The 57,671-nt window shown below is 45.9% G+C and carries 35 protein-coding genes and 1 tRNA gene (2 of these 36 cut by a window edge); 26 read left to right on the top strand and 10 right to left on the bottom strand.

From position 1 onward, the window contains the following. The 3 genes in view from BHV73_RS00465 to BHV73_RS00475 are tightly spaced (at most 51 nt apart) and all read right to left on the bottom strand, a layout consistent with a single transcriptional unit that may run on beyond the window. Positions 1 to 487, bottom strand: the 5' portion of a protein-coding gene (locus tag BHV73_RS00465; protein ID WP_286735898.1) for an ABC transporter ATP-binding protein. Its footprint begins 170 nt before the window's first position; 487 of the gene's 657 nt are visible here — the first part of the coding sequence; its start codon is at positions 485 to 487; the stop codon falls past the left edge of the window. Between the two features lie 14 nt (positions 488 to 501). Next, the gene (locus BHV73_RS00470) at positions 502 to 1,212 is read right to left on the bottom strand and encodes a tRNA threonylcarbamoyladenosine dehydratase (RefSeq protein WP_022219310.1); all 711 of its coding nucleotides are present in this window, start codon (positions 1,210 to 1,212) and stop codon (positions 502 to 504) included. 51 nt (positions 1,213 to 1,263) lie between these two features. Next, positions 1,264 to 3,387, bottom strand: coding sequence for a cation:proton antiporter (locus tag BHV73_RS00475; protein WP_009121817.1), 2,124 nt, complete (start codon positions 3,385 to 3,387; stop codon positions 1,264 to 1,266). A 153-nt stretch (positions 3,388 to 3,540) separates the two neighbouring features. On the opposite strand from BHV73_RS00475, the gene BHV73_RS00480 reads away from it, so the two are divergent. Continuing rightward, positions 3,541 to 4,548 carry an aspartate-semialdehyde dehydrogenase gene (locus tag BHV73_RS00480; protein ID WP_009121816.1) on the top strand — a complete coding sequence of 336 codons (1,008 nt, stop codon included), beginning with the start codon at positions 3,541 to 3,543 and terminating at the stop codon, positions 4,546 to 4,548. 45 nt (positions 4,549 to 4,593) lie between these two features. On the opposite strand, the gene BHV73_RS00485 is transcribed toward BHV73_RS00480, so the two are convergent. The 4 genes from BHV73_RS00485 to BHV73_RS00500 all read right to left on the bottom strand — a co-directional run bounded on the left by BHV73_RS00485 (position 4,594) and on the right by BHV73_RS00500 (position 11,837). Then, positions 4,594 to 5,619, bottom strand: a complete 1,026-nt coding sequence (locus tag BHV73_RS00485) for a hypothetical protein (RefSeq protein WP_286735902.1) — start codon at positions 5,617 to 5,619, stop codon at positions 4,594 to 4,596. 70 nt (positions 5,620 to 5,689) lie between these two features. Next, positions 5,690 to 7,342 (bottom strand): SusD/RagB family nutrient-binding outer membrane lipoprotein, encoded by a 1,653-nt coding sequence (locus BHV73_RS00490; RefSeq protein WP_195621501.1) that lies wholly within the window; start codon positions 7,340 to 7,342, stop codon positions 5,690 to 5,692. Between the two features lie 19 nt (positions 7,343 to 7,361). After that, positions 7,362 to 10,568, bottom strand: coding sequence for a SusC/RagA family TonB-linked outer membrane protein (locus BHV73_RS00495; protein WP_009121813.1), 3,207 nt, complete (start codon positions 10,566 to 10,568; stop codon positions 7,362 to 7,364). Between the two features lie 420 nt (positions 10,569 to 10,988). Continuing rightward, entirely contained in the window at positions 10,989 to 11,837 is an 849-nt protein-coding gene (locus tag BHV73_RS00500) for a hypothetical protein (RefSeq protein WP_009121812.1), read from the bottom strand. 556 nt (positions 11,838 to 12,393) lie between these two features. On the opposite strand from BHV73_RS00500, the gene BHV73_RS00505 reads away from it, so the two are divergent. Next, entirely contained in the window at positions 12,394 to 15,882 is a 3,489-nt protein-coding gene (locus tag BHV73_RS00505; protein WP_286735905.1) for a SusC/RagA family TonB-linked outer membrane protein, read from the top strand. 13 nt (positions 15,883 to 15,895) lie between these two features. After that, entirely contained in the window at positions 15,896 to 17,764 is a 1,869-nt protein-coding gene (locus BHV73_RS00510) for a RagB/SusD family nutrient uptake outer membrane protein (RefSeq protein ID WP_286735907.1), read from the top strand. A 93-nt stretch (positions 17,765 to 17,857) separates the two neighbouring features. Here BHV73_RS00510 and BHV73_RS00515 read toward each other — a convergent pair whose 3' ends face one another. Continuing rightward, complete coding sequence (locus BHV73_RS00515) at positions 17,858 to 18,964, bottom strand: putative glycoside hydrolase (protein ID WP_087413091.1); 1,107 nt, start codon at positions 18,962 to 18,964, stop codon at positions 17,858 to 17,860. Positions 18,965 to 19,163: 199 nt separating this feature from the next. On the opposite strand from BHV73_RS00515, the gene BHV73_RS00520 reads away from it, so the two are divergent. The 14 genes from BHV73_RS00520 to BHV73_RS00585 are packed head-to-tail and all read left to right on the top strand — an operon-like array spanning position 19,164 to position 41,020. After that, positions 19,164 to 20,330, top strand: coding sequence for an exo-beta-N-acetylmuramidase NamZ family protein (locus BHV73_RS00520; protein ID WP_022217591.1), 1,167 nt, complete (start codon positions 19,164 to 19,166; stop codon positions 20,328 to 20,330). Positions 20,331 to 20,387: 57 nt separating this feature from the next. Further along, entirely contained in the window at positions 20,388 to 21,842 is a 1,455-nt protein-coding gene (locus BHV73_RS00525) for a sodium:solute symporter (protein ID WP_286735910.1), read from the top strand. A gap of 14 nt (positions 21,843 to 21,856) precedes the next feature. Then, entirely contained in the window at positions 21,857 to 24,946 is a 3,090-nt protein-coding gene (locus BHV73_RS00530) for a golvesin C-terminal-like domain-containing protein (protein ID WP_286735912.1), read from the top strand. Between the two features lie 29 nt (positions 24,947 to 24,975). Then, entirely contained in the window at positions 24,976 to 26,850 is a 1,875-nt protein-coding gene (locus BHV73_RS00535; RefSeq protein ID WP_087413094.1) for an outer membrane protein assembly factor BamB family protein, read from the top strand. 33 nt (positions 26,851 to 26,883) lie between these two features. Continuing rightward, positions 26,884 to 28,350: a glycosyltransferase family 2 protein gene (locus BHV73_RS00540; protein ID WP_087413095.1), complete on the top strand. Its 1,467-nt coding sequence runs from the start codon at positions 26,884 to 26,886 to the stop codon at positions 28,348 to 28,350. Between the two features lie 3 nt (positions 28,351 to 28,353). Continuing rightward, the gene (locus BHV73_RS00545) at positions 28,354 to 29,286 is read left to right on the top strand and encodes a DUF4922 domain-containing protein (RefSeq protein WP_087413096.1); all 933 of its coding nucleotides are present in this window, start codon (positions 28,354 to 28,356) and stop codon (positions 29,284 to 29,286) included. Between the two features lie 27 nt (positions 29,287 to 29,313). Next, positions 29,314 to 30,636, top strand: a complete 1,323-nt coding sequence (locus BHV73_RS00550; RefSeq protein ID WP_087413097.1) for a SpoIID/LytB domain-containing protein — start codon at positions 29,314 to 29,316, stop codon at positions 30,634 to 30,636. Between the two features lie 27 nt (positions 30,637 to 30,663). Then, a complete protein-coding gene (locus BHV73_RS00555) occupies positions 30,664 to 31,986 on the top strand; it encodes an MFS transporter (protein WP_087413098.1) in 1,323 nt (440 codons plus the stop codon). A 27-nt stretch (positions 31,987 to 32,013) separates the two neighbouring features. Beyond that, complete coding sequence (locus BHV73_RS00560) at positions 32,014 to 33,255, top strand: exo-beta-N-acetylmuramidase NamZ family protein (RefSeq protein ID WP_039950713.1); 1,242 nt, start codon at positions 32,014 to 32,016, stop codon at positions 33,253 to 33,255. 1 nt (position 33,256) lies between these two features. Continuing rightward, complete coding sequence (locus BHV73_RS00565; protein ID WP_087413099.1) at positions 33,257 to 36,178, top strand: FAD-binding and (Fe-S)-binding domain-containing protein; 2,922 nt, start codon at positions 33,257 to 33,259, stop codon at positions 36,176 to 36,178. A 13-nt stretch (positions 36,179 to 36,191) separates the two neighbouring features. Further along, on the top strand, positions 36,192 to 37,382 hold the full coding sequence (locus tag BHV73_RS00570; protein ID WP_087413100.1) for an acyltransferase family protein: 1,191 nt from the start codon (positions 36,192 to 36,194) through the stop codon (positions 37,380 to 37,382). A 25-nt stretch (positions 37,383 to 37,407) separates the two neighbouring features. After that, on the top strand, positions 37,408 to 38,247 hold the full coding sequence (locus BHV73_RS00575) for a BadF/BadG/BcrA/BcrD ATPase family protein (protein ID WP_022218255.1): 840 nt from the start codon (positions 37,408 to 37,410) through the stop codon (positions 38,245 to 38,247). A 52-nt stretch (positions 38,248 to 38,299) separates the two neighbouring features. Further along, positions 38,300 to 39,115, top strand: a complete 816-nt coding sequence (gene murQ / locus BHV73_RS00580) for an N-acetylmuramic acid 6-phosphate etherase (RefSeq protein ID WP_009121796.1) — start codon at positions 38,300 to 38,302, stop codon at positions 39,113 to 39,115. Between the two features lie 48 nt (positions 39,116 to 39,163). Beyond that, positions 39,164 to 41,020, top strand: a complete 1,857-nt coding sequence (locus BHV73_RS00585) for a serine hydrolase (RefSeq protein WP_087413101.1) — start codon at positions 39,164 to 39,166, stop codon at positions 41,018 to 41,020. An 88-nt stretch (positions 41,021 to 41,108) separates the two neighbouring features. Here the strand turns inward: BHV73_RS00585 and bamJ are convergent, their stop codons facing one another. Together bamJ and BHV73_RS00595 are read right to left on the bottom strand one after the other, a co-directional pair. Then, positions 41,109 to 41,756 carry a BamJ family beta-barrel-assembly machinery protein gene (gene bamJ / locus BHV73_RS00590; protein ID WP_087413102.1) on the bottom strand — a complete coding sequence of 216 codons (648 nt, stop codon included), beginning with the start codon at positions 41,754 to 41,756 and terminating at the stop codon, positions 41,109 to 41,111. Positions 41,757 to 41,892: 136 nt separating this feature from the next. Beyond that, on the bottom strand, positions 41,893 to 43,434 hold the full coding sequence (locus BHV73_RS00595; protein ID WP_009121793.1) for a glycine--tRNA ligase: 1,542 nt from the start codon (positions 43,432 to 43,434) through the stop codon (positions 41,893 to 41,895). 404 nt (positions 43,435 to 43,838) lie between these two features. Here BHV73_RS00595 and BHV73_RS00600 point away from each other — a divergent pair, with 404 nt between their 5' ends. The 9 genes from BHV73_RS00600 to bglX form a co-directional block, all read left to right on the top strand. Beyond that, complete coding sequence (locus BHV73_RS00600; protein WP_087413103.1) at positions 43,839 to 44,912, top strand: SMP-30/gluconolactonase/LRE family protein; 1,074 nt, start codon at positions 43,839 to 43,841, stop codon at positions 44,910 to 44,912. Positions 44,913 to 44,960: 48 nt separating this feature from the next. After that, entirely contained in the window at positions 44,961 to 46,355 is a 1,395-nt protein-coding gene (locus BHV73_RS00605) for a polysaccharide lyase 6 family protein (RefSeq protein ID WP_087413104.1), read from the top strand. Between the two features lie 221 nt (positions 46,356 to 46,576). Continuing rightward, positions 46,577 to 49,291, top strand: coding sequence for a DNA gyrase/topoisomerase IV subunit A (locus BHV73_RS00610; protein WP_087413105.1), 2,715 nt, complete (start codon positions 46,577 to 46,579; stop codon positions 49,289 to 49,291). After that, on the top strand, positions 49,278 to 50,123 hold the full coding sequence (locus BHV73_RS00615) for a DUF3316 domain-containing protein (protein WP_143269492.1): 846 nt from the start codon (positions 49,278 to 49,280) through the stop codon (positions 50,121 to 50,123). The genes BHV73_RS00610 and BHV73_RS00615 overlap by 14 nt, the downstream gene beginning before the upstream one ends. A gap of 58 nt (positions 50,124 to 50,181) precedes the next feature. After that, positions 50,182 to 51,213 (top strand): S41 family peptidase, encoded by a 1,032-nt coding sequence (locus BHV73_RS00620; protein ID WP_087413106.1) that lies wholly within the window; start codon positions 50,182 to 50,184, stop codon positions 51,211 to 51,213. An 80-nt stretch (positions 51,214 to 51,293) separates the two neighbouring features. Then, positions 51,294 to 51,375: transfer RNA gene (locus BHV73_RS00625), tRNA-Leu, on the top strand. 187 nt (positions 51,376 to 51,562) lie between these two features. Then, positions 51,563 to 54,601, top strand: coding sequence for a SusC/RagA family TonB-linked outer membrane protein (locus tag BHV73_RS00630; RefSeq protein ID WP_087413107.1), 3,039 nt, complete (start codon positions 51,563 to 51,565; stop codon positions 54,599 to 54,601). Positions 54,602 to 54,671: 70 nt separating this feature from the next. Further along, a complete protein-coding gene (locus BHV73_RS00635; protein WP_087413108.1) occupies positions 54,672 to 56,195 on the top strand; it encodes a RagB/SusD family nutrient uptake outer membrane protein in 1,524 nt (507 codons plus the stop codon). Positions 56,196 to 56,805: 610 nt separating this feature from the next. Continuing rightward, positions 56,806 to 57,671, top strand: the beginning of a protein-coding gene (gene bglX / locus BHV73_RS00640; protein ID WP_286735922.1) for a beta-glucosidase BglX. The gene runs 1,468 nt beyond the window's last position; only the first 866 of its 2,334 coding nucleotides appear in the window; its start codon is at positions 56,806 to 56,808; its stop codon lies beyond the right edge, outside the window.

Genomic DNA, 57,671 nt, shown 5'->3' on the forward strand with positions numbered 1-57,671 from the left:
CATCCGCCAACACCACCGCAGGATGATTGATGAGCGCACGTGCGACAGCAACCCTTTGTTTCTCGCCACCGGACAGCTCATTGGGTTTATGCGAGGCGCGTTCCGCCAATCCCATGAAATCCAATATTTCGGTAGCCGCCACTCTCGCTTCCTGCTGCCCTACTCCGGCAATGAAGGCAGGTATCATCACATTCTCCAAAGCCGTGAATTCCGGCAGTAATTGGTGAAACTGAAAGACAAAACCTATATGCCTGTTACGGAAAGCGGAGAGTTCTTTTTCATTCAAACGGTTCACCAATGTACCGTCAATCGTTACCGAACCGCTGTCGGGCATATCCAGCGTCCCCATAATCTGCAATAAGGTAGTCTTTCCCGCACCGCTGGGACCGACAATACTGACAATTTCCCCTTTTTTTATCTCCAGGTCGATGCCACGCAATACCTGCAAATTACCGAAACTCTTCGTGATTCCTTCTAATCGTATCATTGTTTTAGTTACTGTTACAATCTTTTAATGACATACTCCGCCAGATAGCAGCCAAATACGGCCGGCATATAGCTTACAGTTCCGCAAGTGGACTTTTTATTCTGTTCATCTTCCGTCAACAGCACCGCCTTCGGGTCGGCTTGCTCGGTACTGAATACAACCGGGAGCTTCCGTTTAATCCCCAGTTTCTGCAAGCGTTTTCTTACCGCCTTGCTCAGTCCGCAATGATAAGTGTCCCATATATCGGCAAACCGTATTTGAGTAATATCACTCTTGGCCCCCGCCCCCATACTCGACACAATCTTGATATGCCGCTTCAGCGTTTCCGCTATCAAATAGCACTTGGGAGCAAGCGTATCGATAGCATCCACCACAAAGTCGTACCGGGCAGCATCAAGCAGTCCGGGTATATTATCGTCTTTCAGAAATACAGGCAACACCGTCAGCTGTATATCCGGATTGATATCTTTGAAACGTTCCGCCAAAACCTCCGCTTTCTCCCTACCCATAGTAGAGTGTAAAGCAGGCAGCTGACGATTTATATTGGTAAGCTGCACCGTGTCCGCGTCCACAATCGTCATTCGCCCCACACCGGCACGGCATATCATTTCGGCCGCATAAGCGCCTACTCCGCCAAGACCGACAACCAGCACATGCGCCTGTTGCAGCCGTTCCATTTTCTCCTCTCCCAGCAAAAGCCGAGTTCTCTGTTTCCAATCCTCCATCATCGCCAACCGCCAATCATTAACCCCTTATCACTAATCACTTATCACTTACTAATCTTCCTTAAACCATTTATAAACCCACTTTCCCACCTTCTCATAATGCTGCGCCTCATTGCGCGGATTAGAGAAAGAAACGGCATCCTGAGGTTCACCCAACTGATCGGGATAAAGCACAATCAAGCTGTTATTGGAGAAATATTTGCCCAACTGCGCCGGAAGTTTCTCGAAAGAACTGTCGTAGGAGATAGAACCCCTACGCGCGCTTATCACTACCAGCAAATGGTCGTAATTCACTTGTCCGGTCAATATCAGCAAGTCCCCCCAATCATCCAGGCGGGAGAAGTCCGTCAAGGTCTGTCCGTACTTTTTCTTTACCAATGCCTGCAACCGCACAGTCGTTTCCTCATTTGCAAAGAAATGTACCCGGCAACCCAGCGTGCCGCCCATCCGGCAAAAATGCTCCACCCATTTTTGGAATCCGGCTTCGTATTCCGCTTTAGGCGGAACCGCTATGATAATTCGCCGTATCGTATTAATCGGAATCAGGAACTTAGCAATCATAACCTCACGGTGCAGACCTTTCAGCAAGTTCTCGGCAAGCATACCGAAGAAAGAGTCCACAATATTGACCTTGCGGTGCAGACCGATAATCACGTCGGTCACCTCATATTCTTTCGCCGTATGGATAATACCCGCAGCAATATTCAAGTCATACCGGGTAATCTGGCGCAACGGCACATCGGCGGAGGCCGTAATCATGGCTGCCTTCTCCAAATACCTCTTGCCGCGAAGCTCCAAGCCCTCGGAAGTATTGTTGTCATTGATTACGTTCAATGCCAACAGATTATCTTTCTGTTTGGTATCACGTATCAGCAAGGAGAGGTTCATCAGATATTCAATCGTATCCGGATTCGCCACCGGAATAAGAATCCTTTCCGCCTCAACCGTACGTTCTTCCTCCAGATGCGCCTCGCACATGGCAATCTTACGCGCGGCCCTTTCCGTAATAAAGGAACTCACCACACACGTAACGAGAATCAGCAATACCGTACCGTTCAGCACATCCTCATTCAGCAAGCGCTCACCGTTCGGCAAGATGATATTATACCCCACCAATACCGCCGCCAGCGTAGCCGCAGCCTGTGCATTACTCAAACCGAACATCAACTCACGCTCTATGGGAGCCATTTTATAGATTTTCTGCGTCAGCCAGGAAGCGATCCACTTGCCCACCAGCGCCACAATAATCATAACTGCAGCCACCTTCAAGGCGTCTCCCTGCCCGAAGATGACATGAATATCAATCAGCATACCCACTCCTATCAGGAAATAAGGGATAAACAGAGCGTTACCCACAAACTCCAGATGATTCATCAACGGTGACACATGCGGTATGAGACGGTTCAGCACCAATCCTGCCAAGAACGCTCCCAAGATGCCTTCCATACCCACGAACTCCATCAGGCCCGCTCCCAGAAAGACCATGGCAAGCACGAAAATAAATTGCATCACATTATCGTCGTAGCGGCGGAAAAACCAACGTCCGATACGCGGGAACGAATACATAATCAAAGCTCCGAGAAAGACAACCTTAATCACCAGCCACAGCCAGAACAGACCACCGGACTCCCCCTTGAACAGACCGCCCACCACAGCCAGTACCAACAATGTAAGCGTATCCGTCACCGCCGTACCTCCCACAGCAATGCTTACACTGCGATGGCGGGACACGCCGTAACGAATTACAATCGGATACGCCACCAGCGTGTGCGAAGCATACATACTCGCCAACAATATGGACGTCACGAGGCTGTACTTCAGCAACATCATATTGGTGACCAAGCCAATACCTATCGGAATGACAAAAGCCAGCAATCCCAGCATTACAGCCTTTCCGCGGTTCTTCTTGAAGTCGCCCATATTCATTTCCAGACCCGCCAGAAACATGATATAATAAAGCCCGACCTTGCCGAACAACTCAAAACTGCTGTCGCGCACCAAGATATTAAAACCATGTTCTCCAATCACCAAACCGGCCAGAATCATGCCGATAATGTGCGGTATACGCAGTTTATTCAGCAATATGGGCGCAAACAATATAATAAGGAGTACAAGGAGGAATATCCATGTAGGGTCTGTTATAGGAAGTGTTAAACTGAGATTGAACCAGTCCATACGCAGCGAGTTTTAGGTTTTAACTGCAAAATAACGAAAAAGTTTTCACTTTATGCGGTGCCATACAGCAATTTGTTATAAATTTGCAACCAATTCTATCATTTATAGATAGATTGGAACTATTTTATAAACTATATTAAAAACAAAAGAAAAATGAAAGTAGCTATTGTTGGAGCAAGCGGAGCCGTGGGACAAGAGTTCCTGCGAGTGCTCGATGAAAGGAATTTCCCGTTGGACGAGTTAGTGTTGTTCGGTTCTAAACGCAGTGCCGGCACTAAATACACCTTCCGCGGTAAACAGATCGAGGTTAAACTCTTGCAACACAACGATGACTTTAAAGGGGTTGATATCGCTTTCACTTCCGCAGGCGCAGGCACCTCTAAAGAGTTCGCCGAAACCATTACCAAGTACGGAGCCGTGATGATCGACAATTCCAGCGCTTTCCGTATGGACGCCGATGTGCCTTTGGTTGTACCCGAGGTAAATGCCGCTGACGCCAAAGACCGTCCGCGCGGTGTTATCGCCAACCCTAACTGTACTACTATCCAAATGGTAGTGGCGCTGAAAGCCATCGAACAGCTTTCTCATATAAAGACAGTACACGTATCTACGTATCAGGCTGCCAGCGGTGCAGGCGCCGCCGCCATGGATGAGTTGTACGAGCAATATCGCCAAGTATTGGCCGGTGAACCTGTCACGGTCGAGAAATTTGCCTATCAGTTGGCCTTCAACCTGATTCCCCAGATTGATGTGTTCACCGAAAACGGATACACCAAAGAGGAAATGAAGATGTACAATGAAACGCGTAAGATTATGCATTCCGACATCAAAGTCAGTGCAACCTGCGTTCGTGTACCCGCTCTCCGCTCCCACTCGGAAAGCATCTGGGTGGAAACAGAACGCCCTATCTCCATCGAGGAAGCGCGCGAAGCGTTTGCCAAGGGCGACGGACTGGTATTAATGGACAACCCGGCAGAAAAAGAATACCCGATGCCGTTGTTCCTCGCTGGAAAAGACCCTGTATACGTAGGCCGTATCCGTAAGGACCTCAGCAACGAGAACGGACTGACCTTCTGGATTGTAGGAGACCAAATCAAGAAAGGCGCCGCATTGAACGCCGTTCAGATTGCAGAATATCTGGTTAAAGAAAACGCTCTTTAAAAGAGCAACTTATATCAATAAAAAGACGGGGAAAACCCCGTTTTTTTATTGATAACCATCGTAAACTTTCTTACCCATAAACACATATCCCGTTCCCTCATACTTTGTTCCTGAAAGCTCGGAATGAATATAACCGTTTCTTTCCACGAGTATCGTATGATAGATAGCCCGTTCCGGATTCTTTCTGGAATAAAACAGAATGCGCCGATTATCCGCTGTATAAGAAATAATACTGTCAGTCTCCGTTTTCTCCCATTTCAGTCCTTTCAGCTTCCGCCTCAAGTAGCGTTGCATCAAATAGGTACGATGCCACGTCCCTCCCTTTTTGGAAACAAAAGGCTTACCGTCCAGCAAAGCGTTGGCATCATCATAGCAAGCAACGAAAAGATGGTTATCCGGAGAAGCCGCCAGCCATTGTTTCAACTTATTGCCATACCGTTTATCATCCCAATTGTAATTGCTATCGATAAAGGAAATCCTTTTCACATACCCGGGTATTTCAGTATTGGCATCCATAAAGCCGAATATGAAGTTTCCACCGCCGCTATGACTGTTCAGCTCTATATGCGGATTATATTCTGAAAAGAGAGCGAGGAGATATTCTACCGTTTCCTTGATTTTGTAATCACGCATCGGCCCGGCCTTTCTCCAGCGTCCCCAACTTTTGGAATCGGCTTCCAAATAGACGGTTACCCAGTTACAATCACGGGCCGTAGCCCTAAGATAGCGTGTTTGGGCCCCGATATTCTGTATATGGAAGTGCCAGTCATCTCCCTCTTCCGGCGCTTTGCCTATCGTCCATGCCGTACTGTTGCCATTAGGCAAGGCATATAGTACGAGTTTGGTCGGTTTATTCCCGTCAAATAAAGATTCCGAAGGCGCATTGATATGGATATTGACTCCCGGAGCATAAACAAAAATCTTTTCCTGCTCGCCGGAAATGGGATTTACGGCAAATCCGGGTAACCGGTTACCAGGCTCCGCCTTTTCTTGCAACAATGTACCCTGACCGTTCGCTTGGATACAAAACAGGAAACATCCGATAAAAACTAAAGAAAACAAACGCTTCATATCATGTATATAAGAAAAATGCGTAGCCGGATATGACAAGCCGGCTACGCATCAAATGATTCAATCTTAATTAATCAACATCCCACCATACATTATTCTGTATGCTGTTCGTTCCACCCATACGGCTTTCGGCCTCTTTTACGTTAGCCGCATTGACCGTATACTCTGAAGACGGATAATAGATACGCTTAACATACGCGTTCGGAGTATTGTTGGCCTGGTCGGCAGGATTCATAGTGAACACACTTGAACTTACACTTGCAAACGGCATGAGCGTAGGCTTATGGAACTGGCGATGATCGGCCCAAGTTTCAAAAGAACATTCCTGGAATTGGGCAATATATTTTTGGGTAAGAATCTTATCCATATGCGTATTGCAATCGCCTGTTGTATCATCATATTTGGCGGTAGTCCCATAATAATTAGGAGCGGTAGAGGCCAGATAGTCCGTAATCACCGCTTCCGGAATATCAAACTCAGCCATATTTGAGCGTACGCCTGCTTCATAGGCATCCTTGGCATTACCGGCGATAAGGCCGCGCTCAATGGCAATCGCTTTCAGGAAGCACAATTCACTATATTTGAATAATTGATATTTTCTGTCGATCGTACCATAGTACCAAGGACCGATTTTTGCAAAGTTGCTGACGAACTGTCCGTTATCCATCGCAGCACCCACTGCGGATGTTACGTGTCCCGGGTCTGTTCCGTCCCAATTGCCTTTCATTGCCGGGTCCTGAGGATCGTCAATCATACCGGCAGGCTCAAACTGAATCGGAGCGCGGGGGTCAACCGTAGCAGGAGCATTTTTGGCAGCGATAATCGCTTCGGTTATATTTGCATTGTTGACACGGTCGGCAGCCGTAGGCCACGCTTGTCCGCCGATACCCGTTACAAGACGCTTGTAGGCAGTCGACATGTGCATTACGGCAGAGCCCTTATGATAGTAAATAGGATTCTGCGAGAACTTATCTTCGCCTTGTTTCATATAAGCGGCATCATCTTCACCGGCAAATACTCCGGCCGTAATGGCGGCTTCCGCTTCCGTTTTCGCCTTAGCGGCATCCACATCGGAGATACGGACGGCCATACGCAAACGGATAGAATTGGCAAACTTTTTCCATTTTGCGGCATCACCGCCATAAATAAGGTCATAAGAACCTACATTGTTAGCGGCCGATTCGTCCAGCTTACTTACCGCATCTTTCAATTCATCGAATATCGTGTAGTAGATATCTTTTTGCGTATCATATTTAGGCTGGTCTATATCATCGGCAGCTTCCGAATAAGGAACATCACCGATACAATTGGTCAGACGCAACATTACATAAGCCTTCCAGATGCGTGCCATCTGAACCACATTATTATAAATAGGTTTGTCCTCATTGGCGCTAATCAGAGAGTTGGCGTTTGTGAGTACCGTATAGCTCAAATTCCACAAATCGTCAATGTATCGGGAGTCAATGTTATAGTCGGAGGCCGACAGACCGTCGTTTGCCGAATATTCGCAGAGCGTACTGATCATCAGCTGGTCTATCTGCTGCCACTGATTGGCATACGGAATACCGCGTCCCTGGATAAATATCAACTGGAACTTAGGATCGACCGAACCCGGAGTAGGATTGTTAGGGTCGGTATTCATGTTGTCGAAATCGCCGGTACAACCCGCGAAGGCCATTGAGATACCAACGATGCTTATAATTGTTTTAAATAACTTATTCATATTATTATCCTTTTATGGGTTAGAATGTAACATTAAGATTGAAACCAAATGAACGGGTAGAAGGCAGAGATGCCGTTTCTATACCCTGTCCGTTGCCAGTAGAGTATGTACATTCAGGGTCAAATCCCGGAAGATTATTGTACAGGAAGCATACATTGTTAGCCACGGCACTGAGCTTGAGACCTCTGATAATGGTTTTTGCAAACCATTTGTCGGGTAATGTCCAAGTCAGATTCAGCTCGCGCAAACGTACGTTCGTTGTATCATAGATATAATTCCCGATATTGCCGTAGAACTGTCCCCAATAAGTAGTAGGGTCAAGTTCAACCGTATTCGGCAGTCCGGTATTTACATTCACGCCTTGGGAAATAAGTCCCTTACCGGTAGTATAGTATTCCTCACGTCCGGCAACCGTTTCTTTGGTCTGACCGTTGGATTGCAAACGCATCATGGATTGCAGATATACATCGCCGCCGTAACGCACATCAATCAAGAAACCGAATGACAAGTTTTTCCAGCGTAATGTAGAACCGATACCGGCCGTCCAATCCGGATTCATATTACCCGATACGCGTAATGTGTTATCAACGATATACTTACCGTCGTCACCTACCAAACGGTTTCCGTTATCGTCATACTTAAATCCGTTCGTATAAATCTGTCCGTAAGGTTCGCCAACCGTAGCTCTTACATAACAGTTCTGTCCCATAGGTTGAGCCAAAGTGATAGACTCTACCCCTTCGGTAAGCTCAACAATCTTGGAAGAGTTCTTTGCAAAATTCACCCATACGTTCCAATCCCAGTCCTTCGTACGGACAGGTACGGCATTCACCTGAAGTTCCCAGCCCCAGTTGTCTACGCGTCCGGCATTGATATACTTAGCACTGTATCCGGATGTAATGGACGAAGGCATGGAGATGATTTGATTGTATGCGCGTTTGTCATAATAAGTAACGTCAAAGCCCAAACGGTTATCAAAGAAACGGACATCGGCACCGAATTCCATGGATTTGATAATCTCCGGTTTCAAATTAGCATTGGTCTTTGTCGAAGGTTCCGCTACACCCATCTGCCCACCTGCCATGTTGGAAACGGTAGACAGTACAGACAATAACTGATAAGGATCCGTATCATTTCCGGCTTCGGCATAAGATGCACGCAACTTACCGAAAGAAATCCATTCGGGAACATTCACCTTGAACTTAGTCAACATGTCGGTTACAGCCCAACCCAAAGAGAATGACGGATATAAGAACGAGCGGTTATTCTTCGGAAGAGTGGAAGACCAGTCGTTACGTACCGTCACATCGAAGAACAAATAATTATCCCAAGACAACTGTCCCAATGCATACAGGGATTGAACTTCCTTCTGTGAATTATAAGTCGACGTTGTTTGCGATATGCCATTCTGGATAGTATAGAGCTCCGGAATATTCAAGCCTTCGGCCGTAGCAACAAAAGTATTGTATTTACGGTTCATCTTATTACCGCCTACCGAAAGAGAACCGGAGAATTTAGAATCGGCGATATTGTCTTTCTGGGCCGTTACCAGGAAATCCACATTATATTCGGTCATATTATATTGTCCCGTAGAGAAACGGCCATCGCTATAACCGGAACTTGAAATCAATCCGTGACGTATCCATTTTTCTGTTTTCTTGCCATAAGTATCGCCACCGAAACGTACCATAGCCTTTAACCAACTGCTGATATCATACGTCAAGGAAGCAAAACCGTTGACGCGGTTCGTAACATCCTGGTTACCGGTAAGTGAAGTAGCGGCATACGGGTTATTTACGACTGTAAGCGGCTTGGAATACCAATCCAGAATATTGCCCTCTTCATCGAAAATATTTTTCATCTCGTGCAGATTAATGCTGCGGGGAGTATAAATCAATGCAAAAATAGGGTTAAAACCGGATGCGGAGAATTCCGGTCTTCCTTTACCTTTTTGATAAGTATAGTTCACCTTGGCATCAAGAGTAAGGTTCTTGATAATTTCACCGCCGGCACGAACCGAGAAATTATTCTTACTCAAACTGTTATTGGGAATAACCCCTTTACGTGTCGTATTGGAAAGTCCTACGCGATAATTCATCTTGGCCGCCGAACCCGTTACATCTACGGAGTTCGTCCAGGATGTACCCGTATTCATGAAATCCGAGAAATCATTGTTCTTAGCTTCCAAAGGACGGGTCTGCCCTGTCCAGTCGGTAACAACCGTACCCATTTTCGGACCCCAAGAGTTACGGGAAGTAATATCGAACGCTCCTCCCGTACCCTGACCGTATTCATTCTGGAACTCAGGCTGAATCATCACATTCTCAAAAGTGAAATTGCTATTGTAAGAAACCAGCGTTTTACCACCTTGTCCCTTCTTGGTAGTAACCAGGATAACACCGTTACCACCGCGTGAACCATACAGAGCGGTAGCCGAAGGGCCTTTCAATACAGAGATGGATTCAACATCATCGGGATTCAGCATTGACAATCCGTCACCGGTATCCGAGAATCCTGTACCCCAAGAGTTGGTAGTGGCATCGTCCACACCCTGAGTATTATCGAACGGCACACCGTCCACTACGACCAAAGGCATGTTATTACCGGAAATAGAGTTGTTACCGCGGATAACGATACGATTGGAACCGCCGGGAATAGAAGTTGCGGAAATATTCATACCGGCAACCTTACCATTCAGTGAAGTAGCGATATTTGCAGTACGGTTCTCGATAAGAGCATCCCCCTTTACATCCTGCACGGAATAACCGAGCGCTTTCTTCTCGCGTTTCATACCCAAAGCAGTAACCACGACTTCATCCAGCGCATAATTCGTTCCGCTCAAGGTTATTTTGTATTGCGAACTGCTTGTAATAGGAACTTCCTGATTATCATATCCTATATAAGACACAACAAGCGTTTTCCCATTGGACGGAACATCCAGTGAGAACTTTCCGTCGACATCCGTTGCAACACCTACACTCGTTCCTTGTACCAGTACTGCCGCTCCGATGATAGGTTCGCCATTGGAATCTATAACAACTCCCGAAATTTTCTTTGCATGCTGTGCATTTGACGAAGTGGCATTCTGCGCGTATACACTCATTCCAGAGAAGCAACCGCCGCACATAAGCATTAAACCGGTTACCGATAGAATAAATAATCTTTTTATCAAAGTAGTCTGTGTTACCATTACATCGGCACTACTTCTTTTGTGTTCTCCATTCATAAATGATTGATGATTTTGTTGTTAATTAAAAATAGTATTCTCAAAAAAATGGATAGCGGGTAGATAAATCAGAATAGAGCTATCCTACTCTTTTTAGGACTCTTTTACTGTTCCATAGGCTTTTCTTCCGTTTAAAGGTTCATAACTACTATATTATATCTCTTTTTTCTTTAAAAGTCCAAGTCCACGAGGAACTCGGTATATATTGATTTTGAATTAAATCCGGTTAATTTCTTAACTTTGCCGGTCGTTTTAAGAGATAAATCTTGTTATTAACAAAGGTGATAAAGTATTTTGTGTACTTCACACGTAACAAAGATATATTATTATTCAATATCAAGAACATTTCTTTGCAATTTTTTAACCTTATACTTTTAAATTTGCAAAGATTACTTCTATATACCTTATATATATAAGAGTTTAAGGTTCTTCAATATTTAAAGAATGGAATTCTATCAGTCCGTTCATCGGAGTTTCTTCAATTACATCCAATCCGATTCCAAATTCACCGGCAACTTCTCTCAGTATGGCTGCATAGCTGTTGGCCAACGAACCAACGAATCGAATAGGATAGTTTTTGTAGTCGTATTGGCATACGTTTCGAGTGAAAAAGCTTCTTAAATTACTGGTTATCAGATTGAACACATAATCATCATTAGTGTAATCAGCTAAGAAATAAGAAATCGTAGAAAGAAAACGATTCGGGAAAGGACGGTTGTACACCGATTCCATCACTTCATTGGGACTGATACGGAATTTCTCAAAAAAATCTGTCATCACATACTTAGGCGCCAATCCTTTTAGAACATCAGACAGAAACATTTTACCCAGTACGGCTCCACTGCCTTCATCACCTAAGATATAACCGCCCGCTTTGACATTCTTGACTACGATTTTTCCATCATAAAAGCATGAATTAGAGCCGGTTCCCAAGATACAAGCAATGCCGGCCTCGCATTTGAACAAACCGCGGGCAGCCGCAAGAAGGTCGCTTTCCACTTGGATAGGGGTTTTGAATTGTGCTACTAATGATGCACCCAATATATTCTTTTTCTCATAAGAGGTACATCCGGCTCCATAATAATATACTTGTTCTAATTTCCTTTTGAAAAAAATCTCGGGCAACCCTAAGCGTACACTCCGGCTAATCTCCCTTCGTGTTTGGAAGAAAGGATTAAGTCCCTCGGTGAAAACACGCTGTATCAAGTGGTTATCTTCAACCAGGGCCCATTCAGTTCTTGTAGAACCACTTTCCGCAATCAGTTTCATAGGTAGTTAGTTTTAGAATTGAATACAAATATATAGTTATTTTTAATATTTCTGCGATAATTCTTCAAAAAGTTTGCTTTATGGTCTGTATCCATCATTGCGGATTACTTTTATAGAATAAAATATTTGCAAGGTGATAATTGTTTGCGCATCTGCTACCAATAAACAGCCGGTTACTTATTTTAATTCGTTAGACATCTGTTATCCTTTCGTTAGACAACTGTCTAACGCAAGGGCAACAACCGTCCGACGAATTATTGTCCGCAGCCGTAGCGATTAATGGATATACAACATACAGAAAAAAACTGTAATCCGATTTTTTAATTTATCCTGATACCATCCATGCGAATAAGAAAATCCGCCCGAGTTCCTCGTGAACTTGGAAAAGAAGAGAAAAAAAGAGAGATAACATATACAATTATGAACCTTTAAATAGAAAAACGCCTATGAAGCAATGAAAGAATCTCAGAGGATATAGTTCATTCTACCCCTCATCCATTCATTTTTTACCTAATTGGAGAAACTATTTTTATTAACAAAAAATCATCAATCACTTATGAATGAAGATCGCAAAAAAAGAGGAATTGCAAATCATAAGATCCTCATGACAGTAGCTATCTGCGCACTGTTTCTTGGCAGCGGTAACACTTTTGCTGCCCGGTCTGCTTCCCATGAAAATCATGGTATAACCGAACAGATGCAATCTGTCGCTGTAAACGTATTAGTAGTAGATGCCCAAGGAGAACCCATTATCGGTGCCAACGTCATAGAAAAAGGTACCACCAATGGTGGAATTACAGACATCAACGGAAAAATCAAAATGAATGTCAAGGCAGGAGCTATCCTGCAAATCTCTTTTGTGGGATATACCACCCAGGAAGTAAAGGCCAGTCCTAACTTGCGAGTAGTATTAAAAGATGACACCGAGTTACTGGATGAAGTAGTGGTTGTAGGATATGGTTCACAAAAGAAAGAAAATCTGACAGGAGCAGTTTCTTCTGTTAATGTAAATCAGACATTAGAAGGACGTCCCATTGCCGATATCGGCCGTGGCTTACAAGGTACCACTCCGGGTTTGTCTATCCAAGTGCCAAGCGGTGAAGTCGGTTCCGACCCGATTATCAAAATACGTGGACAGGTCGGTTCTATCGAAGGTGAGGCAACACCCTTGATTTTGCTGGATAATGTGGAAATCCCCTCTATACAGATGGTCAACCCTGATGATATAGAAAGCATTTCCGTATTGAAAGATGCCGCATCCGCTTCCATCTATGGTGCTAAAGCAGCATTCGGTGTAGTATTGATTACAACCAAAAAAGGAGCGAAAACCGACAAGGTCAATGTTTCCTACCAGGGAAATCTCTCTTTCCAGAATATGGCTAAAGAGATGAAAATGGGACAACTCAATGCTTTGGAATATAGCGTGGAAGCCATGAAGCGTTCAGGAAAGACCGTCACCGGCGGTATATCATTCTACATGACAGAGTCCGGCTTGGAACGCGCTCGCGAATGGCAAAACAAGTATGGCGGCAAATTAGGACCTGACGATCCGTATGTATACGGACGAGACTGGTATGTGGATGCCAATGGACGAAATATTGGTCTAAGGACATTTGACCCATACGATTATATGGTACGCGAATGGGCGCCGACCCACTCGCACAACGTTTCAATCAACGGAAAAAGTGGAAAAACAACTTATAATATCGGTCTGGGTTACCTGCACCAAAACGGTATGATGAAACCCGCCAAGAAAGACGATTTTACCCGTTATAACGCATCCGTACGTTTAAGTACCGAAATTAATAAATACTTGACCGTACGTGCCGGTTCTATCTTCTCTTCACGCGACAAGAGATATCCATACGCAACATCATCTACTACGGCCGACCCCTGGTTGTACTTATACCGTTGGGGACCTAACATGCCGTTAGGAGTCAATGAGGACGGAAACGACCTGCGCAGCCCATGGTCTGAAACCAAACAGGCCAATACGGCTTCACAAGTAGACAACTATCTAAACATAAGCCTGGGAACAACAGTGAATGTCACAAAAGACTGGAAGTTTGATTTCGATTATACTTACGCCAGCGAAACAGGTGTCATCAAAAGACCGGGAACCCGTTACAGCGCAGCCAATGCATGGATGGCAGGTACATTAAAAACAGATGCGGCAGGCAACCAAATCTATGTAAACGATTTAGGCCAGCAGGTAGCAGCAACCGCAGAAGGCGCGATGCCGGCATATGAATTGCCATATCAAGAGTACACGGCTCACGGCGCCAACCCCGACCACATTTATAGAAAATCTTCGGGAGCCCGTCGCCATACTTTCAATGCCACAACAGATTATAACTGGCAATTGAATGATGACAACAATTTCAAATTCTTGCTCGGTATGAACTTGGTGACTTACGATTATGAAGATAACTGGTCACAAATTACGGACTTAACCGATATTACCAATCCCCAGTTTGATCTCGCCGTAGGTACTCAAACAGCAAGCGGTAACCAAAAGTGGGAAGGCCAAATGGGTTATTTCGGTCGTATCAACTACAACTATAAAGAAAAATATCTGTTGGAAGCCAATCTGCGCTATGACGGTACATCCAAGTTCCCGTCCGGAATGAAATGGCGTTGGTTCCCCTCATTCTCTGCCGGCTGGCGTTTGAGCGAAGAGGCTTTCATGGAATGGGCAAAACCGACACTCAACTCTTTCAAAATCCGCGGTTCATGGGGTATTATCGGTGACCAGACCGTAGATAACGGCTTATATGTGTCTTCTCTGGGTACAGGACAAGTTAGCTGGTTAGGCGCCGACGGACAGAAATTATTCTATCGCGGTACCCCGACAGCCGTAGCAACTTCCATTACTTGGCAAGACATCGCTACACTGGACTTAGGCTTCGACGCACGCTTCTTCCACGGTGATTTCGGCGTTACCTTTGACTGGTATCAACGTGATACGCGTAATATGATTGTTCCGGGCGCGGGCGTAGCCTATACTTTCGGCGCCGCAGCTCCTAAAGGAAATTACGGTTCTTTAAGAACACGCGGCTGGGAAGTTTCATTAGACTACAACCATCGCTTTAATAACGGCTTGGGTATCAACGCCATGTTTACATTATCCGACGCCCAAACAGAAATCACAGAATACAGTGACACCCGTTTAATCAGTGATTATTATGTGGGCAAGAAGTATGGCGAAATATGGGGTTACAGAACCGAACGCTTATACCAGAAAGATGATTTCGTATACGATAATAACGGCGAGTTAGTAACCGTATGGGCATTAAATGGAAAAGAAGTGGCGGCAGGAACTGCCGGCGCCAAAGAAATGAACAAATTGAAAGATCCGAACGGAGTATATCAAGACTTCCTGCAATCGGGTGACTTCAAATTCGGTCCGGGTGATGTGAAATACGCCGATTTAAACGATGACGGTAAATTAGGTAATGGCGCAGGTACGGTAGATGATCCGGGAGATAAAGAAGTAATCGGTAATGAAACACCGAGATTCGAATATGGTATCCGTTTAGGAGCAGACTATAAAGGTTTCGACCTTTCTGTCTTCATGCAAGGAGTAGGCAAGCGTCAGATATGGGGTAACGGTTTCTTGGCTATCCCCGGCTACAATACCGCCGATGGCGCTCTTCCCGATGCTATCGCAAGCGACTACTGGACTGAAGATAATCCCGGAGCATTCTATGCGCGCCCGTGGAACCAAGCCGGTTCAAACGATGCTTATAACTATTACAAACAGTCTCGTTATCTATTAAACATGTCTTATTTCCGTATCAAGAATATCACATTAGGTTATTCTCTTCCGGAAAATATCATCAAAAAGGTACGCATGCAAAAAGCACGTATCTATCTGGCATTGGAAAACTTCTTTACATTTGACAAGTTGAACGGACTCCCCATCGATCCGGAAGCCATCTCAGGTTATTCCATGTTCGACACAGAGAACTACAACAGTGGCCGTACAGGTGTGGGAACTCCAACTTTCAAGAGTGTATCAGTAGGTGTACAGTTGAACTTCTAATAAACAGAATTATATGAAAAAATATATATTTACTTTACTTTCTGCCGCAACCTTTATAATAAGCGGATGCGACTCGGTTCTGGAACGTCCGGTGCTGACGAAACCATTGGATGAAACATATGGAAAGACCGATACTGAATATCGGTTGTATGTTAACGAAGCATACCCCGTTTATTTTGTAGGGTATAACAGCAGTTGGGGTAGCGCCTACGCTCCTCTGAGAGGATATAATTTTTCTGACGACAACGCGTCATCGGGAAAACAGACTTCCTTTGAAAATACGATTCCTACCAGTCGCGGCAGCTACAATACCAGCGACCTTGCCAATTCATGGATTACCCAATACGCAGCCGGCAACTGGAACTTTGCCTGGGTACGTAAATGGAATATAATGATTGACAAGTTGGAGCAGTATAAAAGTGTCTTAGAAGAAGAAACTTACAATCATTGGATGGGAGTAGCCCGGTTCTTCCGCGGTTTTGAATACTGCCGTTTAGTGGAAACCTTTGGCGATGTGCCTTATTACAGCAAGTCCATCACCGATGCGGATACCGATGAAATGTACAAAGACCGTACTCCGCGTAATGAAGTAATGGGATATGTATACGAAGATTTTGATTTTGCACTAAACAACATCCGCAAAAATGACGGTACCCAATATCTGAACAGATATATCGCTGCCGGTTTCATCAGCCGCCTGATGTTATTTGAAGGAACTTGGCAGAAATATCACAAAAGCGATACCGAACTTGCCAAAAAATACCTGACGCAAGCAAAAGAGGCAGGTGAACTGGTATTGGGCAACAACCAGTGGCAAATCTCCAGTGACTTCAAGAGCCTGTTCGGTTCGATGGATTTGAGCGGAAACAAAGAAGTTTTAATGTACAGACACTATGATGCTGGTGTCAGCGTAACCCACTGTGTGGCCTCTTACTCCAACGGTGCGGAAAGTCAAGGCGGCGCCACTCTGGCATTAGCGAAATCATTCATCTGCAATGACGGTAAAGTATACCAAAACTCAACTCTTGCGGATGCGGACAACCTTGATATCGAGAATATGGCTAAAACCCGCGACCCGCGTTTTGAGGCGACATTTTGGGACGAGCCGCGCATTCAAGCCGGTACACTGCTTTACAGTTGGAAATTCATAGACCGTGTCGGCCCCACTTATTTCGGCGGTACCTATCCTGCCCAATATGGCAGTATGACTAATACAAACGACTATCCGGTCATGCGTCTGGCAGAGGTAATGTTGAACTGGCTGGAAGCTAAAGCAGAATTGGCGTTAATGGGTGGTGAGCTTGTTACACAAGACGATATCGATAATACAATCAATAAGATTCGCGACCGTCCTCTTGATGAAACCGCTATCAGCAAAGGTTTACAGAAAACACGACACATGCAACTGGCTGAGATAACAGACAATTTCGACCCCGCACGAGATAAGGGAGATTTAGTAGCCGGTGACTATGCCGTAGATCCGTTAATTTGGGAAATTCGCCGTGAACGCCGAATGGAGTTTGTGTACGAACATTCCCGCCTGCTTGATTTGAAACGCTGGAAGAAGCTGCACTACATGAATAATAAAACATATCCGGACACAATGCTCGGCTTATGGATAGATTTAAAAGCAGAACTTCCCAACTATCTTGAGGAGGACAATATTGGTATCACGACTGTGGCAGTGCCTGATGGTAACGGATACAAATACATAACCTATGACGGAACCAATGCCGACGAAATGAAAGGTTTTTATGTCCCGGAAGCTGCCGAAGCAAGAGATGACTTCAGCGATCGTTCATATTTGGCTCCTGTAGGTGAGGCTCAAATCAACGAGTATAATGCTAAAGGATATAAGTTAACGCAAACAACTCTCTGGTAACAGAAGAGCATTACCGATAAGAGGTATATTAAGGAGGGGAGCGGCTTCCATTCTTAATATACCTCTTTTTTATAATACTCTGTCTATGAATTGTTATAAATTGAACTCCTGATTAATTCTTCTCGCCGCTTCCAGCTTTCCGTCTTTCAATAAAGCCCGGGCATTAAAGAAATTGACCCCATCGGCTCCTGCCTCAATGGATAATTTAGCCGCCTGATACAACTCTTCCGCTGTAATATCGGGTACAAACAAACCGGAAACATATTTATTTTTATGGAAAGTCTCGCGTAAGCCGTTCTCAACACTAAACGGTATCCAGTCAAGGCTTTCCGAATAGAAAGACTGATAGTTCATCGGGCATACGATATCCAGCTTCCATGTAGGCCAGTCCTGATATACCGTCATACGCGCACGGGTGGGATACGGAAATACCGCAGCCGAAAGTAACTTGCCCTTAGCGTGGGTTTCGCCGGCAATTTCGTTTACCAGAGAGGAAACTTCATTCAAACGGAATTGCAACCATTCCGGACTCATCCAGGGAGCCTGCAAATCCAACGGAGAATAACCGAACTGTTTTTTGAACTTTTCAATCGCTGCCGGATGATAGCCGAAATCATATTCCGCACGATAGGTATCCTGCTGAATTTTAAATTTATATTGTTGCAACCGCCTTCCCAATACGGCATCATTATAACGGATAAAATCCAGATGCACAGAAGTCAACCCTTCTAAAGCCGCATACGAAGCCGCCTTATCTTTCATATACCGGCGAGCTTCCGGAACAGACGGGCTCAACCACTTATAATGTTTTACATAAGGATCGTACTCATGGCTATTATAGCCTACACGATTGACATCAAACCATTCCGGATGCGCCAATGCCACAGAATCCCGGGGAGCATTCACCGTAAACATCCAAGCATGTACCTTCGCCCCCGGATAGGACTTGGCAGCCTCGATATAACGTGCCACTTCCTCAGGAGAGCCGCACATGTAATAGTTTTTAATTCCCGCCTCATCAAAAGGCTTCATCCAGCGGATAATAGAATCTACCGAAGCCGTTTTATCCACATCGTCCCATACGCCTAAAGCAATTTTCTGTTCTGTTACGGGTGTTTTCTTCTTGCTTTTTGCAGAAACCGGCAATACACTGTAACAAAAAAAACAAACAAGTGCTGCAAATAAATAAGTAGTTTTCATGATGATGATTTTAAGAGTTATACAACATAAATTAAATTCGCATGGTGACAAAGATAGTATTTTCTTGAATATCAGCTAATGCCTGCGTCAATTAATTGCAAATTAATAATTATAATACTAAATATTCGCAAATAATTGTTTTTGATATTAAAATAAAAAGTATCTTTGTTCCATACAAATTCCCCTTAATAATACTATTATGAAGAAGCTGCTACTATTGACCATTCTGCTATGTAGTTCATTATTGTGTCAAGCGCAAAAAGAGCGCATTATCTTAGGCGATGAACAAACTTCAGAGTATTTTCCAATCCTGAAAGGAAAACGAATTGCGATTTTCTCCAATCACACCGGAATGGTGGGAGACAAGCACTTACTGGATGTTCTGCTGGAAAACAAATTCAACGTAGTAGCAATCTTTTCACCCGAGCACGGTTTCCGCGGAGATGCGGATGCGGGAGAGCATGTATCCAATTCCGTTGATAAAAAAACAGGGGTTCCCATCCTTTCCCTTTATGACGGAAAAGACAAAAAGCCGAGTGAAGCATCCATGAGAAAATTTGATATACTGGTTATCGATATACAAGACGTCGGCTTGAGATTCTATACCTATTATATCACAATGTGCCGATTGATGGACGCCTGTGCGGAATACAACCGCAAGGTTTTATTGTTGGACCGTCCCAATCCGAACGGACATTATGTAGACGGCCCGATACTGGATATGAAATATAAATCCGGAGTAGGCTGGTTGCCTATCCCCATCGTACACGGAATGACGCTGGGCGAGCTGGCGTTAATGGTAAACGGCGAACGCTGGTTACCGGCTTCACGCGTATGCGACCTTACCGTTATACCTTGTAAGAACTATACACATCAGACCAAATACGTCTTGCCGATTCCACCTTCTCCCAACTTGCCCGACATGAAGTCCATTTATCTATATCCGGCTACCTGCTATTTTGAGGCTACGCCCGTCAGTCTGGGCAGAGGGACCTCACTCCCCTTTCAGGTATACGGCCATCCCAACATGACAGGCTATAATTACAGCTTTACACCTAAAAGCATTCCCGGAGCCAAAAATCCTCCGCAGCTGAACAAACTGTGCCATGGTGTAAATCTCAGTAATATGAGCGACGAGGAAATCTGGGAACGCGGAGTAGATCTGAGCTACGTAATCGATGCGTATAAGAATCTGAATATGGGTGATCATTTTTTCCGCCCTTTCTTCGAACTGTTAGTTGGTACCGACTATGTTCGTAAAATGATAGAAGACGGAAAAAGCGCCGGAGAAATAAAAAGCCGTTGGAAAGGCGATGTGGAAAAGTTCAAGGAACAACGGAAACCTTATTTGTTGTACCAAGAATAATCATTCATAAAAAACAATTACTAATCAACCTGTAAATACTAATACCCGATCACAACAATGAGTCCACTATCCGTTATCATCACTATCGCCGTCTATTTTATAATACTATTTACAGTATCTTACATTGCCGGCAGAAAAGCAGACAATGCAGGTTTCTTTGTAGGTAACCGCAAATCATCCTGGTATGTGGTAGCCTTTGCAATGATTGGCTCCAGCATATCCGGAGTAACGTATGTCTCCGTACCCGGCATGGTCGCCGCAAGTAACTTCGGCTATCTGCAAATGGTATTGGGATTTATTGCCGGACAGTTAATTATTGCTTTTGTCCTGACACCCCTATTCTATCGGATGAACCTGGTTTCTATTTACGAATACCTGGAGAACCGTTTCGGCATGTCCTCATACCGGACCGGAGCCTGGTTTTTCTTTATCTCCAAAATGCTCGGGGCTGCAGTACGCTTATTCCTTGTCTGCCTGACATTGCAGTTGTTGGTATTTGAACCTTTCGGATTACCGTTTATTCTGAATGTGGCTATCACCGTAGCATTGGTATGGTTGTATACGTTCCGCGGCGGAGTAAAGTCGCTCATTTGGACAGACTCTTTGAAAACTTTCTGCCTCGTGGTATCGGTCGTATTATGTATCTGTTACATCGCTTCCGACCTTAATCTGTCTTTTACCGGCATGATAAGTACAATTACCGACAGTGATATGTCCCGTATATTCTTCTTCGACGATGTCAACGGCAAACAATATTTCTTCAAGCAATTCTTTGCCGGAGCGTTTACCATGATAGCCATGACCGGATTAGACCAGGATATGATGCAGCGTAATCTCAGTTGTAAGAATTTTAAAGATTCACAAAAGAATATGATTACCAGTGTCATTTCACAGTTCTTCGTGATTCTGCTGTTCCTGATGCTGGGCGTATTGCTTTACATATTCGCCAACAGCCAGGGAATACAGGTAGACAAAAGCGACGAGCTTTTCCCCGTAATCGCTACCGGAAACTACTTCCCTGCCATTGTAGGTATCCTGTTTATTATCGGCTTGATTTCTTCCGCTTATTCGGCGGCCGGTTCCGCCTTGACGGCTCTTACAACATCTTTCACCGTAGATATTCTCGGCACCAAAGGAAAAACGGAAGAAGAGATTGTTAAGATACGGAAACGGGTACACGTAGGAATGGCCGTAATAATGGGTATCACTATTTTTATATTTAACCTGCTGAACAATACCAGTGTAATTGATGCCGTATATATTCTGGCAAGCTACACGTACGGTCCTATCTTAGGCTTATTTGCCTTCGGTATCTTTATGAAGCAACAGGTACGGGATAAATACATACCGCTGGTAGCGATCGTCTCCCCGTTCCTCTGCTTTATCCTGCAAAAGAATTCGGAAGCATGGTTCAACGGTTATCAGTTCAGCTACGAACTGCTTATATTCAATGCACTGTTCACATTCATCGGACTCTGCATATTGATAAAGAAAGACAAAAAGAACATTTAACTTAATACATCATCATGAGTGTAAGACTTCACTTTTTATTCAGCATGCTCGCCGCCGCCCTCATCCCCCAGTTGGGCGGCGCGCAAGAGCTTCCGGCAGAAACCCGCCGGAAGATAGGAGAATTTCTGGATGCCACTGCGCGGAAAGAAATATCCATAGGACGCATCACGATTGATTCCGTTGCCATAGAGGGCAACACCCTGCAGCTCTTCGCGAATATGAACTGCTCCTATATTCCTTTTCGGGAAGCTAATGTGGCGGAAATTTATCAAGGAATCAGCGCTTTGTTACCGAGCGGATTTACAAAATACAAGCTACAGTTACGTACCAATAAACACAGTATTGAAGAATTGATACCGCAAGCATTGCGCTCAAAGAAAGATAAAAAATCCCTGACATTCAGTCAAAATGTAGAAAAGCCTTTAGTAAGTAAAGTCTCCAGGCCTTATACTCCTGCCAACGGGCTGCAAAACCGGCATATAGCTTTATGGCAGAGTCACGGTTTCTACTACGAACCGAAGCTCAACCGCTGGGAATGGCAGCGTGCCCGTTGTCTGCAAACAGTGGAAGACCTGTACACCCAAAGTTTCGTATTACCCTATCTCATCCCGATGCTGGAAAATGCCGGAGCCAATGTGCTGATTCCGCGCGAACGTGACTGCCAGACGGCCGAAATCATTATAGACAATGACGGTTGCCTTAATACACGCTCCGCATATGTGGAAAATACCGCAGACAAGGCATGGATGCAAGGCAACGGAAAAGGTTTTGCGCATCTTCGTTCGCAATACACAGACTTTGAAAATCCTTTCAACGAGGGGACTTTCCGTACCATAGAAACTATCAAGAAAGGAAAAGAAAGTATTGCCGAATGGATTCCTGAGATACCTCAAAACGGACAATACGCAGTTTACGTGTCTTATCAAACCGTCCCGAACAGTAGCGATGACGCCCTTTATACCGTTTATCATAAAGGCGGGATATCTCAATTCAAAGTGAACCAAAAGATGGGAGGAGGTACCTGGATTTATTTAGGAACCTTCGGTTTCGATGCGGGAAAAAACAATACCTGTAAAGTAACCCTGAGCAACCGTTCCGACAAAGCCGGACAAATCGTGACAGCCGATGCCGTAAAGATTGGCGGCGGTATGGGAAACATTGCCCGTCGCATCTCGGAAGAAGGAGCGACTGATAATTTGAAGAGTTCCGACAAAACCGTCAATTCATCCAATGCAACAGGAAATACAACGGCGACACATCAATCGGCTTATGTCACCGAATACCAAAAGAGCGGTTACCCCCGTTTCTGCGAAGCCGCCCGCTATTGGATGCAATGGGCAGGAATTCCGGACAGTGTGTATTCCGAAAGTCATGGTAAGAACGACTACACGGATGATTACAAAAGCCGCGGCATATGGGTGAACTACCTTGCCGGCGGTTCTGCCGCCAATCCCACAGAGAAAGGGCTGAACATTCCGATAGATATGGCATTCGCTTTTCACTCGGACGCCGGAACCACACTCAACGACTCTGTCATCGGAACACTCGGCATCTACCAGACAGACGCTTACAACGGCGTATTCGCCAATGGCGCCTCACGTTATCTGTCTCATGACCTGACAGACCTTATCCAATCCAATATCGTGCGTGATATTCGGACACTGTACGAGCCTCGATGGACCCGTCGCGGCAAATGGAACCAATCGTACTATGAGGCTCGTGTGCCACGAGTACCGACAATGTTGCTCGAATTGCTCTCTCATCAGAACTTTGCCGATATGCGTTACGGTATCGACCCCCGTTTCCGATTTACCGTCAGCCGCGCCATTTACAAAGGCATGTTACAATTTCTCTGTTCGCAATACCACATGGATTATGTAGTACAACCGCTACCGGTTGACCACATGGCTTTGCGTATGATTGGCGAGAATGAAATTGAGCTGACCTGGCAAGCGGTGACCGACTCTTTGGAACCGACCGCCACTGCCGAAAAATATATTGTCTATACCCGAATCGGCAACGGAGATTTTGATAATGGCATAGTGGTAGATAAGAACAGTTACCGTACCGCCCTCCCTGCCGGCGTTGTATGCAGCTATAAAGTAACCGCCCTCAACAAAGGCGGTGAGAGTTTCCCCTCTGAGATTCTTTCAGCCGGAAAAGCTTTCAACAGCAAGGGTACCGTATTAGTGGTTAACGGATTCGACCGCATCAGCGCTCCGGCAGATTTTGTAGCCCCGGCTCCGGCGGATACATTGCTGGCCGGTTTTCTGGACGAATCAGACCACGGAGTACCTTACATCAAAGATATCAGCTATATAGGAAAAATGAAAGAATACCGCCGTTCCGTTCCCTGGATGGATGATGACGCATCCGGTTTTGGCGACAGTTACAGCAACTATGAAACACAGGTTATCGCCGGAAACACATTTGACTATCCTGCCCTGCATGGAGCTGCCATATTAAAGTCCGGTTACTCTTTCGTTTCCAGCAGCGACGAAGCCGTTGAAAACGGAAAAGTCATCTTGAACGATTATAAATACGCCGACCTTATCCTCGGTAAAGAATGTCAGACCAAGATAGGCAGGGGCGGAGTGAAACCGCTGGAGTTCAAAACATTCAGTAAGCCGATGCAAGACTGTATTACATCTTATTGTAACCAAGGCGGCAATATCTTTATATCAGGCGCCTATGTAGGAACCGACTTATGGGATAATCGCCTGATTCCCGCCAATGAAGAAGACAAGAAATTTGCCACGGAAGTTCTGAAATATAAGTGGCGTACAGGACAAGCCGCAACGATGGGCAAAGTAAAGTGCGTAGCTTCTCCGTTCCCGTCTCTTTCTGGAAACTATACTTATTATAATGAGTTGAATACGGATTCTTACGTTGTGGAATCTCCTGACGCCATCGAGCCCGCTACGAAAGAAGCATATACCGTAATGCGCTATTCGGAGAATAATCTGAGTGCCGGAGTGGCTTATCAAGGAAGCTATAAGACTTGTGTTTTAGGATTTCCCTTCGAGTCACTGCGCACAGCGGAAGAAAGAGATTGCCTGATGAACGCCATTCTGACGTTCTTCAGCAGTAATAGTAAGAAGTAAAAACAAATTTATAAAACCAATCATCATCTATGAATCGAAGACTATTCATCAGCGTCCTGTTTGTTTGCCTGCTGTCGTTTACGGTCCGGGCACAACAGGGAACGTTCCGTTTCGCACAGTTGACGGATATTCACTTAAGCCCGAACAATCCCAATCCGACAGAGGATTTGTTACGGTCTATCGCCCAAATCAACGCAATCGACAGCCTTGATTTCGTATTGGTAACAGGCGACCTTACCGAAGAAGGTGACCGTGCGACCATGGAGAAAGTAAAATCATGCCTTGACCTGCTGAAAGTAAAATACTATGTAGCGTTGGGTAATCACGAAACCAAATGGAGCGATTCCGGCTGTACCGCTTTCGGAGAAATATTCGGCGGCGAGCGATTTGATTTCGAACACAAAGGATTCCTGTTTTTAGGTTTTAATTCCGGTCCGCTGATGCGTATGGCATACGGACACGTCGTTCCTCAGGATATACGCTGGATGACGGAAAGAATGAGCCGGTACAATACCGGTAATCCCAGAAAGAACAACCCGGTAATCCTTGTTACACACTATCCGATGACAGAAGGAGATGTGGACAACTGGTATGAGGTAACAGATGCCGTACGCCCGTATAATATACGTTTATTTATCGGCGGCCATTATCACCGCAATCGTGACTTACGCTATGACGGCATTCCGGGCATTCTGATGCGCAGCAATCTGCGTGACAAGGATGAGAAACCCGGTTATGGCATCTATGAAATAACGAAAGATTCCATTCTGGTCTATACCCAACGTATTGGAGAGCCCAAAAAGAAATGGGCTGCTTTCTCTCTGACAGAATCATACTACGACCGTAACGGGAAAGCCGATAAATATCCGGACTTCTCCGTAAACAAGGAGTATGCACAGGTGAAAGAGCAATGGTTGGTACAAACCGGAGCAGGCATTTATTGTTCGCCGGCTGTGGAAAAGGATAAAGTATTCGTTGGTGACGACATGGGATATCTGACAGCCTACGCCCTTAAAAGCGGTAAGAAGTTATGGAGCTTCCAATCCGGAAAAAGAATAGTCGGCACACCTGCCGTAAGTGAGGGGATTGTCGTTTTCGGCTCTGCAGATTGTAAGATATATGGTTTGAACGCTCAAAACGGAAACTTATTATGGACGGTAAAAGCCGCCGCTCCCGTATTAGGCGCGGTAACCATAGACAACGGCATTGCCTATATCGGCGCCAGCGACCATACATTCCGTGCCGTAAACATCCACACGGGAGACGTAAAGTGGAACTTCACAGGCGTAAAAGGCTATATTGAGACTAAACCTCTGGTAACAGACAATAAAGTGATTTTCGGCGCATGGGACAACACCCTATATGCATTGGATAAGGCAGACGGCAAGGAACTATGGAAATGGACGGGCGGGCTGACCCGTATGCATTTTTCTCCGGCGGCCGTATGGCCGGTAGCCTCGGACGGAAAGGTGTTTATTACCGATCCGCAACGTGCCATGACTGCCATTGACCTGAAAACAGGTAATACCGTGTGGCGCACTTTCCAGTCTATGGTACGGGAAACGATAGGATTGTCCGAAGACGGAGAACGTATTTACAGCAAAACAATGAACGACAGTATCGTCTGTTATTCCGCCAAAGGTGACCAACCGCACGAATTATGGGCATCCAACGTCGGTTTCGGCTACGAACATGCCCCTTCCATGCAGGTAGAGAAAGAAGGCATCGTATTTGGAAGTACCAAAGAAGGACTTATCTTCGCATTGGAAGCCAAAACAGGCAAAGTATTGTGGAAACACAAAATCGGTAACTCGCTTATAAGTACCGTGGTTCCGCTTGGTAACAACCGGGTATTGTTTACCGCCACCGGTGGAGAAACCGGACTGCTGAAATTTAAAAAATAAAAATTGAAAATTAAAAAATAACACCTTATAGATATGAAGAAGATTGATTGCTTTATTCCCTACGCAGGAAAAGAACAAGCTGAAAAGACAGTACAAGGATTGCAGGCTACAGGTCTCGTTGGAAACATCCGTTTAGTAACGACCGACTCTACCCTTGAGCCACTGCCCGGTTGTGAACTTTTATCTGTAGATATGCCCTACTGCAGTACTACCATGAGAGCCATAGCCCAAAAAGCAGATGCGGAATATACATTGCTTTACACCAAAGAGACTACTCTTGAACTGGGCATGTTCGCATTGGAACGCATGATGCACATCGCAGAAGATTCGGATGCAGGAATGGTCTATGCCGACCATTACCAGATAGCTGACGGCAAACAAACGAATGCCCCCGTCATAGACTATCAATTCGGTTCGTTGAGAGATGATTTCAACTTCGGTTCGGTGCTCCTTTTCAATACCTCTAAACTGAAAGAAGCCGCCGGCCGTCTCATATCCGATTACGACTTTGCAGGCCTCTACGACTTACGTTTGAAATTAAGCCAAAAAGCCGACCTTGTACATATCAACGAGTATCTGTACAGCGAAGTAGAAAACGATACCCGTAAAAGCGGTGAAAAGATTTTTGATTATGTCGATCCGAAGAACCGTAACCGTCAGATTGAAATGGAAAAAGCATGTACGGAGCATCTGAAAGAAATCGGCGGTTATTTGAAACCGGAATTCAAACAGATTGAATTTTCCGCCGGTAATTTTGAATACGAGGCATCTGTTATCATCCCCGTACGTAACCGTATACGCACCATTCGCGATGCCATCCAATCCGTTTTAAGCCAAAAGACAGATTTCAAGTTCAACCTTATCATCATCGATAATCATTCCACAGACGGTACGACAGAGGCCATTGATGAATTCAAGAACGACGAGCGTCTCATCCATATTATCCCTGAACGTAACGACCTTGGCATCGGCGGTTGTTGGAATATGGGCGTACACCACCCCAAATGCGGCAAATTTGCCGTGCAACTGGACAGTGACGATGTATATGCCAATGAAAACACGCTGACTACAATGGTACGCGCTTTCTATGAACAGAATTGCGCCATGGTGGTGGGTACTTACATGATGACGGATTTCAACATGAATATGATTGCTCCGGGTATCATCGACCATAAAGAATGGACGCCGGAGAACGGACGGAACAATGCTCTCCGCATCAATGGTTTGGGCGCACCGCGCGCATTCTATACTCCGGTACTGCGCGAGGTAAAAGTACCTAACACAAGCTATGGTGAAGACTATGCCCTGGGATTGAACTTCTCACGCCAGTACCAGATAGGCCGTGTTTATGATGTTGTCTATAACTGCCGCCGCTGGGACGACAATTCAGACGCCTCATTGGACATCGTTAAGATGAACGGACACAACTTATATAAAGACCGGATCCGCACTTGGGAATTGCAGGCACGCGTGGCAATGAACAAGAAAAACAAGAAATAATATATGAACCAGACAATACACAATCTTCTGACCGAGCAACTTGCTTCTTGGGAAATGGCGCGTAACAACTACGCCGCCCTTTCCGGAGTGCAAGTAAAAGAGCTGAATGTAAACGGCATTCCTTATAAGGTGCAGTTCAATCCGGCACGTATTGTGTCTTCCGGAGCCAAAGTAGATGCCAAATCCATAAAGGAGCGCAAATGTTTTCTCTGCCCTGCCAACCTGCCGGCAGAACAAAGAGGCGTTCCGTTTGAAGGACATTATAATATATTGGTCAATCCGTTTCCTATATTTCCCCGTCACCTGACCATACCGGAAACCGCCCACGTCGACCAACTCATAGCTCTCCGTTTCGGAGATATGCTGGACCTGGCACAGCAACTGACCGATTATACAATCTTTTATAACGGGCCTAAATGCGGAGCTTCCGCTCCCGACCATGCACATTTCCAAGCCGGCAACAAAGGCTTCATGCCTATCGAGCAAGACTGGCGCGAACAAGTGGCGGGCAAAGTCGCGGATTACGGTCAGGCCACCCTCTGGTATCTGAACGACTCCCCGCGTACTACCCTTGTCATTGAGTCTGCCGACCGGAAAACAGCGCTCAAACTGTTCGATATCGTCTATCACTCTCTGGATATACAACCCGGTGAAGATGAGCCGATGATGAACGTTCTCGCCATGTACGAAGCAGGTAAATGGATTGTTTTCATCTTTCCCCGCGCCAAGCACCGTCCGGCCTGTTACACAGCCGAGGGCGATGCCAATCTGCTGAGCAGTCCCGCGTCCGTTGACTTAGGCGGTGTATTCATTACGCCTGTCGAGAAAGATTTTATCAAAATAACGACAGAGGATATTGCGCAAATATTAAGCGAAGTATGCCTTTCACCGGCAGATTTCCAAAAAATACGTCAACGTATCAAAGAACAAATATAATATCCGTTATTCTTTAAACAAACGAGTATGAAAGAGCCCAAAGTAGAAGTTGGTATATTATTCGAGCCACAGATAGAGTTTGTCCTGCTAGCTCCTTACCGCATATCCGGCAAGGAAGTCAGCGGCAAGCAAGTTGTCACCTATGACGAAGGCAAAATCCTTTGGAACGGCCGTCAATATGACGAGTTGCTATTTGAACCCCTGCAGGAATCTGCCGCAGCATTCGAATTGCTGGATGTAACTATCGGCATAAATTTCCATTGGGAACGGAAAGAAGACCAACGCTTTCAGGGCTCCTTAAAGATTATTGTGGAAAACGGCAAACTGACGGGTATCAATGTCATCCATGTCGAAGACTATCTGACCAGTGTCATTTCCAGTGAAATGAGCGCAACAGCTTCTTTGGAGCTACTGAAAGCCCATGCAGTCATTTCGCGTAGCTGGCTGTTGGCACAGATACGGAAAAACAAAGAAATCGCAGAAGCGCAAACCGATTATTCCGCTTTCACCCAAACAGACGAAGAACTCATCCGCTGGTACGACCGTGAAGACCATACTCATTTCGACGTATGCGCAGACGACCATTGCCAACGCTATCAGGGAATAACCCGCGCCTCTACCGATATAGTCAAACAGGCGATAGCCGCCACCCGGGGACAGGTACTTACCTCGGAAGGGAAAATCTGCGATGCCCGTTTCTCCAAATGTTGCGGCGGCGCTTTCGAAGAATTTCAATATTGCTGGGAAGATATTAAATACCCTTATCTTGCCAAGCAACGCGACTATAAAGTTGATAGTGAAAAGTTACCCGACTTGACGCAGGAAACCGAGGCCGACCGATGGATACGTACTTCTCCCGAAGCGTTTTGCAACACCACGGATAAGAAAATCCTGTCGCAGGTACTCAACAATTACGACCAGGAGACTACGGATTTCTATCGTTGGAAAGTAGAATACACCCAAGACGAGCTCTCCGCCCTCATCCTGAAACGTTCTGGCATAGACTACGGGCAGATTATTGACCTTGTTCCTATTGCCCGCGGCACTTCCGGACGCTTGTGGAAACTGAAGATTGTCGGTACAAAGAAAACACTGACCATCGGAAAAGAATTGGAAATCCGCCGGACGCTCTCTCCTTCGCACCTTTACAGTTCCGCATTTGTCGTAGACCGCACAGAGTTGTCGGAAGCAGGTATACCCGGACGCTTTATCCTCACCGGAGCAGGCTGGGGACACGGCGTAGGACTCTGCCAGATAGGCGCTGCCGTAATGGGCGAACAAGGATATGGATATGACGCTATACTGTTGCACTACTATATCGGCGCGAACATTGACAAACTATATGACTAATCTAATAACAGAAAAACAATTAATAGAATGAACAATATCAAGAAAATATCACCTTGGGCATGGGTTCCTACTTTGTATTTCGCACAAGGTATTCCCTACTTTATCGTGAACAACATCTCCGTACTGATGTTTGCCAAAATGGGTGTTCCCAATGGAGATATGGCGTTATTTACCAGTCTGCTGTATTTACCTTGGACCATCAAACCTTTCTGGAGCCCGTTTGTCGATATCATCAAAACCAAAAGATGGTGGGTTGTCTCCATGCAGATTCTGATGTCGATAGCTTTTATCTTGCTGACGTTAACCATACCGCGACCGGATGAAGCGACCATGGCGGCCGGAACCACTCCTATCAGTATGTTTACCCTCACGCTGATATTATTTATCATCACGGCATTTGCCTCCGCTACACACGACATTGCGGCGGACGGTTTCTATATGCTGGCGCTAAAATCGGGCGAACAGGCAGAGTTTGTCGGCATCCGAAGCACTTTCTACCGCCTTGCATCCATTTTCGGACAAGGAGTACTCGTAGCTATCGCCGGAGCCATCGAACTGAAATACGACAACATTCCGTTGTCATGGACGATCACGATGCTGGTTACAGCCGTCATGTTCAGTGCGGTAAGCCTCTACCATCTCTTTGCGATACCCAAACCCGCTTCCGACAAGTCTGTCCTGGCACCGGGAACAGCCGGTGCAAAAGCCATTTTCAAGGAGTTCGGGCGTACATTCGCTACCTATTTCACTAAACCCGGCGTATTGCTTGCCATTATATTCATGCTTCTCTACCGTCTGCCCGAGGCATTCCTCATCAAAATGTGCATGCCGTTTCTCGTTGCCGGCAAAGAAGCGGGCGGCTTAGAGCTATCCACAGCAGAAGTAGGTATCGTATATGGTACTATCGGAGTGATATTCCTCACGTTGGGGGGTATTCTCGGCGGACTATTCGCATCACGTATAGGATTAAAGAAATCCATTTGGTGGATGGCGGCTTGTATGACGCTGCCTTGTCTGACCTTCGTTTATCTGGCTATCTGCCAACCCGAAAACCTGTTTGCCATATCCACGGCCATTGCCATCGAACAATTCGGTTACGGATTCGGTTTCACAGCCTATATGCTCTATATGATGTACTTTTCCGAAGGAGAGTTCAAAACATCCCACTATGCCATCTGTACCGCATTCATGGCATTGAGTATGATGATTCCGGGTATGTTTGCGGGCTACATCCAAGAAGCTATCGGCTATACCAACTTCTTCTGGATGGTAATCATTTGTTGTATCGCCACTGTGATAGTTACCGTTTTCGCCGACAGAAGAATAGACCCGGAATATGGAAAAAAGTAAGTAGTGATTAATGATTAGTAAATGATTATGAAGAAGATAATGACAATCTGCCTGATTTGTATCCTCTGCGGAAGCATGGTACAGGCACAGAAAATCAGAATAAAAACCGGCATTGAAGTATTGAAAGAACAAAACTTCAAATGCCTGGAAGGTAAGCGTGTAGGATTAATCACCAATCCCACCGGAGTAGACAACCATATGAAATCCACGATTGATATTCTGCACGAGGCACCGAACGTAAATCTTGTGGCTCTCTATGGCCCGGAGCATGGCGTACGCGGCGACGTGCATGCCGGCGACCATGTAACGGACATGAAAGACGCTTCTACCGGACTGCCCGTTTATTCCCTGTACGGAAGTACACGCAAAGCAACACCGGAAATGCTGAAAGACATCGATGTACTGGTATACGACATCCAGGACATCGGTTGCCGCTCGTTCACATATATCAGTACCATGGGACTGGCCATGGAAGCCGCTGCCGAGAATGGGAAAGAACTTATCGTATTGGACCGTCCCAATCCCGTAGGCGGACTGAAGATTGAAGGTAATCTGACGGAAGATGACTGTGTTTCTTTTGTCAGCCAATTTAAAATTCCGTATCTTTACGGTCTCACTTGCGGTGAGTTGGCTTTAATGTTGAATGGAGAAAAGATGTTGAAAGAGGGTAAGCAATGTAAACTGCAGGTTGTAAAGATGAAAGGCTGGAAGCGCAAAATGGACTATACACAGACCGGATTGCAATGGGTGCCTTCTTCCCCGCACATTCCGCATCCGCATTCCGCGTTTTTCTATCCCGTCAGCGGTATTCTAGGCGAACTGGGCTACATGTCCATCGGAGTAGGTTACACGATTCCGTTCCAAATGTTTGCCGCTCCATGGGTAGAGGCTGAAAAACTCGCCGGGAACCTGAATAATCTGAACGTACCGGGTGTTATTTTCCGACCGATGTACCTGAAACCCTTCTACTCCGTAGGCAAAGGAGAATTACTGCAAGGCGTGCAAGTACATATCATGGATTTCGGCAAAGCTCCGCTCAGTGAAATACAGTTTCTCGTTATGCAGGAAGTAGCCGCACTCTATCCCGACCGCGCCGTATTCGACCATGCAGACAAAGGTCGTTTCTCCATGTTCGATAAAGTAAGCGGTTCGAAGCAGATACGTGAACGTTTCAGTAAACGGAACCGTTGGGAAGATGTCCGGGACTATTGGTATAAGGATGTCGAAAATTTCCGCAAACTATCGAAACAATATTATTTGTATAAGTGATATGAAAAAGAGTAACTATATGGCTTTCCTGCAGGAAGCGAGACAATTCATCCCGCAGGAAAGGATTTATACCGACGAACTCCGCCGGCTGGCCTGGGGAACAGACGCAGGATTTTACCGCCTCATCCCGCAAATCGTAATCCGTTCGGAGGGAGAAGAGGAAATCTCCCGATTGCTGAAACTGGCTGATTTGTACAATCTGCCCGTGACTTTCCGGGCGGCAGGAACCAGCCTGTCCGGACAAGCCATTAGTGACTCCATACTCATTGTAGCCGGCAAGCATTGGGAAAAATACAGTATATCTCCCGACCACAAGGAAATTACCCTGCAACCCGGTATTATCGGACAACGGGTAAATGAGCTGTTAGCGCCCTTCGGACGAAAATTCGCTCCGGACCCGGCTTCCGTTAAAAGCGCCATGGTAGGCGGTATCGTCATGAACAATGCTTCTGGCATGAACTGCGGTACCCACGCCAATAGCGACAAGGTTCTTCTCTCCGCCCGTATCATTCTGCCGGACGGAACGCTGCTCGATACCGGAGACAGTGTCAGCCGTGCCGCATTCGAAGTGACACACCGCGATTTCATACGCCGGATTTGCACCCTTCGCGATGAAGTACGTGCCGACGAGAAGCTGGCGGAACGCATTCGCTACAAATATTCCATTAAGAATGTAACAGGTCTTAATTTGCTTCCCTTCGTCCGTTTTGACGATCCGTTCGATATTATAACCCACCTTATGGTTGGTTCGGAAGGGACATTGGCATTCCTTTCCCAAGTAACCATGCAAACAGAGTACGACTATCCTTTCAAAGCAAGCGCCATGCTCTACTTCAAGACTATCAAAGACGCTTGCCGTGCCGTAGTAGCCATGAAAAAGCTCACCGACAGCAACGGCGAGTGGATTGTAAAAGGGGCGGAACTACTGGATTGGAAGTCTTTGGCATCAGTCAGCGATCCTATATTTCTGAAATATAAGGGAGAAGTATGTTCGTCTCCCCTACCCGGTGTAGAACCGGGAGATGAAACCGGACTGACCGCCGTGCTGACCGAAACCAAAGCCCGCAGCGCGGAAGAACTGAAACGGAATATCAGCGGCATAGAATGTTGTCTTTCTGATTTCCAAACTTATACACCCGTCCGTTTCACCGACAAACCGGAAGAATACTCACAATATTGGGCGATTCGTTCCGGCATCTTCCCTTCCGTAGGAGGAACTCGAAAACCGGGCACAACATGCCTCATCGAAGACGTGGCTTTCCACATCGAGGATTTGCCCGAGGCAACCGCCGAATTACAGCAACTCATAGCCCGCCACGGTTACGAAGATGCCTGCATATACGGGCACGCACTGGAGGGAAACTACCATTTCATCCTCAATCAGTCCTTTAGCAGCGATGCCGAGGTGAAACGTTACGAAGACCTGATGAATGATGTCAAGACACTGGTTGTAGACAGATATGACGGTTCTTTAAAGGCAGAGCACGGTACAGGTCGCAATATGGCTCCTTTTGTCCGTTATGAATGGGGAGACGCTGCTTACGAGGTAATGAAAGCCGTTAAAAAGCTGTTCGATCCGAAAGGTCTATTAAATCCCGGAGTTATCTTCAATGACGATCCGAAATGCCACATCAAAAACTTCAAACCACTGCCACTGATACCTTTGGATACGGAAAGCCCGGCTGCCAAAGTAAACCGTTGCATTGAATGCGGATTCTGCGAAGTAAACTGCCTTTCCTGCGGTTTCACCCTTTCCTCACGCCAACGCATTGTACTGCAAAGAGAAATCGCCCGCCTTCGGCAGAATGGTGAAGACCCCGAACGTCTCTCCCTGCTGGAAAAGCAATACCGTTACCCCGGCAACCAAACCTGTGCCGGTGACGGGCTGTGCTCCATGTCCTGCCCTATGGGAATCAATACAGGCGACCTGACACATGTTATTCGCCAAGAGGAAATACCGCAAGGCAGCTTTGGATATAAAGTCGGCAATTTCGCCGCCAATCATTTTGCCGGTATCAAGAATACCCTGCGCCCTATATTGGGCTTGGCTGATTTCGGTCACTCCGTATTAGGCACCAAAGCCATGAGCAGTATCACCAAAGGTATGCACAACGCTTTCGGTATCCCCTTATGGACTCCGGCAATGCCCGAAGCTTTTAAAACCAACTCTCAACTCTCAACTCCCGCCCCCCGGCAAAACAAGGTTGTTTACTTTCCGAGTTGCATCAACCAAACTATGGGATTACCCAAAAAATCTCCCGTAGAGCAGGCATTGGTAAGTAAAATGATTGCTTTATTGCAAAAAGGCGGTTACGAAGTCATTTTTCCTAAAAACATGGAAAAACTTTGTTGCGGTACAATCTGGGAAAGCAAAGGCATGCTCGACATTGCCGACCGCAAAACAGCCGAGTTGGAAGCAGCGCTTTGGGAAGCCAGCAAGCAAGGCAGATACCCTGTTCTATGCGATCAAAGCCCATGCCTGCATCGCATGCGTGAGACCATTCGTAGAATGAAGCTTTATGAACCGGCTGAGTTTATCTATACTTTCTTGCGTGACAAGCTGGTATTCACTCCCATTGACCGCCCCGTAGCAGTTCACATCACCTGCTCCATGCGCAAAATGGGACTGGCGGATACGATTATAGCACTGGCGCGCCTCTGTTCCACAAAGGTCATTGTACCGGAGGAAGTCGGTTGTTGCGGTTTTGCCGGCGACCGGGGTTTTACCTATCCCGAACTGAATGCATACGCCCTGCGCAAGCTTCGCCCCCAAATAGAAGCTGCCGGTGTCAGTATCGGCTATTCAAACAGCCGTACTTGCGAAATCGGACTGACAACCAACTCCGGCATTCCATATGTGTCCATCGCCTACCTTGTAGACCAATGTACCGAACCTGTAACCGTTAACCCGGAACTAACTTAACACACATACAATCATGAGTAATCCAGTAAAAACAAACAAACGCATTCTTGCCCTTGACATCCTTCGCGGCGTCACGATTGCAGGAATGATTATGGTCAACAATCCCGGTACATGGGCACACATCTATGCTCCCTTACGTCATGCGGAATGGAACGGTCTTACCCCCACCGACCTTGTATTTCCGTTTTTCATGTTCATAATGGGAATTTCCACGTACATATCTTTGAAAAAGTATAATTTCGAGTTCAGCCGTGCCGTCGGCATGAAGATTCTAAAGCGTACCATACTCATCTTCCTCATAGGTATGGCCATCGGCTGGTTCTCGAAATTCTGTTATTACTGGACTTCTCCCACCGAGGGCATCAGCTTCGGCGCGCAACTATGGGAATCCGTATGGACATTCGACCGCATCCGTATTTTGGGTGTCATGCAACGTCTGGCGCTCTGTTATGGCGCCACCGCTATCATTGCGCTGACCGTGAAACACCGCAACATCCCCTATCTCATCGCTACCCTCCTGACAGGCTATTTCATCCTGTTGGTTTGCGGCAACGGATTTGCCTATAATGATACAAATATCCTTTCCGTTATAGACCGTACCATCCTTACCCCCGCGCATATGTACAAGGATAACGGCATCGATCCGGAAGGTTTACTGAGCACTATCCCTTCCATAGCTCACGTACTGTTGGGCTTCTGTGTAGGCCGTATGATGCTCGAAAGCGGCAAAGCAAATGAAGACCGTGAAAGTATGCTCAACTCGCATCTCATCAAACTGTTTTTAGCAGGAACCATCCTTACCTTCTCAGGTTTCCTGCTAAGCTACGGATGTCCTATCAACAAAAAAATATGGTCACCCACCTTTGTACTCACCACCTGCGGACTGGCTTCCAGCTTCCTGGCACTCCTCATTTGGATTATCGATGTGAAAGGATATAAAAAATGGAGCCTGTTCTTTGAGTCATTCGGTGTCAACCCCTTATTCATGTATGTATTGGGCGGTGTACTTAGTATCCTCTTCGGCAGCATCAGCTTTCCGTGGGGCGCAAGCAGTATAAGCATACACGGATTCTTATATAAGATACTATTGATGCCGGTGTTCGGTGAAACCGGCGGCTCATTAGCCTATGCGCTGTTATTCGTCGGTATCAACTGGTGCATCGGCTACCAACTTTACAAACGAAAGATTTATATCAAGCTATAATCGAAAAACCCTAAAAACTAACAATATGATTCTAATAGCAGACAGTGGCTCTACAAAGACCGATTGGTGCGTTGTAGAGGATGGACAGCTCATCCAGCAGATATTTACGAAAGGGACCAACCCTTTCTTTCAGTCGGAAGAGGAAATCAGTAATGAGATTGCAACGGCACTGTTGCCCCAGTTAAAAACGAATGCATTGGATGCTGTATATTTCTACGGTGCGGGATGCGGATTTCCCGACAAAATAGCCATGGTTCACCGTGCCATTACCAAGCATCTCCAAGTAAAAGGAGAAGTGGAAGTAAATACAGATATGCTTGCTGCAGCCCGCGGACTTTGCCAACATCAAGCAGGTATCGCCTGCATCATGGGCACAGGTTCCAATTCGTGCTATTATGACGGAAAGCAGATTGTAACCAATGTATCCCCGTTAGGTTTCATTCTCGGAGACGAAGGTAGCGGCGCCGTATTGGGAAAGTTATTGGTGGGCGATATTCTGAAAAATCAGATGACTCCCGAATTAAAGGAGAAGTTCCTTGCACAGTTCAACCTGACTCCTGCCGACATCATCGACCGCGTTTACCGCAAGCCATTCCCTAATCGTTTTTTGGCGAGCCTTTCCCCGTTCCTTGCACAGAATTTGGATGAGCCTTGCATACGCGCATTGGTGTTAGGAAGCTTCAAGGCATTTCTCAAACGTAATGTCATGCAATATGAAAATTACCACAAAAGCAAAGTACATTTTATCGGTTCCGTAGCTTTCTACTATAAAACAATATTGGCAGAAGCCGCCCAAGAAATGGGTATCCAACTGGGTACTATCATCAAAAGTCCGATGGAAGGACTGATAGAATATCATAAATAAAGTGGTATGGTGAGAATAATAAATTGTAAATCACAAAATAATAAATAGCCTTATGTTTGTAAAAATCTCAGAGCAACCCTCGCTCTATAACGACTTGGAGAAGAAGTCTGTCCGTGAAATACTGGAAGACATCAACAGAGAAGACCAGAAAGTGGCTCTTGCCATACAAAAGGCAATACCTCAAATAGAAAAACTGGTGACACAGATTGTTCCCCGCATGAAGCAGGGAGGACGTATCTTCTATATGGGTGCCGGCACAAGCGGACGTCTTGGCGTACTTGACGCTTCTGAAATACCGCCGACATTCGGCATGCCTCCAACATTGGTTATCGGTTTGATAGCCGGTGGTGATACCGCTCTGCGCAATCCGGTAGAAAATGCTGAGGACGATGCACAACGTGGCTGGGAAGAATTGGTAGAACGAAACATTACGGATAAAGACACTGTTATCGGTATAGCGGCATCCGGTACGACTCCCTATGTAATCGGCGCGTTGCATGAAGCACGCGAACATGGTATTCTGACAGCTTGTATCACCAGCAACCCCGACTCTCCCATGGCAGCAGAGTCCGATGTACCTATCGAGATGATTGTAGGTCCGGAATATGTTACGGGAAGTTCCCGGATGAAATCGGGTACAGGGCAAAAAATGGTTCTGAATATGATTACCACTTCCGTAATGATACAATTAGGCCGTGTAAAAGGTAACAAAATGGTAAATATGCAGCTCAGCAACAAGAAGCTGGTAGACCGCGGAACACGTATGCTCGTCGAAGAATTAGGGCTTGACTATGGAAAGGCTAAAGCCCTCCTGCTAATGCACGGCTCTGTAAAGAAAGCAGCGGATGCGTATCGGAATAAAGAATAATCGCGAAACGAAATTTCTATTTTCCAAATTAACTTTCAATTCCTCCATATGAAGACACTTACCAGTATCATTTTATTTCTGTTCAGCCTGCAGGCCATTACTATGGCACAGTCTTTACAGCGTGTGGCTCCCGAACAAGTAGGAATGGATTCCCGTAAACTGATGTATGCCGACGAAGCTATCGAAGAAGCCATTGCCAATAAAGAAATTCCCGGTGCCGTACTTGCGGTAGTGCGTAACGGTAAGATGGCCTATCTGAAGGCCTATGGCAACAAACGGATCTATCCGAATACGGAACCGATGACTGCAAATACCATCTTCGACATGGCGTCTTGCAGCAAATCCATGTCTACTGCCATATGTACCATGATTTTAGCAGAACGCGGAAAGATACGCCTTCTTGATCCCGTCAGCCGATATATACCCGGCTTCAAAGACTGGGAAAGTGAGGACGGAAAAGACAAAAAAGTCATTCGTATAACCGACCTGCTGACACATAGCTCCGGTCTGCCACCTTACGCTCCGGCAGCCGAACTGGAAAAAAAATACGGCTCTCCCAACCCTACGGGACTAATGGAATACATCGCCGGCTGTAAACGCGACTTTAAACCCCAAACGGACTTCCAATACAGTTGTCTTAATTTCATCACCCTGCAACACATTATCGAAGCCGTCAGCGGCCAATCCTTGCGTGACTTTGCCCGTGAAAACATCTTCAATGTATTGGGTATGAACCATACCGATTATCTCCCTTGCCAACGTGATAAGAACGGTCAATGGGTCAACACCGCCAACTCCCAACTTTCAACCCTCGACTTTCAACTAACCCGGGTGGCCCCTACGGAAAAACAACCCAACGGCCAGGTGCTTTGCGGTCAGGTACACGACCCCCTCGCACGTATTCTCAATGGCGGCATCAGCGGTAATGCAGGCGTATTCTCCTGTGCCGAAGATATTGCCATACTGTGCGCTGCTTTACAAAATGGCGGTGAATGGAACGGGCGGCGTATCCTCAGTCCGCAAGGAGTGAAAACTATGCGTACAGTTCCCCGTTCAACAGCTGCTTTGGGGCGTTCTTTAGGCTGGGATGTCTTCACTGCCTATGCATCCAATTCCGGAGACTTTTTCAGTCCGAATACTTACGGACATACGGGTTATACCGGCACATCCATAGTGATTGACCCCGACAATGACACTTCAGTAATCCTGCTGATTAATGCCGTACATCCCGAAGACGGACACAGTGTAGTACGCTTACGTTCATTGGTAGCCAATGTAGTAGCATCTTCTCTGTACTCCTCCCCACGTATTTATACAGACCATTACTACAAACGTTTCCTTCAGTTCATGGATGAACCCGCCATCGGTAACAAGGACATTGTAATGCTGGGTAACAGTCTGACGGAGAATGGTGGCGACTGGGCTGCCCGTCTTGGCAATAAAAACGTACGTAATCGCGGCATTATCGGTGATGAAGTAATGGGTGTATACGACCGTCTCCATCAAATATTGCCGGGACATCCTGCCAAATTATTCCTTCTTATCGGCGTGAACGATGTTTCGCACGACCTAACGACCGACACCATCGTCGGTATGATTCGTGTAACAGTAGAGCGTATCCAAAAAGAATCTCCCGATACCAAGCTCTACCTGCAAAGCCTGCTTCCCATTAACGAAAGTTTCGGTCGCTATAAAAGGCTGGCAGGCAAGACGAACATGATACCGGAAATCAACAAACAGTTAGAAGAACTCGCCAAAGAAAAGGGTCTGACATACATAAACCTCTTTCCCCTATTCACTGAAAAAGGAAGAAATGTATTACGTGCGGAGCTGACGACAGACGGATTACACCTCAAAGAAGAGGGTTATAAAATCTGGGTCAAAGCTATTAGAAAAAAGATTTAGCAAGAGAGTTTATAAAACAATTTTGATAAAAAAGGAAAAGGTGATAAAGTCTGCTCTTTACCACCTTTTCCTTTTATATTAATTTTAGTTATTCTACAAATCCTTCCAAATACACATCAAATGTCAATGATGTATAACCCGGAATAGTACCGGATGAATTACCGCTTGAACCATATGCACTTTGCCAAGGAATATACAACATCCAACGTTCACCGACCCGCATATACTGCAAAGCCCATGTCCATCCCGGAATTACTTCCGATACAGTGAACTCAGAAGAAGAATTAAACTCGGTAGGCCATTTGGAGTCACTCGATAAAGGTAATGGTATGTCACGGTCAGTAGCCCCGTAACCACCAAAGTTTCCGTCAAACTCATCACCTGTAATAAGAGTTCCGTAATAGAAAGCCTTAACAGTAGAGTTATACCCGTCAAAATTAGGACGCTCTCCCGTTTCTTTCTTCACAAGTTTCTTGCAATATGCGTACTGAGGTATCATATTGGTACTGGTTGTCGGCACCTGTATTGCAAATAATTCACCCTCTTCCATTTCATCAGCATCCTTTGCGGTAAGTACAAGTCTATCACCGGCTTTCCCCTTGATTGAGTCAACAAAAGCTTCGTTACGCGGTCGCCAATTATCATATTTTCCAGCTTCTTCCACTTCTTCGCAAGCTACAAACGTACCTGCCACGAAAAGCAAGAAAGGTAAAAACAAAAGAAACAGTCTCTTCATCTAATTATAAATTACGGAATTACTATTATTTACATTTGCCACCTGTCACTCAGGACGTAGCGAAAATCTCCTTTGCGCTTCATAATAAAGAGAGTATATTCGCTACGCTCTGAATGGCAGATAAACAAAATATTTCTTATTGCAACGTTTTCAACAAAGATGTAATGCTTACGCGATCTGCAATGATATTGTTCAGTTCGGAGATAGCCACACGTTCCTGCTGCATTGTATCACGATTACGCAGCGTCACACAGTTGTCTTCCAGCGTCTGATGGTCTACGGTCACACAGTACGGAGTACCGATAGCGTCCTGACGGCGATAACGCTTGCCGATACTGTCTTTCTCATCATACTGGCAGTGGAAGTGGAATTTTAAGTTATCGATAATCTCACGAGCCTTTTCAGGCAGTCCGTCTTTCTTTACCAGCGGCATAACGGCCAGTTTCACCGGAGCCAATGCTGCAGGCAGTTTCAAGACAACTCGGGTTTCACCGTTCTCCAACTGCTCCTCACAATAAGAAGCCGACATGATGCTAAGGAACATACGGTCTACGCCGATAGAGGTTTCGATAACGTACGGAGTGTAGCTTTCATTGGTTTCCGGATCAAAATACTTGATGTTCTTGCCGGAGAATTTCTCATGCTGAGACAAGTCGAAATTCGTACGGCTGTGGATACCTTCCACTTCTTTGAAACCGAAAGGCATCAAGAATTCAATGTCGGTAGCTGCATTGGCATAGTGCGCCAACTTGTCATGGTCGTGATAACGATAATGGTCATCGCCGAATCCCAGCGCCTTATGCCATTTCAGTCGGGTTGCTTTCCAAGTCTTGAACCAGTCGAGTTCAGTACCCGGTTTTACGAAGAACTGCATTTCCATCTGCTCGAACTCACGCATACGGAAAATGAACTGACGCGCAACAATCTCGTTACGGAAAGCCTTACCGATTTGTGCGATACCGAAAGGAATCTTCATGCGGCCGGTCTTCTGTACATTCAGATAGTTCACAAAGATACCCTGGGCGGTTTCCGGACGAAGATAAATCTTCATTGCACCTTCCGAGGTCGAACCCATTTCGGTAGTAAACATCAGGTTGAACTGACGAACTTCCGTCCAGTTTTTTGTACCGCTGATAGGGCAAACAATTTCTTCATCCAAAATAATCTGGCGAAGTTCATCAAGGTTATTGTCGTTCAATGCTTTTGCAAAACGTTCGTGCAAAGCGTCACGCTTAGCCTGATGCTCCAGTACACGAGTATTCGTGCTACGGAACTGGGCTTCGTCAAAAGCCTCACCGAAACGTTTGGCAGCTTTGGCTACTTCTTTGTTTATCTTGTCGTCATATTTGGCGAGTTGGTCTTCAATCAATACATCGGCACGATAACGTTTTTTTGAATCACGGTTATCAATCAAAGGGTCGTTGAACGCATCCACGTGTCCGCTTGCCTTCCAGATTGTGGGATGCATAAAGATAGCCGAGTCAATGCCTACTATGTTTTCATGCAGCAGCACCATGCTCTGCCACCAGTATTGTTTGATGTTGTTTTTCAGTTCCACACCCATCTGACCGTAATCGTATACGGCTCCCAAACCGTCGTAGATGTCGCTTGAAGGGAACACGAATCCGTATTCCTTACAGTGTGATACGAGTTTCTTAAAAACGTCTTCTTGTGCCATTTTTTGTTGTATCTTAATTAATTTGAAATCTTTATTTAACTAAAAACGCCACAAAGATAGGGATTTATCTTATATGTAGGGCAACGGGGGTATTAATTTATCTTATTCTTCCTCTGTCTTTCGGTTCTCGTTTGCCCGTTGCATCGCAAGGGCCGTATGAACTGAAAGAATAACAGACAGAAGAAACCAAAGGAAATCCAACCATAACAGGAAACCTGCGAAATGGATAAAAGATATAATACCTCTATATTCTGAACGGCAATCAGACGTAATCAGCCAACTTTTACTTTTTTAGAATAACTTCGAAATAAAAGTCCAAATAATTGAGATAATTCTGAAACTGAAAACCAAGAATCTTCCGTAATTTTGTTTTAAAAGAAATATCTATTTTTAAGCATATAAATATGAAGACAACATTTCTAGTGATCGGATTATGCCTGTTCTTGTTGACAAGTTGTTTTTCTTCTAATAGTCAAGCAAATAAAGATCTGCAAGATAGTAAATTATTTATGGAACTTCCATATAATTGCCCTACTCCCGATGGTATGGCAATAGCTCCTGACGGAAGTTTGATATTAGCCTGTCCTAATTTTGCCAACCCGGCCATGCCTGCTTGCTTAATGAAAATTACTTCCGATAAACAGATTTCCAAATGGATAGATGTACCGGTACTGCCCGAAACAGGTATCGCTTGCCCCATGGGAATTGCATTTAATGAAAAAGGAGATTTATATATCTGTGACAATCAAGGCTGGTCAGGAAGTGAGCGGGGATACAGGAAAGGTCGTTTGTTAAAATTAACATTTGATAAGCAAGGAATACTGCAAGAAACGATAACAGTGGCATATAATATGGAACATCCCAATGGGATACGCATACATAATGGAAAAGTATATGTCACTCAAAGTTCCCTATCCGCCATTCCATCAGAAAAATTGGTAAGTGGTGTATATTGCTTCAATGAAGACGATTGTAATATAGAAATAACCAATACGCTGGAAGATAAAAATCTATTAACGACGGTAATTACCCGAAATCCACAAGTGCAATATGGTTTAGATGGTATCGTGTTCGATAAGAAAGGTAATTTATATGTGGGTAACTTTGGTGATGGCTCCATTCACAAAATCACTCTGGATAAAAATGGAAAAGTATTATCCAATACTATATGGGCACAAGACAGTACGCAGTTAGTTACGACAGACGGTATTTGCATGGACGAGAAAGATAATATGTATGTAGCGGACTTTTCCGCTAACGCTATTGCGCGCATCACTCCTGATAGAAAGATTGTTCGAATAGCGCAGAGCCCTGATTGTGACGGTAGTAATGGTGGACTTGACCAACCGGGAGAGCCAATCGTATGGAATGGGAAACTGATAATTTCATGCTTCGACATAGTTACAGGACCCGACAAAATAAATACCAAGCATGACAAACCTTACACACTGGCGCAATTGGACTTGGAGAATAACTAAAAATTATTCTTGACAATACTGATTATAAAAAGTTTAAGATATTAGAATATGAAAAAGATTTGGATTTTATTTTTATGTTTCAGCAGTTTAACCATTCAGGCAAAAGACTACTACGTAACACCTGCTGACATTAGTAAGTTAAAAGAGATTTTAGGCAATAACACTTTGCGACCCGGTGATGAAGTAATTTTACGTGACGGGATATATACCGGATTGGGAGAAGTAGACTTTTCCGCCCGAGGAACAAATACCGACTCTATCAAATTAAGAGCTGAACATGCAGGAAAAGCCGTTATTTCAGGTGCTCTGAAGATGAGAGTATACGGGCAATATCTGCAAATGGAAGGATTGTTTTTTCATAAAGCATGGGCAAAAGATTTATGTATGATTGAATTCCAAAAAGAAGATGGTGTGTATGCTTCCCATTGCCGATTTACTAATTGCGTAATGGACGATTGTAACGATCCGGATAAAAGTGAAAAACCGGTAAAAGGGGTAGACCCTATTACAGTCAGTGAATATTGGTTAGGGTTGCATGGAAAGAATATCCGTATAGACCACTGCTATTTTGCGAATAAACGCATTGGCGGATTGATACTTCAGATATGGTTAAATGAATATGACCATCTAAATAATCATCAAATTGATCATAATATATTTGGAGCACGCCAGCCTTACGGCGGAAACGGCGCTGAAATTATCCGTATAGGCAACTCTTGGTCGTCACAGTTAGAATCCCACACATTGGTGGAAGACAATGTTTTTCTGCATTGCGATGGAGAGAATGAAATCATATCGGTTAAATCCTGTCATAATATTCTGCGCCGTAATCTATTCTTTGAATCACGTGGCGGTTTAGTTTGCCGGCATGGCCATGATAATATATTAGAATCTAATACTTTTGTCGGTAATAATATTGAGGGAACCTGTGGCATCCGTCTTATCAATCAAGGACACACCGTATACGATAATTTGCTTTGCCGCTTAGGTGGTTTTGGATTACTGGTACGCATGGGCATATACGAACGTCCGAATGCCAGTACCGATATTCAAAAGGAACCATTAACCTCTTATCATAGGGCTGAAAACATTGATATATCCCATAATGCTTTTATAGACTGTAAAACGATCGATTTAGGTTCCGGAAGCGGCGATAAAGAGCCTCGGAATGTACGTTTAGCTTACAATTATTTTAGCAACAAAACCAATAACATTCGAATATCCTATCCGGAAAAAACATTATCAGGTTTCTATTTTATGGAAAATCGATACATTTGGGCAGATGGGCTCATTATTAAATCTCCCGGATTCAAACGCTTATTACAAGCAGAGAATCATGATGCAAAAGAGCAAACAAGAGTTCGGGAATGCTTGGAAAAAGCAGGAACGGTTTGGTATCCAAGTACGGCAAAAGACATACGTTACATTTTAAGTAAATATTAAAATACAATAATCCTGCTTTTTATTTTAGGGAACTATAGCTTGCCTTAAAGTAAGCTATGGCAACTATGGTGAGATTTTACGCTTAAAACTTTATACTGTTACAAATCATTGGTTTCCAGAAATACAAATAAAAACATTTTCATTTATTGATTAAAGTTCGTATTTTTGCCTGCAACTGTCAAAGCAACAGTTATTCATGAATAGACAATTCCCGAACAAATATGAGCGAAGACTTTGAAGGAGCAAAAGACGATTTGGATAAAGAACTCCCGGCAGGGAGCGAAGAGCATTCAGATTATAAACCTGCGGATACCAATGATATAAGCATCAAGCACCAGCTGAGCGGCATGTATCAGAACTGGTTCTTGGATTACGCCTCGTACGTAATCCTGGAACGTGCCGTACCTCACATCATGGACGGATTAAAACCTGTTCAACGGCGTATTCTGCACTCCATGCGGCGTATGGAGGACGGGCGCTACAACAAGGTGGCCAATATCGTGGGACATACCATGCAGTTTCACCCGCACGGTGACGCCAGCATCGGTGATGCACTGGTACAACTCGGCCAAAAAGATTTGCTTATCGACTGTCAGGGAAACTGGGGTAATATTCTTACGGGAGACAGCGCAGCCGCCCCCCGTTACATCGAAGCGCGCCTTTCCAAATTCGCGCTCGATGTAGTATTCAATCCTAAGACAACAGAGTGGAAACTGTCATACGACGGACGTAACAAGGAACCGGTGACCTTACCCGTCAAATTCCCTTTGCTGCTGGCACAAGGCGTGGAAGGTATTGCCGTAGGTCTTTCTTCCAAGATATTACCACATAACTTCAACGAACTTTGCGATGCATCCGTAAAATACCTGCATAAGGAAGAATTCAAACTCTATCCCGATTTTCAGACAGGCGGCAATATCGATGTATCGAAATACAATGACGGCGAACGTGGCGGAGCCGTACGGGTACGAGCCAAAATAGAAAAGGTGGATAACAAAACACTCGTTATCCGAGAGATACCTTACGGAAAAACGGTAGCCAGTGTCTGCGATTCTATCGTCAAAGCAAGCGAAAAGGGGAAAATCAAGATAAAGAAAGTAGAAGACCTTACTTCCGGAAGCGTAGAGATATTGGTTCATCTTGCTCCCGGCGTATCATCAGACAAAACGATTGACGCGCTTTACGCCTTTACGGATTGTGAAGTCAGCATCTCACCCAACTGCTGCGTCATCGACGAGCAGAAACCTCACTTCCTCACCGTCAGCGACGTATTGAAAAAATCGGTGGACAATACATTGGCTTTATTACGCCAGGAACTGGAAATACGTAAAAACGAAATACTGGAAAGCTTACACTTCTCTTCATTGGAGAAGATATTCATCGAAGAGCGTATCTATAAAGATAAGGAATTTGAGCAGGCCAAAAACATGGATGCAGCCTGCGAGCATATCGACGAACGCTTGACACCTTATTATCCCACATTTATCCGTGAGGTGACCAAAGAGGATATCCTCAAACTGATGGAGATAAAAATGGCTCGTATCCTCAAGTTCAACTCCGACAAAGCAGAGGAACTGATTGCCCGCATGAAGGCGGACATCGAGGAGATAGACCGCCATTTGGCCAATATCGTGGAATATACGGTAGACTGGTTCCGCATGCTGAAAGAGAAGTACGGAAAAGGCTTCCCGCGCCGTACCGAATTACGTAATTTCGATACCATCGACTCTACCAAAGTGGTAGAAGCCAATGAAAAATTATACATCAACCGCGAAGAGGGTTTCATCGGTACCGGCCTGAAAAAAGACGAATTCATAGCCAACTGCTCCGACCTCGACGATGTTATCATCTTCTTCCGCGACGGACGTTACATCATCACTCCGGTGGCAGACAAGAAATTCGTAGGCAAGAACATACTCTATGCCAACGTATTCAAGAAGAACGACAAACGTACCATCTACAATGTCGTCTACCGTGACGGAAAAGAAGGTACGCATTATATCAAGCGTTTCGCCGTGACTTCCGTAGTACGCGACCGCGAATATGACGTGACACAAGGCACGCCCGACTCACGTATCGTATATTTCACGGCCAACCCCAACGGTGAGGCCGAAATCATCAAAGTAACGCTCAAGCCCAATCCGCGTATACGCCGCATCATCTTCGAAGAAGATTTCAGCCAGATAAATATCAAAGGCCGTCAGGCCATGGGCAATATACTCACCCGTAACCCGGTTCACAAGATAGCTCTGAAGCAACGCGGCGGTTCCACATTGGGCGGGCGCAAAGTATGGTTCGACCAAGATGTCCTGCGCCTCAACTATGACGGTCGCGGAGAATACCTCGGCGAATTCCAAAGTGACGAGCAAATCCTGGTGGTATTGAACAACGGCGAGTTCTACACCAGCAATTTCGATGTGAACAATCACTACGAAGACAACATACGGGTGTTGGAGAAATATGATTCGAACAAAGTATGGACAGCCGTTCTGTATGATGCCGACCAACAAGGTTATCCGTACATCAAACGTTTCTGTTTCGAGGCAAGTAACCGCAAGCAGAACTATCTGGGTGAGAACAAGGACAATCGTCTCATCCTGTTGACTGACGAATATTATCCGCGACTGGAAGTTATATTCGGCGGTCATGACAACTTCCGTGAGCCGTTGGTAATCGATGCAGACGAGTTTATCGCAGTAAAAGGTTTCAAAGCCAAAGGCAAGCGATTGACTACCTACACGCTGGAAACTATCAACGAATTAGAGCCTACCCGTCAGCCGGAAGTCCCGCAAACCCCTGAGAGCAACGACGAGGAAGAAGTTGAAATACTGGACCCGGATCACGGGAAAAGCGAAAGCGACATATTGGACGAACTGACAGGACAAATGAAATTGTTCTCTGATAATGATGACAGCAAGGAACATGAAACTACCTAAAGCGGTAATGCCGGTTCTCTGTACGGTTCTGCTGCTATGCTGCAACGCCATACGGGCGCAGCTTCCTGTAAAGGCAGAAGGATTGGAACAAAGCCGCCTCGTAACCCGTGCTACCATGTATGGCATAGGTGTCACGAATGTATTCGACACCTATCTGTCCCCCCAGGAATATACCGGAATAGATTTCCGCGTTTCCCGCGAAAGCATGCGCATGACCAGATGGATGGACGGTAAGCTGTCTTTGCAGAGTTTCTTTCAGGCCGATTTAGGTTATACCCATAACAAAGTGGATAATAACAACACATTCTCCGCATTAGCGAATTGGAATTATGGTCTGCACTATAACTTCCCTGTCACGAGTAACTTCAAGTTGCTCGCCGGCGGCCTTGCCGACCTGAACGGCGGTTTTGTCTACAACCTGCGTAATACCAACAATCCGGCATCGGCACGCGCTTACATCAATCTGGACGCATCGGGTATGGCCATTTGGGACTTACGCATCAAAAACTATCCGCTTACATTACGTTATCAGGTCAACCTGCCCTTAATGGGAGTGATGTTCTCGCCGCATTACGGCCAGTCCTATTATGAAATCTTCTCATTAGGAAACAGTAGCGGAGTGGTCAAATTCACTTCACTGCACAACCAGCCTTCATTACGGCAGATGCTTACGGCAGACTTCCCGATAGGACGCGCCAAAATACGCTTTGCCTATATATGGGACGCTCAGCAATCCAAAGTAAACGATATAAAAACACATACCTACTCACACGTATTCATGGTAGGCTTTGTAAAGGAGCTGTATTTATTGAAGAATAAGAAGAAGAGGTGATAGAGTAACAAGGCGGTAAAGTGATAGAGTGATAAGGTGATAAACGGTGAATGATAAGATGACGGGATTTCTTAAAAAGATAATGGTTCTGATGGTTGTACTTCCTTTGCTGAGCAGTTGCATCCGCGAAGAAGAAGTCACCAATTCTCCACAGGGGAACTTCGAAGCCTTATGGAAGATTATCGACGAACAGTATTGTTTCTTGGAATACAAGCAAATCGACTGGGATGCCATCCATGCCAAATACAGCAAGCTTATTACCAACACTATGAGCAGTGAAGGGTTGTTTGAAGTACTGGGAAACATGCTGAATGAGCTGCAAGACGGACACGTAAACTTAGCTTCCGCCCACAATGTATCGTATTATGACGCATGGTATCAGGACTATCCGCGTAACTTTCGCGAAGATATTGTAGAAGACACCTATCTGGGTAAAGCCAGTACCGACTACCGTACCGCCGCAGGCGTCAAGTATAAAATATTCGAAGACAACATCGGCTATATGCGTTACGAAAGCTTCTCCTCGGGAATAGGCAATGGAAATCTGGATGAGATACTCTCCTATCTCGCCGTATGCAACGGACTTATCATTGACGTACGCAGTAATGGCGGTGGCAACGTAACCAACTCCACACGCATTGCCGCCCGTTTCACCAACGAAAAAGTACTGACCGGATACATCCGCCATAAAACCGGCAAGGGACACAATGATTTCTCCGAACCCTACCCCATAGAATTAGAACCCAGTAACAGCATACGCTGGCAAAAGAAAGTAGTAGTCCTCACCAACCGCCGCTCATACAGTGCAACCAACGATTTTGTCAACCAGATGAGCTGCCTGCCCAATGTCACCATCATAGGTGACAAAACCGGTGGCGGTTCCGGTATGCCCTTTACTTCCGAACTTCCTAACGGGTGGACAGTGCGTTTTTCCGCCAGTCCGCATTTCAGTGTCGACATGGAACAGATAGAATGGGGAATAGACCCCGACATTAAAATAGATATGGATGAAACGGATGAGGCAAAGCATATAGACACTATCATCGAAAAAGCCCGGGCTTTCCTCAAAGGCGAATGGACTCCGGAATGAAATGAATAACTTTCTTTACGCTTTTGCTTGTAAAACCGATAAAACTTCTTATCTTTGCACCGCTTAACGGGAAATCCCTTGCGGGTGTGGCGTAATTGGCAGCCGCGCCAGACTTAGGATCTGGTGCCGTGAGGCGTGTAGGTTCGAGTCCTATCACCCGCACAGTTTATTTTTTTAAAAGACAAACAACAGAGAAAGAAGATGTATTGCCATACATCTTCTTTTTTCTTTCCCCTTTCCTCACGGATTGTGTTAAAAACCGGAGATATATAAAGGTCTGAAATCTTTTTTGCATCCCGATTGTTTCAGAGGAAACAATCAAGTTAGTTATCCACTAAAAATTTATGCAATGAAGAAAAAACCTAAACTTCCTATGAAGAGAGCCTTTTGGCTGAAAAATCTATTTCTGATAGCATGTCTGCTCCTCGCAGCAACTCCCGGTTTCTCTCAGAACAAGACAGTGACCGGTACGGTGACCGATGCTACAGGAGAACCGCTCATCGGAGCGTCCGTACTGCAACAAGGTACTTCCAACGGTGTCATTACGGACATTGACGGAAAGTATTCCATTCAGGTGCCACCCGAAGCCACTTTGGAATTTTCCTATGTAGGCATGGTGAAGCAGGCCGTCAAAGTGGGCAACCGGAGTATTGTCGACGTGCAGATGCACGATGATTCGCAGATGCTTGCCGAGACAGTCGTCATCGGGTACGGTAGCGCCAAGAAACGCGACCTTACCGGTTCCATCACCAATATCAAAGGGGATGAAATCGCCAACAAGCCCGTGGTCAACCCGGTAGCCGCCCTGCAAGGAAAGATAGCCGGCGTACAAGTCATCAACTCCGGTAAAGCCGGTGCAGATCCGGAAATACGTGTGCGCGGCACAAACTCTATCAACGGCTACAAACCGCTGTATGTAGTAGACGGCCTGTTCAACGACAACATCAACTTCCTCAATCCGCAGGACATCGAGTCCATGGAAATCCTGAAAGACCCGTCATCCCTCGCCATCTTCGGTGTACGAGGCGCCAACGGTGTCATCATCATTACCACCAAGAAGGCCAAAGAAGGGCAGACACGTGTCAACATCAACGGTTCGTTCGGTTTCAAAACCGTAACGAACAAGATTGCGATGGTCGATGCGGCCGGTTTCAAGGAGCTCTATAACGAACAGCTAAGAAACGAAGGCAATCCCGAATTCGATTTCACCCCCTGGACGGGCAATACCAACTGGCAGGATGAAATCTTCCAGACCGGATTCATCACCAACAACAACGTCAGCATCACGGGCGCTTCCGCCAAGCACAGCTTCTATCTCGGAGCCGGTTACGCCTACGAGCAAGGCAATATCAAGCACGAGAAATACAGCAAAGTCACGCTGAATGTAAGCAACGATTATAAAGTTACGGACAACTTCAAAGTCGGCTTCCAGTTTAACGGCGCACGCATACTGCCTGCCGATACCAAGAGTGTGGCAACAGCCCTCCGTGCCGCTCCGGTAGCTCCCGTATACAATGCGGAATACGGCCTGTACACCACCCTGCCCGGTTTTCAGAAAGCGCAGATGAACAACCCGATGGTCGATGTAGGCTTGAAAGCCAATACCACCCGTGCGGAGAACTACCGCGCGTCGGGCAACGTATACGGTCAATGGGACTTCCTGAAAAACTTCCAGTTCAAAGTGATGTACTCCATGGACTACGCTTCCAACAGCAGCCGCACCTACACTCCTATCATCACCGTATTCGACAGCAGCGTGGAAGGTAACGTCGTGACCCTCGGCAACGGAAAGACCGGAGTGAAACAGTCCAAGGAAACCGAAGCCAAAGTACAAAGCGACTACCTGCTGACCTACACCAATACCTGGAGCGAGCATAGCCTGACCGCCACCGCCGGTTTCACCACCTATTATAATAAGCTGGAGATGCTGGGCGGAGAACGTACGCAAGGAGTAGGTCTGGTCATTCCCGACAATCCCGACAAATGGTATGTCAGCATCGGCGATGCGGCAACAGCCACCAATGAAAGCAAACAATGGGAGCGCAGCACCGTATCCATGTTGGGACGTGTGCTCTATAACTACAAAGGCAGATACCTGTTCAACGGTTCGTTCCGTCGTGACGGTTCTTCCGCATTCTCCTACACCGGCAACCAATGGCAGAATTTCTACTCCGTCGGTGCAGGCTGGCTGATGTCCGAAGAGGAATTTATGAAAGACATCACCTGGCTGGATATGTTGAAACTGAAAGGTTCATGGGGTACGCTCGGTAATCAGAATCTGGATAAGGCCTATCCTGCCGAGCCGTTGCTCACCAATGCCTACTCTGCCGTATTCGGCAAGCCGTCCGCCATCTATCCGGGCTACCAACTGTCCTACCTGCCCAATCCCAATCTCCGTTGGGAGAAAGTGGAAGCCTGGGAAGTAGGCGCAGAAGCCAACTTCTTCCGCAACCGCCTGCACTTCGAGGGTGTATATTACAAGAAAACCACCAAAGACCTGCTGGCAGAAGTGCCGGGCATCTCCGGTACGGTTCCGGGCATCGGCAATCTCGGTTCCATAGAGAACAAAGGTGTGGAGCTCGCCATCAACTGGCGTGACCAAATCGGCGACTGGGGATATAACGTAGGCGCCAACTTCACTACAATCAAGAACAAGGTATTGAGCCTCGTACAGGACGGTTACTCAATCATCGCCGGCGACAAGAGCCAAAGCTATACGATGGCCGGTTATCCTATCGGTTACTTCTACGGTTACAAGGTGGAAGGCGTGTACCAGACAGACGAAGAAATCGCCCGGTCTCCCAAGAACACCCTGGCCACCGTTACACCGGGCGACCTGAAGTTCAAGGATGTGAACGGTGACGGTGAAATCACCACTGCCGACCGTACCATGATAGGCGACCCTACTCCCGATGTCACTTACGGCATCACTCTCGGTGTCAACTATAAAAACTGGGAACTCGGCATCGACATGATGGGACAAGGCGGCAACCAGATATTCCGCACATGGGACAATTACAACTGGAGCCAGTTCAACTTCATGGAACAACGCATGGACCGTTGGCACGGACCGGGTACAAGCAATACCCAGCCCCTGCTGAATACGAAGCATACCATCAACAATATGAACTCCGAGTACTACATCGAAGACGGCAGCTTCTTCCGTATCCGCAACGTACAGTTGGCGTATAACTTCGACAAGACCCTGATATCCAGAATCGGCATGCAGGCCTTGAAACTCTATGTCAACATCCAGAACCTGAAAACCTGGAAGCACAACACCGGCTACACTCCCGAACTGGGTGGCACGGCCATTGCTTTCGGTGTAGACGACGGCAGCTATCCGATGCCGGCCATTTACACATTCGGCTTCAATCTGACATTCTGACCGGCATAGTGCCGGAACAAAGTTCCCCTGCGGAATAACAGTACTTTATTAAATCTATAATAGGAAAATTATGAAACTAAAGAATAAGATATTAACCCTGATAGCAGGCACACTCACCACCTTTGCCCTGACATCCTGTAACGACTTCCTCGACCGTGACCCACTGGGACAGTTCACCGAAGACGATGCCCCCAACGCCCTTATCGGCGGAAAGATGTACAACGTATACTACCTGATGCGCAGCTATAACATCACTGCCGGCATACCCGCTTTCATGATACACATGGTACGCAGCGAGGATTCCGAAAAAGGAAGCGATGCCGGCGACGGCGCCGACCAGGCAGATATGTGGGATGATTTCCAGTACACAGCCTCCAACGGCACGCTGAGCGCCTATTGGGGACAGAATTATAAAATCATCTATCAGTGCAACGAAATCCTCGACGATCTGGAGAACAGCGGAAACAAAGATGATTTGGAGAATATACGTACCAAAGGCGAAGCCCTGTTTTTCCGCGCCTATTGTTACTTCAACCTTGTACGCGCCTGGGGAGAAGTGCCGTTGGTAACCTTCAAAGTGAAAGAGGCATCCGACGCCAACGTGCCCAAAACCACTGCGGACAAGATATACGAGCAAATAGACAAAGACCTCGCCGAGGCCGAGAAATGCCTGCCGCTGACGTGGACTTCCGAGTATACCGGACGTATCACATGGGGAGCCGCGCGTTCGCTGCACGCCCGTACCTATATGATGCGCAACGATTGGGATAATATGTACGACGCTTCTACCGAAGTAGTCAAGTCCGGTATCTACAACCTGAACACTCCTGTGGATAAAGTCTTTACCGTTGAGGGTGAGAACTGCGGCGAAAGCGTGTTCGAATTGCAATGCGAATCGACCGACGCGCTGAAAAACAGTGATGTCATCGGCAGCCAGTTCTGTCAGGTGCAAGGTGTGCGCGGTGCAGGCGATTGGGATCTCGGCTGGGGCTGGCATATGGGAACCACGCTGGTAGGCCAGGCATTCGAACCCGGCGACCCCCGTAAAGACGCATCCTTACTCTATTTCCGCCGAAGCATCAGTGACCCCATTACCCCGGAAAATACCAATAAGCCTTACGGTGAATCTCCTGTGTCTACCGCTATGGGAGCTTACTTCAACAAAAAGGCATATACCGAACCCGAGCTGCGTAAGAAATATACGAAAGAGGGTTTTTGGGTAAACATCCGCATTATCCGCTACCCGGACGTATTGCTGATGGCTGCCGAGGCTGCCAACGAGAAAGGTATTTCGGGCGAGGCCATCGACTATCTGGAACAGGTTCGCGCCCATGCACGCGGTACGGACAGCAGCATACTTCCCAAAGTTACGTCTACCGACCAAAATACACTGCGTGATGCCATTCGTCACGAACGCCGTGTAGAGCTGGCATTGGAGCCCGACCGTTTCTATGACCTCGTACGCTGGGGAATTGCCAAAGAAGTGTTGCAAGCCGCCGGAAAGAACTACCAGGATAAGAACGCCTTGCTGCCATTGCCACAAGACGAGATTGACAAATCGAACGGGGTGCTGGTACAGAATCCTAATTATTAAATGTAATTAGTAATTAGTGATTAGAGGTTAGTGATTAGTGATTAATGGTGAATGGTGAATGGTTAATGATTAGTGGTTTATGATTAGTCATTAGTGAGTTATGATTTATGATTAATAATTAATGGTTAGTGATTAGAAATTAATGATTAATAATTTATGATTAGTCATTAATCATTAGAGGTTAGTGATTAATGATTAGCACCATACAGCATGATAACGCACCTAAGGCTGAAAGCCTTTTATCTCCAAGCCCGGGGTAACACCCCGGGTATAAAAAGCCCTCTGTGTCTTGCGCCCTGTAAGGGCAAAAGATTCATACACAAGGATTTTGCCCTTACAGGGCGCAATGTTAATCATCTGCAATATCCCGGGGCGTTGCCCCGGGCTTGGAGATAAAAGCCTTTCAGGCTTTAACTTAGAAAGACCTATATTCATTATCCAGCTTAAAAAGCATATATAAAAACACATGCAAAAAGCATATACAAAAGCATATACAAAAGCGTATATAAAAGCATATACAAAAACGTATATAAAAGCATATTAAAAGACATACGCAAAGAAATATATGTAAAGAACCGTATTAGAAAATACATATTAAAAGAAACATATTATGAAGAAGTTTTTCCAAAGAACCAGCCTGCTACTCGCAGCCGCCTTTATAGGCGCTGCCACACTGCAGGCGCAGAAATCCCCTCAAGATATGGATCGCTTTATCGATGCACTGATAAAGCGAATGACCGTAGAGGAGAAAATAGGGCAATTAAACCTGCCCGTCACCGGTGAAATCACTACCGGACAAGCTAAAAGCAGTGACGTAGCCAAGAAGATTGAGCAAGGGCTCGTCGGCGGTCTTTTCAACCTGAAAGGAGTGGCCAAGATACGCGACGTACAAAAGCTGGCAGTAGAAAACTCACGACTGGGTATTCCCCTGCTCTTCGGCATGGACGTGATACACGGCTACGAAACCATCTTCCCTATCCCTCTGGGATTGTCCTGTACCTGGGATATGGCCGCCATTCAGGAGTCCGCGCGCATCGCCGCCATCGAAGCCAGCGCCGACGGCATCTCCTGGACATTCAGTCCGATGGTAGACATCAGCCGCGACCCGCGTTGGGGACGTGTCAGCGAAGGTAGCGGTGAAGACCCCTTCCTTGGTGGAGCGATTGCCAAAGCGATGGTCTACGGTTATCAGGGAGGCAACCTCTCCGACCAACTCAGGCGCAATGACGAAATCCTTGCCTGCGTCAAGCACTTCGCCCTTTATGGAGCGGGCGAGGCAGGCCGTGACTACAATACGGTAGACATGAGCCGCAACCGTATGTTCAACGAATACATGTACCCCTACGAAGCCGCCGTAGAGGCAGGCGTGGGAAGCGTAATGGCATCCTTCAACGAGATAGACGGCGTACCCGCCACAGCCAACAAATGGCTGATGACCGATGTTCTCCGCAAGCAATGGGGCTTCAACGGCTTTGT

Source organism: Bacteroides sp. 44_46 (assembly GCF_001915465.1).
Classification (GTDB): Bacteria; Bacteroidota; Bacteroidia; order Bacteroidales; family Bacteroidaceae; genus Bacteroides; species Bacteroides clarus.

Excerpts from the sequence above, each read along its gene's own strand:
- BHV73_RS00470 (WP_022219310.1), bottom strand. The coding sequence starts at position 1,212 with ATGGAGGATTGGAAACAGAGAACTCGGCTTTTGCTGGGAGAGGAGAAA.
- BHV73_RS00475 (WP_009121817.1), bottom strand. The coding sequence starts at position 3,387 with ATGGACTGGTTCAATCTCAGTTTAACACTTCCTATAACAGACCCTACA.
- BHV73_RS00480 (WP_009121816.1), top strand. The coding sequence starts at position 3,541 with ATGAAAGTAGCTATTGTTGGAGCAAGCGGAGCCGTGGGACAAGAGTTC.
- BHV73_RS00485 (WP_286735902.1), bottom strand. The coding sequence starts at position 5,619 with ATGAAGCGTTTGTTTTCTTTAGTTTTTATCGGATGTTTCCTGTTTTGT.
- BHV73_RS00490 (WP_195621501.1), bottom strand. The coding sequence starts at position 7,342 with ATGAATAAGTTATTTAAAACAATTATAAGCATCGTTGGTATCTCAATG.
- BHV73_RS00495 (WP_009121813.1), bottom strand. The coding sequence starts at position 10,568 with ATGAATGGAGAACACAAAAGAAGTAGTGCCGATGTAATGGTAACACAG.
- BHV73_RS00500 (WP_009121812.1), bottom strand. The coding sequence starts at position 11,837 with ATGAAACTGATTGCGGAAAGTGGTTCTACAAGAACTGAATGGGCCCTG.
- BHV73_RS00505 (WP_286735905.1), top strand. The coding sequence starts at position 12,394 with ATGAATGAAGATCGCAAAAAAAGAGGAATTGCAAATCATAAGATCCTC.
- BHV73_RS00510 (WP_286735907.1), top strand. The coding sequence starts at position 15,896 with ATGAAAAAATATATATTTACTTTACTTTCTGCCGCAACCTTTATAATA.
- BHV73_RS00515 (WP_087413091.1), bottom strand. The coding sequence starts at position 18,964 with ATGAAAACTACTTATTTATTTGCAGCACTTGTTTGTTTTTTTTGTTAC.
- BHV73_RS00520 (WP_022217591.1), top strand. The coding sequence starts at position 19,164 with ATGAAGAAGCTGCTACTATTGACCATTCTGCTATGTAGTTCATTATTG.
- BHV73_RS00525 (WP_286735910.1), top strand. The coding sequence starts at position 20,388 with ATGAGTCCACTATCCGTTATCATCACTATCGCCGTCTATTTTATAATA.
- BHV73_RS00530 (WP_286735912.1), top strand. The coding sequence starts at position 21,857 with ATGAGTGTAAGACTTCACTTTTTATTCAGCATGCTCGCCGCCGCCCTC.
- BHV73_RS00535 (WP_087413094.1), top strand. The coding sequence starts at position 24,976 with ATGAATCGAAGACTATTCATCAGCGTCCTGTTTGTTTGCCTGCTGTCG.
- BHV73_RS00540 (WP_087413095.1), top strand. The coding sequence starts at position 26,884 with ATGAAGAAGATTGATTGCTTTATTCCCTACGCAGGAAAAGAACAAGCT.
- BHV73_RS00545 (WP_087413096.1), top strand. The coding sequence starts at position 28,354 with ATGAACCAGACAATACACAATCTTCTGACCGAGCAACTTGCTTCTTGG.
- BHV73_RS00550 (WP_087413097.1), top strand. The coding sequence starts at position 29,314 with ATGAAAGAGCCCAAAGTAGAAGTTGGTATATTATTCGAGCCACAGATA.
- BHV73_RS00555 (WP_087413098.1), top strand. The coding sequence starts at position 30,664 with ATGAACAATATCAAGAAAATATCACCTTGGGCATGGGTTCCTACTTTG.
- BHV73_RS00560 (WP_039950713.1), top strand. The coding sequence starts at position 32,014 with ATGAAGAAGATAATGACAATCTGCCTGATTTGTATCCTCTGCGGAAGC.
- BHV73_RS00565 (WP_087413099.1), top strand. The coding sequence starts at position 33,257 with ATGAAAAAGAGTAACTATATGGCTTTCCTGCAGGAAGCGAGACAATTC.
- BHV73_RS00570 (WP_087413100.1), top strand. The coding sequence starts at position 36,192 with ATGAGTAATCCAGTAAAAACAAACAAACGCATTCTTGCCCTTGACATC.
- BHV73_RS00575 (WP_022218255.1), top strand. The coding sequence starts at position 37,408 with ATGATTCTAATAGCAGACAGTGGCTCTACAAAGACCGATTGGTGCGTT.
- murQ (WP_009121796.1), top strand. The coding sequence starts at position 38,300 with ATGTTTGTAAAAATCTCAGAGCAACCCTCGCTCTATAACGACTTGGAG.
- BHV73_RS00585 (WP_087413101.1), top strand. The coding sequence starts at position 39,164 with ATGAAGACACTTACCAGTATCATTTTATTTCTGTTCAGCCTGCAGGCC.
- bamJ (WP_087413102.1), bottom strand. The coding sequence starts at position 41,756 with ATGAAGAGACTGTTTCTTTTGTTTTTACCTTTCTTGCTTTTCGTGGCA.
- BHV73_RS00595 (WP_009121793.1), bottom strand. The coding sequence starts at position 43,434 with ATGGCACAAGAAGACGTTTTTAAGAAACTCGTATCACACTGTAAGGAA.
- BHV73_RS00600 (WP_087413103.1), top strand. The coding sequence starts at position 43,839 with ATGAAGACAACATTTCTAGTGATCGGATTATGCCTGTTCTTGTTGACA.
- BHV73_RS00605 (WP_087413104.1), top strand. The coding sequence starts at position 44,961 with ATGAAAAAGATTTGGATTTTATTTTTATGTTTCAGCAGTTTAACCATT.
- BHV73_RS00610 (WP_087413105.1), top strand. The coding sequence starts at position 46,577 with ATGAGCGAAGACTTTGAAGGAGCAAAAGACGATTTGGATAAAGAACTC.
- BHV73_RS00615 (WP_143269492.1), top strand. The coding sequence starts at position 49,278 with ATGAAACTACCTAAAGCGGTAATGCCGGTTCTCTGTACGGTTCTGCTG.
- BHV73_RS00620 (WP_087413106.1), top strand. The coding sequence starts at position 50,182 with ATGACGGGATTTCTTAAAAAGATAATGGTTCTGATGGTTGTACTTCCT.
- BHV73_RS00630 (WP_087413107.1), top strand. The coding sequence starts at position 51,563 with ATGAAGAAAAAACCTAAACTTCCTATGAAGAGAGCCTTTTGGCTGAAA.
- BHV73_RS00635 (WP_087413108.1), top strand. The coding sequence starts at position 54,672 with ATGAAACTAAAGAATAAGATATTAACCCTGATAGCAGGCACACTCACC.